At 63.5% G+C, this 46,795-nt stretch carries 39 protein-coding genes and 1 tRNA gene (1 of these 40 only partly in view); 21 read left to right on the top strand and 19 right to left on the bottom strand.

Annotated features, from left to right (window positions below):
• Nucleotides 1–945: hypothetical protein (locus tag ACOGXH_RS17175; RefSeq protein WP_419930306.1), on the top strand; the 945-nt coding region annotated here is incomplete at its 5' end.
• A gap of 7 nt (nucleotides 946–952) precedes the next feature.
• On the top strand, nucleotides 953–2,392 hold the full coding sequence (locus tag ACOGXH_RS17170) for a DUF4041 domain-containing protein (protein ID WP_419930305.1): 1,440 nt from the start codon (nucleotides 953–955) through the stop codon (nucleotides 2,390–2,392).
• Between the two features lie 243 nt (nucleotides 2,393–2,635).
• Here the strand turns inward: ACOGXH_RS17170 and ACOGXH_RS17165 are convergent, their stop codons facing one another.
• The 3 genes from ACOGXH_RS17165 to ACOGXH_RS17155 all read right to left on the bottom strand — a co-directional run bounded on the left by ACOGXH_RS17165 (nucleotide 2,636) and on the right by ACOGXH_RS17155 (nucleotide 4,592).
• Nucleotides 2,636–2,935: a DUF4143 domain-containing protein gene (locus tag ACOGXH_RS17165; RefSeq protein WP_419930397.1), complete on the bottom strand. Its 300-nt coding sequence runs from the start codon at nucleotides 2,933–2,935 to the stop codon at nucleotides 2,636–2,638.
• 966 nt (nucleotides 2,936–3,901) lie between these two features.
• Nucleotides 3,902–4,138: a transposase gene (locus tag ACOGXH_RS17160; RefSeq protein WP_419930304.1), complete on the bottom strand. Its 237-nt coding sequence runs from the start codon at nucleotides 4,136–4,138 to the stop codon at nucleotides 3,902–3,904.
• Between the two features lie 109 nt (nucleotides 4,139–4,247).
• Complete coding sequence (locus tag ACOGXH_RS17155) at nucleotides 4,248–4,592, bottom strand: transposase (RefSeq protein WP_419930303.1); 345 nt, start codon at nucleotides 4,590–4,592, stop codon at nucleotides 4,248–4,250.
• 98 nt (nucleotides 4,593–4,690) lie between these two features.
• On the opposite strand from ACOGXH_RS17155, the gene ACOGXH_RS17150 reads away from it, so the two are divergent.
• Nucleotides 4,691–4,906 carry a hypothetical protein gene (locus ACOGXH_RS17150; protein WP_419930302.1) on the top strand — a complete coding sequence of 72 codons (216 nt, stop codon included), beginning with the start codon at nucleotides 4,691–4,693 and terminating at the stop codon, nucleotides 4,904–4,906.
• A 484-nt stretch (nucleotides 4,907–5,390) separates the two neighbouring features.
• Nucleotides 5,391–6,092, top strand: a complete 702-nt coding sequence (locus tag ACOGXH_RS17145) for a GIY-YIG nuclease family protein (RefSeq protein ID WP_419930301.1) — start codon at nucleotides 5,391–5,393, stop codon at nucleotides 6,090–6,092.
• A 1,459-nt stretch (nucleotides 6,093–7,551) separates the two neighbouring features.
• Here ACOGXH_RS17145 and ACOGXH_RS17140 read toward each other — a convergent pair.
• The 6 genes from ACOGXH_RS17140 to glnA (ACOGXH_RS17115) form a co-directional block, all read right to left on the bottom strand.
• On the bottom strand, nucleotides 7,552–8,724 hold the full coding sequence (locus ACOGXH_RS17140) for a tyrosine-type recombinase/integrase (RefSeq protein WP_419930300.1): 1,173 nt from the start codon (nucleotides 8,722–8,724) through the stop codon (nucleotides 7,552–7,554).
• A gap of 165 nt (nucleotides 8,725–8,889) precedes the next feature.
• The gene (locus tag ACOGXH_RS17135; RefSeq protein ID WP_419930299.1) at nucleotides 8,890–9,516 is read right to left on the bottom strand and encodes a TetR/AcrR family transcriptional regulator; all 627 of its coding nucleotides are present in this window, start codon (nucleotides 9,514–9,516) and stop codon (nucleotides 8,890–8,892) included.
• 98 nt (nucleotides 9,517–9,614) lie between these two features.
• Nucleotides 9,615–10,574 (bottom strand): sigma-70 family RNA polymerase sigma factor, encoded by a 960-nt coding sequence (locus tag ACOGXH_RS17130; RefSeq protein ID WP_419930298.1) that lies wholly within the window; start codon nucleotides 10,572–10,574, stop codon nucleotides 9,615–9,617.
• Between the two features lie 123 nt (nucleotides 10,575–10,697).
• Nucleotides 10,698–11,255 (bottom strand): hypothetical protein, encoded by a 558-nt coding sequence (locus tag ACOGXH_RS17125; RefSeq protein ID WP_419930297.1) that lies wholly within the window; start codon nucleotides 11,253–11,255, stop codon nucleotides 10,698–10,700.
• Nucleotides 11,256–11,257: 2 nt separating this feature from the next.
• On the bottom strand, nucleotides 11,258–12,913 hold the full coding sequence (locus ACOGXH_RS17120; RefSeq protein ID WP_419930296.1) for an NAD+ synthase: 1,656 nt from the start codon (nucleotides 12,911–12,913) through the stop codon (nucleotides 11,258–11,260).
• 57 nt (nucleotides 12,914–12,970) lie between these two features.
• A complete protein-coding gene (gene glnA / locus ACOGXH_RS17115) occupies nucleotides 12,971–14,395 on the bottom strand; it encodes a type I glutamate--ammonia ligase (RefSeq protein WP_419930295.1) in 1,425 nt (474 codons plus the stop codon).
• A gap of 211 nt (nucleotides 14,396–14,606) precedes the next feature.
• Between glnA (ACOGXH_RS17115) and glnA (ACOGXH_RS17110) the strand changes: the two genes are divergently transcribed.
• The 5 genes from glnA (ACOGXH_RS17110) (at nucleotide 14,607) to ACOGXH_RS17090 (ending at nucleotide 22,687) form a co-directional block, all read left to right on the top strand.
• Nucleotides 14,607–15,941: a type I glutamate--ammonia ligase gene (gene glnA / locus ACOGXH_RS17110; RefSeq protein WP_419930294.1), complete on the top strand. Its 1,335-nt coding sequence runs from the start codon at nucleotides 14,607–14,609 to the stop codon at nucleotides 15,939–15,941.
• 5 nt (nucleotides 15,942–15,946) lie between these two features.
• Nucleotides 15,947–16,612: a winged helix-turn-helix domain-containing protein gene (locus ACOGXH_RS17105; protein ID WP_419930293.1), complete on the top strand. Its 666-nt coding sequence runs from the start codon at nucleotides 15,947–15,949 to the stop codon at nucleotides 16,610–16,612.
• 21 nt (nucleotides 16,613–16,633) lie between these two features.
• Nucleotides 16,634–18,835, top strand: a complete 2,202-nt coding sequence (locus ACOGXH_RS17100; protein WP_419930292.1) for an RCC1 domain-containing protein — start codon at nucleotides 16,634–16,636, stop codon at nucleotides 18,833–18,835.
• 95 nt (nucleotides 18,836–18,930) lie between these two features.
• Entirely contained in the window at nucleotides 18,931–21,108 is a 2,178-nt protein-coding gene (locus ACOGXH_RS17095; protein WP_419930291.1) for an RCC1 domain-containing protein, read from the top strand.
• 163 nt (nucleotides 21,109–21,271) lie between these two features.
• Nucleotides 21,272–22,687, top strand: a complete 1,416-nt coding sequence (locus tag ACOGXH_RS17090; protein ID WP_419930290.1) for a hypothetical protein — start codon at nucleotides 21,272–21,274, stop codon at nucleotides 22,685–22,687.
• Between the two features lie 7 nt (nucleotides 22,688–22,694).
• Here the strand turns inward: ACOGXH_RS17090 and ACOGXH_RS17085 are convergent, their stop codons facing one another.
• Complete coding sequence (locus ACOGXH_RS17085) at nucleotides 22,695–23,042, bottom strand: RidA family protein (RefSeq protein WP_419930289.1); 348 nt, start codon at nucleotides 23,040–23,042, stop codon at nucleotides 22,695–22,697.
• Between the two features lie 13 nt (nucleotides 23,043–23,055).
• Between ACOGXH_RS17085 and ACOGXH_RS17080 the strand changes: the two genes are divergently transcribed.
• The gene (locus tag ACOGXH_RS17080; RefSeq protein ID WP_419930288.1) at nucleotides 23,056–25,761 is read left to right on the top strand and encodes a bifunctional [glutamine synthetase] adenylyltransferase/[glutamine synthetase]-adenylyl-L-tyrosine phosphorylase; all 2,706 of its coding nucleotides are present in this window, start codon (nucleotides 23,056–23,058) and stop codon (nucleotides 25,759–25,761) included.
• Here the strand turns inward: ACOGXH_RS17080 and ACOGXH_RS17075 are convergent.
• Both ACOGXH_RS17075 and ACOGXH_RS17070 read right to left on the bottom strand, forming a co-directional pair.
• Nucleotides 25,758–27,299, bottom strand: a complete 1,542-nt coding sequence (locus ACOGXH_RS17075; RefSeq protein ID WP_419930396.1) for a 2Fe-2S iron-sulfur cluster-binding protein — start codon at nucleotides 27,297–27,299, stop codon at nucleotides 25,758–25,760. The genes ACOGXH_RS17080 and ACOGXH_RS17075 overlap by 4 nt on opposite strands.
• Before the next feature lie 19 nt (nucleotides 27,300–27,318).
• A complete protein-coding gene (locus tag ACOGXH_RS17070) occupies nucleotides 27,319–27,645 on the bottom strand; it encodes a HesB/IscA family protein (protein WP_419930287.1) in 327 nt (108 codons plus the stop codon).
• A 132-nt stretch (nucleotides 27,646–27,777) separates the two neighbouring features.
• Here ACOGXH_RS17070 and ACOGXH_RS17065 point away from each other — a divergent pair, with 132 nt between their 5' ends.
• The 4 genes from ACOGXH_RS17065 to selB all read left to right on the top strand — a co-directional run bounded on the left by ACOGXH_RS17065 (nucleotide 27,778) and on the right by selB (nucleotide 32,510).
• Nucleotides 27,778–28,968: an Mrp/NBP35 family ATP-binding protein gene (locus tag ACOGXH_RS17065; RefSeq protein ID WP_419930286.1), complete on the top strand. Its 1,191-nt coding sequence runs from the start codon at nucleotides 27,778–27,780 to the stop codon at nucleotides 28,966–28,968.
• Between the two features lie 9 nt (nucleotides 28,969–28,977).
• Nucleotides 28,978–29,406, top strand: a complete 429-nt coding sequence (locus ACOGXH_RS17060; protein WP_419930285.1) for an FxsA family protein — start codon at nucleotides 28,978–28,980, stop codon at nucleotides 29,404–29,406.
• Between the two features lie 117 nt (nucleotides 29,407–29,523).
• On the top strand, nucleotides 29,524–30,795 hold the full coding sequence (selA, locus tag ACOGXH_RS17055; protein WP_419930284.1) for an L-seryl-tRNA(Sec) selenium transferase: 1,272 nt from the start codon (nucleotides 29,524–29,526) through the stop codon (nucleotides 30,793–30,795).
• Entirely contained in the window at nucleotides 30,792–32,510 is a 1,719-nt protein-coding gene (selB, locus tag ACOGXH_RS17050) for a selenocysteine-specific translation elongation factor (RefSeq protein WP_419930283.1), read from the top strand. The genes selA and selB overlap by 4 nt, the downstream gene beginning before the upstream one ends.
• Nucleotides 32,511–32,518: 8 nt before the next feature.
• On the opposite strand, the gene ACOGXH_RS17045 is transcribed toward selB, so the two are convergent.
• The 3 genes from ACOGXH_RS17045 to ACOGXH_RS17035 form a co-directional block, all read right to left on the bottom strand.
• On the bottom strand, nucleotides 32,519–32,782 hold the full coding sequence (locus ACOGXH_RS17045) for a WhiB family transcriptional regulator (RefSeq protein WP_419930282.1): 264 nt from the start codon (nucleotides 32,780–32,782) through the stop codon (nucleotides 32,519–32,521).
• A 116-nt stretch (nucleotides 32,783–32,898) separates the two neighbouring features.
• Nucleotides 32,899–34,281: an NfeD family protein gene (locus ACOGXH_RS17040; RefSeq protein ID WP_419930281.1), complete on the bottom strand. Its 1,383-nt coding sequence runs from the start codon at nucleotides 34,279–34,281 to the stop codon at nucleotides 32,899–32,901.
• Between the two features lie 22 nt (nucleotides 34,282–34,303).
• Nucleotides 34,304–34,660, bottom strand: coding sequence for an anti-sigma factor antagonist (locus ACOGXH_RS17035; RefSeq protein ID WP_419930280.1), 357 nt, complete (start codon nucleotides 34,658–34,660; stop codon nucleotides 34,304–34,306).
• Between the two features lie 276 nt (nucleotides 34,661–34,936).
• Here ACOGXH_RS17035 and ACOGXH_RS17030 point away from each other — a divergent pair, with 276 nt between their 5' ends.
• From ACOGXH_RS17030 to ACOGXH_RS17000, 7 genes are all read left to right on the top strand, one after another.
• The gene (locus ACOGXH_RS17030; protein ID WP_419930279.1) at nucleotides 34,937–35,302 is read left to right on the top strand and encodes a response regulator; all 366 of its coding nucleotides are present in this window, start codon (nucleotides 34,937–34,939) and stop codon (nucleotides 35,300–35,302) included.
• A 212-nt stretch (nucleotides 35,303–35,514) separates the two neighbouring features.
• A tRNA-Pro gene (locus tag ACOGXH_RS17025) sits at nucleotides 35,515–35,591 on the top strand.
• 32 nt (nucleotides 35,592–35,623) lie between these two features.
• The gene (locus ACOGXH_RS17020; RefSeq protein WP_419930278.1) at nucleotides 35,624–36,832 is read left to right on the top strand and encodes a DegT/DnrJ/EryC1/StrS family aminotransferase; all 1,209 of its coding nucleotides are present in this window, start codon (nucleotides 35,624–35,626) and stop codon (nucleotides 36,830–36,832) included.
• Nucleotides 36,829–38,409, top strand: coding sequence for a trimethylamine methyltransferase family protein (locus tag ACOGXH_RS17015; protein ID WP_419930277.1), 1,581 nt, complete (start codon nucleotides 36,829–36,831; stop codon nucleotides 38,407–38,409). The genes ACOGXH_RS17020 and ACOGXH_RS17015 overlap by 4 nt, the downstream gene beginning before the upstream one ends.
• Nucleotides 38,406–40,826, top strand: coding sequence for an FAD-dependent oxidoreductase (locus tag ACOGXH_RS17010; RefSeq protein WP_419930276.1), 2,421 nt, complete (start codon nucleotides 38,406–38,408; stop codon nucleotides 40,824–40,826). The genes ACOGXH_RS17015 and ACOGXH_RS17010 overlap by 4 nt, the downstream gene beginning before the upstream one ends.
• Nucleotides 40,827–40,837: 11 nt before the next feature.
• On the top strand, nucleotides 40,838–42,055 hold the full coding sequence (locus ACOGXH_RS17005) for a threonine synthase (RefSeq protein ID WP_419930275.1): 1,218 nt from the start codon (nucleotides 40,838–40,840) through the stop codon (nucleotides 42,053–42,055).
• A 91-nt stretch (nucleotides 42,056–42,146) separates the two neighbouring features.
• Entirely contained in the window at nucleotides 42,147–43,433 is a 1,287-nt protein-coding gene (locus ACOGXH_RS17000) for an amidohydrolase family protein (protein WP_419930274.1), read from the top strand.
• On the opposite strand, the gene ACOGXH_RS16995 is transcribed toward ACOGXH_RS17000, so the two are convergent.
• The 4 genes in view from ACOGXH_RS16995 to ACOGXH_RS16980 are tightly spaced (at most 43 nt apart) and all read right to left on the bottom strand, a layout consistent with a single transcriptional unit that may run on beyond the window.
• Nucleotides 43,396–44,322: an SDR family NAD(P)-dependent oxidoreductase gene (locus tag ACOGXH_RS16995; protein ID WP_419930273.1), complete on the bottom strand. Its 927-nt coding sequence runs from the start codon at nucleotides 44,320–44,322 to the stop codon at nucleotides 43,396–43,398. The genes ACOGXH_RS17000 and ACOGXH_RS16995 overlap by 38 nt on opposite strands.
• Entirely contained in the window at nucleotides 44,322–45,560 is a 1,239-nt protein-coding gene (locus tag ACOGXH_RS16990; protein ID WP_419930272.1) for a CaiB/BaiF CoA transferase family protein, read from the bottom strand. Before ACOGXH_RS16990 ends, ACOGXH_RS16995 begins: the two co-directional genes overlap by 1 nt.
• Nucleotides 45,557–46,660 carry an amidohydrolase family protein gene (locus ACOGXH_RS16985; protein WP_419930395.1) on the bottom strand — a complete coding sequence of 368 codons (1,104 nt, stop codon included), beginning with the start codon at nucleotides 46,658–46,660 and terminating at the stop codon, nucleotides 45,557–45,559. The genes ACOGXH_RS16990 and ACOGXH_RS16985 overlap by 4 nt, the downstream gene beginning before the upstream one ends.
• A gap of 43 nt (nucleotides 46,661–46,703) precedes the next feature.
• Nucleotides 46,704–46,795 carry the 3' end of a DUF4389 domain-containing protein gene (locus ACOGXH_RS16980; RefSeq protein ID WP_419930271.1) on the bottom strand. Its footprint extends 493 nt past the window's final position, so only the last 92 of its 585 coding nucleotides appear in the window; its start codon lies off the right edge, out of view; its stop codon occupies nucleotides 46,704–46,706.

The raw sequence follows: 46,795 nt of genomic DNA, 5'->3' as shown, positions 1-46,795 counted from the left end.
GACCTCGAGACTCTGCGGCGTGTTGTAGAGCATCCGCCGTTCGAACCTGGGGACCTTGCCACTGTCCTTCTTCGACCTGATCCAATCGACCCTCCTCCTAGGCCCGAATTCATTGCGCCGGCTGGCGAGCCGAAGAAACTATCCCTTGCTCTTGGCGCCAAGAAGAGATACGCGGAGTTGCTGGACCAAGTACAGGCAGACCACGACGAGGCCGTCCGGGCCTGGCAGGAGGAGGTTGCCAGCCTCCCAGCACGCCAAGAGGAACAAGATCGCGCTTATGAAGCGGCGGAGGAACTTCGCATTCAACAGCTCGAGGCCGCCAAGACAACGTATGAGGCGGAATGCGAGCAGCGAGAAACTGAGATAGCTGAAGCAAATGGAGCGCTTGATGAACTCATTACGAACCTCGGCTACGGAGTTGAGGACGCCGTCCAGGAGTATGTTTCGATCGTTCTGGGGAACTCTGTTTACCCGGATTCGTTTCCTGTCGAGCACGAGTTCAGGTTCGACTCGAATCATGGAGAGCTGACCTTGGAAGTTGCCGTCCCCGAGCCCGCGTCGATGCCGAGCACCCGGCAGTACAAGTACGTAAAGGCTCGCGACGAGATAGCCGAAACGCCACTCACGCAGAAAGACCAAAAGGAGCGTTACGCGAACGCGGTGGCCCAAGTCGCTGTCAGGACGATGCATGAGATATTCGAGGCCGACCGGGCAGGGCGCATCCAGACGATCTCCTTGACGGTGTCTACACAGGCGATGCACCCGGGGACTGGTCGCATGACCGACATCCCGCTGGTCGCGGTCGCATCGGATAGACCCACCTTCGAAGATCTTGATCTGTCAAACGTCGTGCCCCTGGCGACTCTCGAACATCTGAAGGCCTCTGTTTCCAAGAACCCGTTCGGCCTGGTTGCCATTGACCTTTCGAAGGGAGTCCGGGGGTAGCTTGGCGATGAGCGAGCGGGTGTTCAACCCTCCCCCGGGGTGGCCGAAGCCGCCCGAGGGGTGGACCCCACCGAGTGGTTGGAAGCCTGACCCGTCGTGGCCCCCACCACCGCCCGGCTGGGACCTGTGGATCTCGTCAGACGCCGAAAGCGACGCCACTTCTCAACATCCACCAACCGCGACCGCCCGCGAATCTCCCGCTGCGGCTCCGCCCTCGGCTGATGCCACCGACACGACGGACACGGCAGCGCCTCACGACCAATTGCCGGTGACTCCCATAGCGCCGCACACGAATCTCGAAGAGAAAAGCGCCAACGCATACGCAGACGAAGTGCGGCGCCTCCGAGCCGAAGTCGAGTGGCTTCGGGAGCGGGCCTCCGAAGGTGTTGACGACATCGTCGATCTTGACGACGAACGCGTTCTCCAAGAGGTCGGCATCTACAACTACCACCACCCGCTCGAAAACGCCGAGCAATACCGCTCCAGGCTTGGCGCCATCAACCAGCAGATCAAGGAAATGGTGAAGTCGGGTAACGCAATCGTTGCCTCTGACATGTTCACGTACAACAACTCACTGGCCATGGGCCGCAAGATGACTGCCGACCTGTCCAAATTGATGCTGAGGGCCTACAACGCTGAGGCCGACAATTGTGTTCGCGCGTTACGGGCCGGCAACGTCGTCACTGCCAAGAGACGCCTGGATAGAGCTGTCCAAGCCATCGCGAAACTCGGAGCCATGATGGAGATGCGTGTCAATCCCCGCTACCACGAACTCCGATTCGAGGAACTGGAGCTCACCTCTGACTACCTCGTGAAGAAACAAGAAGAAAAGGAAGCCGCGCGAGAAGAGCGGGAACGGCTCAGAGAGGAGAGGCGGGCGGAGCAAGAACTTGCAGCTGAGCGTGACCGCCTGGACAAGGAACGAGCCCACTACTTGGCTGCCCTCGAAACGCTTCGCGCCAACGACGACGAGAAGGCAGCAACCGAGATGGAGCAGCGGCTGCGAGACGTCGACGCTGCGATCGCAGAGAACGACTACCGCGTCGCAAACATCAGGGCGGGATACGTCTACGTGATCAGCAACCCCGGATCCTTCGGAAAGCAGATGGTCAAAATCGGGATGACAAGGCGGCTCGAACCTATGGATCGCGTTCGCGAACTCGGTGACGCATCGGTGCCATTCCCCTTCGACGTACACGCACTGTTTTTCGCTGACGACGCCGTCGCACTGGAGCAAGAACTACACAACGCATTCGCAGAGACACGGGTCAACCGCGTCAACCTACGCCGGGAATTCTTCTTCGCCACCCCCATAGAGGTCAGACAGGTGCTAGCAGACAAAGTCGGAGCACTCCTCGAATTCACCGAAAATCCCGAAGCGACACAGTATCTCCAGAGCCGCAAGTATTGGCCCCCTGAATTGCCGGCCGACAGCACGCCCCGCTGACAGATCCAACTTCCCCGCCCCTCTCAATTTCAGGTCACGAGACATCCGTCCAAGCAGCGCCCAGCCGCCTGCTACAGCGACCCAGCCCCCGGCGGCGCCACACCAGCCGCCTGCATATCCAGCACCCAGGTCTCTCGGCGCACGTACTTGGGCGAACTCGTTGCCGCTTTTGTGACCCTAGCGAAGTGAGCGGGACGACGCAGACGCCGTCGGACCGCTCGTAGGCGTAGCCCGTCGCAGTGATCATCGCGAGCCGTGCGGGGGGCCGGTACGGCCTCCTTCCAGCTTGGCCCGCAGTCGCAGGAGCGACTCGGCGCCCTTGTGGATCGCGTCGGTCCCTCCGAGTTTGGCTTTAGCTACGACCCATCGTCCGTCGGCTTGTTCGATGACGGCGTCGACTTCGAGGTGGTGGCTGTCGCGATAGTGCGACAGCCACCATCGATTGGCATCTACGTAGATCTGAAGGTCGCGCGACGCCATCGACTCGAACAGCGGACCGGCGAAGCTGAGATCGCGCATCAGCGTATCGACAGTCAGCCGCAGGGCCGCCGTACGTCGTAAGGCTGAGGAAGTTCCTGATTTAGTGGCGACGGTAGCGGTCGCAGCCGCCTTGGGCGACAGTGCCTAGATGGCGCGCAAGGCCCATACCTGGCTCGACAGCGCGAATTGGATGCGGTCCAAGGCAGCGAAATCAGCCCTTTCCGGTGGCTACAGTGTGGGCATCGCAGCCGAGGTCGTCCGCGCTGCGCCTTCCACCTCGCTGCGGATCGGCTCAGAGGAGTTGGCAGGTGAGCCGCCGCCCCTTTAGGTGGGTTCTCGGCCCGGGAGTGGTGCCGACGTCGAGTTCAATGAACCGGGGCCCCAGGCGGCTCAGGTGCCTCCGCAGCGGCTCTAGCTGACCCGGACGGCTCTGGTGGCCCGGCCCGAGTAAAGGTAGATTGTGGGGTCATGGGGCCAGACAACCGCCCAGCACGCCCCCCGGAGGATGTCGCTTCGGGACCGGCGCGGGAGTGGTTGGCCCGGGAGCAGCGACGCGCTAGCGCCTGGGCCTCCCCAGAGCGCAGAAAACCGCGCCGTAAAGCCAGCGTGCCGTGGTTCTGGGTTTTCGCCGCAATCTTCATCCCGCTCCGCATTTATGTCCTGCCAGGGCTCATCGGCTACTGGCCCTCGTGGATAATCACGGCACTCGTGATCTACCAAGGCTCTCGGCTGTGGGAGAAGTGGTGGCAAAAACGCAAAGCGGCCCGCGACCGCCAAGCCTAACGGCCCCCAGCTCGATCCCAGAGCCCCACAGCTGCTGTAGCGCCGCCAGGGCGAAGCTCAGACAACGGCTTCCCGGCTTCCGGAGTAACGGCTGGTCGGGGCCGCCGCGGAATAGGACAATTCTCGTTCCAGAACAGCGTCTTGACCAGAAAATATGCAAAGAGTTCGAATCCTGCCGTGGGCGCTATGTGCGACTGACGTAGGCCGCTGACGTCAGGGCCGTGCGGCCTTCTATTTCAGTCTTTCTTAGGGGGTCTTGCCGCCTGTGGGTCCCAGCCAAAGGCCGAAAGCATCGCGCGCGTCGGCCAGGTTCACGCCGATGGCCACATAGACGGGCCGGTCAGTGGCCTGCGCGTCGCGGACCTTGACGGTGATGGCGTCGATCAAAAGCACCGGATAGACCGCGTCGAGGAGCCGGTTCTGCCACACGGCCATGTCGGAGACGATCTCGTCGGTGATTTTCGAGATCGTCTCGCGGCTCACCGAGGTGTCTTAGACCTCGGCCAGGTGCGCCCCGGTCTCCCCGGTGGTGAGCCCCTTGGCGTAGAGCGAGATCACGTTGCCCGACAGCCCGTCGAGGCGGCGCTGGTGCTCAGGCGCCGGTCACCGGCTCGAACGTGCCCGCCCGGTCGCGAGGCACCCGAAGATCGATCTCGCCGATCTCGGTGGTGACCCGCTTGGACGACGAGCCGTTGCGGGAATTGCCCGACCCGCGGCCGGAGGGATCACAGCGCTCATAGCCCAGGTGGTCGGCCATCTCGACCTCCAGCCCGGTCTGCAGCACCTGGCGCACCAGCCCCGTTAACAGCCCGCCGTCGCCGGTCAGCTCCACACCCTCGGCCCGGGCACGCTCGACCAACAGCTCAGCCCAGTCCTGCATAGCCGCCTCGCCAGCGGCCTCTTCCGCCGGCGCAGCCGGCACATTATGATCAGTCACAGACACGGTCCTTCCCGGCCCGCAGCACCCGGCCGCGGACCCTCAGATCACGCCCGATACACAAAATTCCTGACAGACCCTCCCAAGGATCGGAGCCTGTGCATTACCCGGAAAGGTTCACATTTCCCAAGTTCGAGTCGCCCGTCGGCCTCAACGTTGGCCAAATTGCCGACTTCTGGCAGAAGGAGTACCGCATATCCGCCGAACTGGGCCGTCTCTCAGACGCTCAAGCCTCGCATCGGCTCGCCCGAGAAGTCGGGAGCACCGCCAACAACATAGAACAGGCGATCTTGGCCGAGTTCCACCCGATCTAGGCCGGGACCGACCTGCTCGACGCTCTCTGCCGTACGGGATGGACCGTGTTACTGGCCACCAACCATCCAAAGGATGGATGTTTCGCTTGGCGGAGACTTACGACTGGTGGGAGATGATCGACTATGAGATCTGCTCTTCCGCGTACAGGTGCCGAAAGCCCGAGCCATGATTCTTTGAGCTCGTCACCTTGGCTTGCAACAACGCATCCGGCTTCTGGTTTGTCGACGATGACGAGAACAATGTCAACGCTGTTTCTGCCCGCGGCCTGCACGGCATCATCGTTACTCCGCGCGACCTGCGAACCCTCAGCAACCGTCTGTTGTACCCCAGAGAGACTCGTTATGCCCAGCTACGTTGTCGAAGGCTAGTCCTGCCAGCGGCCGAAGAAATGGTAAGGCGCGTCGCCAGTTACGATGAGCCGCAACCAGGTCAATATGATGGTCGCTTCCATGCAAGCGGAGACTGCCTGAAGGAGTCTTGACCATGAGCGAAGATCGCTCTGCTGCCAGCGACGACCCACCGACCTTTGCAGGCTATGTGTACGTTGCGGTCAACCCGGCATTTCCGGAGTACGTCAAGATAGGCAAGACCACTAAGGGCGACCCGCAGACCCGTATCAGCAACCTCTTCACTACCTCCGTTCCCGTTCCGTTCGAGTTGCTTTATGCCGCTGCGCTCAAGGACCCCGGTGACCTTGCGAAAGTGGAGACTGCATTGCATAGGGCCTTTGCGCCTTCACGCGTTCACCCCCGGCGCGAGTTTTTCGAGATTGAGCCAAAACAGGCAATAGCCGTGCTCAGACTGATAGACGCCGATGTCACCGACCGGGCAAAGCAGGAGGTCGAAAGCGACGTACTAGAGGACGACAGGGTCGCCGTCGCGCGTGTTCAGCGCAGACCGACCCTCAATTTCAGCGAGTTGGGGCTTATGCCCGATTCGGTTCTCATATTCGATAGGGATGAGACAGTCAAGATTCAAGTTCTGGACGAACGTTTCGTCGAGCTCATCGATCTTCCCCCAGATGCATACCCCAACATCGCCTTGGACCACGGGCCGACACACCTTTCGCCGCTCACAAGAGAGCTGCTTGGCCTCGAGCGCAATGTTGCGCCCAGCAGGTACTGGAATGTTCTAGATGGTCGGTCGCTACTCGACCTGTATGAAGAAGTCCACGGCCCCAGATAAAAGGTCGATCTTGAATTCCGCTCCATATGCGGGGGGACCCATATGCAGAACTAGACCACACTGGCCTTGGACTCCTGAATGTCCCCCAAAGATTGGCTCCTCCGCCTCAGCCTCACAGCTTGGCTTAGGCCAACCCTTCATCCTAGAGAATCAACCTCTGTCGTTCATCCAGTTGCGAGCTGACAGGCTCTCATTCCTACCCGACATCGTCGCAGCGCTCTCCTGGGAACCAGACCCGGACAACCCTGGGAACTGGCTCACAACCACCGGCGACCTCGCAGTCGAATCCATCTAGTGGATGGACGGGCCCTTAGGACGTTCCAGATCATTCACCCATGACACAGCAGCCGAAGGCCACGCAGTCCTCCTCACCCATGCGGGCCTCGCCGACATACAGGCGGCGTTCGGAGACATAGTCCGCACCTTCGCCCTGAAAAGAAACCGCAGGAATGACGAGACCCAAGCCAGAACCGCTGAAACAGGCCAAGTTCTCTCAGCCGCAAGTTGAACGGAGCTATCTGAGAAAAATTTTCCTGGCCGTCATAGTCGCTGCATGAGCGGGGCGAGCTAGGGGTGCGGGGATTGATTCACCTCCGGGCCCGCCAGCATTGCATAGCTGATTATGGCGAGAATAAAAGCTCTAGCAGAAGCCTATTGAGTTTGTACCGGTCTTGTAGTTCTTGGGCGTGTGGTTCCCTCAATTGGGACGTGGCCTGAGACGTTTTGCTGGTCAAGGCGGAGGCTAGAAGGTGAACCACCAGTAGGCGGGCGCTGGTGAGCTGTGGGGATGCTGATCGGAGCGCGGGTCGGGTAGGAACCGCATGTACACGAGCAAAGTGTCAACGGGTGAGCTTTTTGGCAGGTCGGGACCGGCAGCAGCAAGCGCCTGACGACTCTAGGAACAGAATGGCCGATCGCCGGGACCCGCCTAGCAAGGGATCGAGCTGCGGGGCATGCAGGTGATCTTGTTCGAGGGCGAGTCAGACCACACTGCCACAGTGACAGGGATGCTTGAAGCCGGAGCTAAAGAGTGCGTTTTTCCGCTAGCAATCCCGGGACAAGCATGATGCCTGTCGCTGCCGACGCGCTCGCTTCCAGGTGAGCGAGTGTGCTCGGCGTGCACGACAATCACGGCGCCTGCCACAAAGCGTGGGCGGAGACTAATGACTGTGCCAGCGCGTCGGCCCCCTCCACGTCGTAAGATGGGTGCCGGGCAGCGGCCAATATGGGGGCCCCTAATCGGATGGGGCATGCCGATACGTATCGGCGAGTCGTCAATCAGGTCTTGGCATGATGATTGCATGGCCATTGCGGTTTTGGAGCCAGGAATGAAAATTCAATGAACACCGCACAGCTTTGTCACAGACATCTGCCCGTGTCAGACGTGCAATAGACCCTACCTACAGAGCGGAAAGACCTTCTGGAACGCCTCTCAGCTCCCTCCTCATTACGGAAGCTGTCAGGAACTCACTGAGATGAATGCTCCCCATTGCTCCATCACCGGGCGGCGGGCTTCGAGCGCGTCGGTGCGCTTGTATGCGCCTTCGATTCCTTTGACGGTGTGGCCGAGTGCCAATTCCGCCAGTTCGCGGCTCACTCCATTTTCGGCGCACCAATCCCTGAAGCTGCTTCGGAAGCCATGCGTGACCGCGGGGATACCGTTTTCCTTCAGCAGCTTGGAAGTGGCGACGTTTGAGAGCGGCCTGCGGGTTGGGGATGGGAAGAGCAAGCCACTGGTGTCGGCGTAGAAGCGGGCCGTTTGGAGCACTGCCATCGCCGCTTCGCTTAGTGGTATCCGTAGTTCTTTCCCGGTTTTGGTGCGATCACTTGGAATCGTCCAGGTGCGGTCGTCGAGGTCGATCTCCTCCCAGATGGCGTTGCGGGCCTCGCCGGACCGGCACGCAGTGAGCGCTATCCAGCGCATTAGCAGTTTCGTCGTCGGGTACGCCCCCGTCCCGTCGATGACCGCGAGGGCTGCGGGCACCTCGGAGGGCGGGAGCGCCTTGTGGTGCGTGGTACCTGTGTTGTTTGGAAGGGCGCTGGCTACGACAGTTCCCCTGGCGGGGTTGTCCTCTCTGAAGTTGGCGGCGATGGACCAGGCTAGGATCGCGCCGAGGCGCTGCTTCACGCGGCGCATCGTCTCGGGCCGTTCGTGCCAATGCGGGGAGAGCACGGACAAGATGTCGTGGCTGGTGATCTCTGACACGGCCTTTTCCCCGATCTTGGGGTATGCGTATGCCTCCAGCGAAGCCCGCCACTGATCCTCGGACCGGCCGCCATCGCGCCATGATGGCTTGCGGAGAGCGATCACCTTCTCGGCTGCCTCCCGCAGTGTCGGAGAATCTCCGCCCCTTGGGTCGCGGCCCGCCGCGGCCGTTTGGCGGTTCTCCAGCGCCTTCTGTCTTGCCTCCGCAAGTGAAACGAGCCAGGTCGGGCCGAGACCGATCGTGGTGGACCTGCCGTTGATCGTCAGCCGTTGCGCCCAGGTCTTGCGTACTCCCCTGTTTGCAGAACTCTTCACGATAAGGCGCAGACCGTGGCTGCCGTGCCCGCCGTCGCCGTATACCCCAGGCCGCGTCACGGTTCGGACGAATAACGCCGTCAGCCTCTTTCGCTCGTCTTTCTCGGCCATTTTGTTACCACTTTTGTTACCACTTTAGTGGTGAACTGTGGCGATTTTGGGCGATTCCAAATGATACAAATATCTGCCTTAACTCCCTGGTCAATGGCTATTCTACGAGTCCTAGCGATTCCGAATGATTTCGTGAGCCAGCGGGCGTCCACCTCCGCTCTGTGATCAGGGCGTGTCGGGCGGTCCGACTGCGCCGAGCAGCAGGGCGAGCAGGTTGACCCAGTCCTCCGCGGTGGGAACGTGGCGTTCTGCCCGGTCCGCAGATAACAGCAGGTGAGTGCCGATTCCGGCGGCTTGGATCAACAGAACCATTGCAGGAGTGCTCATTTCTCTGTCGCAGAGCCCCTCGTCTTTGGCTCTCTCGACGAGATCGCAAAGCTGGTCGGCTTGAAGGTTGAGAAACTCTTGAAGTCTCTGCTGGACCGCGGCATTGTTGCGGGCGCTGCCGAATATTTGGACCAGAACATCCTGGGTGCCATCTGATTCCAGTAGGTTGGCGCCCCAAGCGGCCAGGATCTCTGCTGCCGAAGTTCCGCTGACGCCAAGGTCCTTCAATCTCTGTTCAGGGGTTATCCGATCCAAGAGGTGGTTGAGAGCGGCAACCATCATCTCGTTCTTGTCCGGCCATCGGGCGTAAATCGCCCCGGTGGTCGCCCCAGCCCGGCGGGCGATGTCGCTCACTACTCCCTTGTCGTAACCCTGCTCAACGAACACTTCAGCGGCTGCGTCCAACAACCGCTCGGTCAACCCATCGGGATCACGTACGCGGCGTTGCATCGCGCCGTCAGACATGGCAACGCCCCCCACACATGAACATCAGAGAAACAATAGCTAACGCTCACATTCGATGTCGTCAAGGCCAGAAGACTCGGCCTGAGGGGGGGTTCAATCTAGACAGCTAAGAGGTCGCGGGCGCCGGTGTCGCTGCTGGGGTGGCGGAGTTTGGACATGGCGCGGGCTTCGATTTGGCGGATGCGCTCGCGGGTGAGATTGAAGTGCTCGCCGACCTCTTCGAGGGTGCGGGGCTCGCCGCGGTCCAGGCCGAATCGGAGTTTGAGGATCTCGCGCTCGCGCTCGTCGAGAGGGCCGAGCAGGCGGGTGATCTCCTCGGGCAAAAGCGCGGTGGCGGCCACTTCGAAAGGCGACTCGGCGGAGCGGTCTTCCACCACGTCGCCCAGTTCGGCGTCGCCGTCCTCGCGCAGCGGCTCGCTCAGCGACAAGGGCTCGGCCGCGAAGCGCAGGGCCTCAGTCACCTTCTCCTCGGAAAGGTCCACCTCGACGGCCAACTCGGCCAAAGTGGCCGGGCGGCCCAGCTTTTTCTCCAAGTTGGCCCGGGCCTTCTGGAGGCGGGCCAGCGTGTCGCCAGCGTGAACCGGCAGGCGGATGGTGCGACCGGTGTTGGCGATGCCCCGAGTGATGGCCTGGCGGATCCACCAGGTGGCATAGGTGGAAAACTTGAATCCCTTGCGCCAGTCGAACTTCTCAACGGCGTGCATCAGGCCCAGGTTGCCCTCCTGAATTAGATCCAGCAGGGGAAGGCCGGACGCCTGGTACTTCTTGGCGATGGATACCACCAGGCGGAGGTTGGATTGGACGAAGCGGCGCTCGGCTTGCTCGCCGGCTCTTACCTGGCGGCGCAACAATCGCCGACGGGCAGGCGTGAGCCGCTCCGAACTGCCGGGTTCGCTCTCTTTGTCCTGGTCGAGGAGGGCCTGGGCTTCGTTGCCTTCCTCGATTTTCTGGGCTAGCTCAACCTCATCGTCTTTGGTGAGCAGCGGGTACTGGCCGATGTCGGTCAGATAGAGCCGGACGAGATCCTCGTCGTCTCGCTCAACACGCTCTTTCGGCACAGCCACCCCTTCCCGATAGTCCTTGGGCCCGATAATCCGTGGAGTCACCGGTGCCGCTGTCGAAACGGTCGACGCTGACCGAGCAGAGACACGGACAATGCTTAGCCGATAAGGATACCCGCTTCATCGCGGAAGCGTCACCAGCGGAGGCCATCTTTTTTCGCGATAGTCGTCGGCAAAGCCACTCGCCAGCTCCTCCAGGCCATCATCAGAGGGGACACTGGGGGTATTCCACACTTCCCGCGAGTCATATTGCTCTTCGGCCAAATCGGCCGCCACCATGCGCGCGATACGGATCACCGCTCCGTCGCTCACTGGCAACAGTTCCTGGCCCAAGTGCTCGATTACAAAGGCCAACTGGGGCAGTGCCACCTCATAGATTGCGGCAAGAGCCTCGGTGGGCGCCGCCCCCTCCAAATGGGCCAGCAGGCGCACCCAAGCGTCGGTGGGGGGGCGAACCCGCTCGGCTCCGGCCAAGGCCGGTGAATCGGGCAGTGCGGCCCGCCACCACTGGGCGTGTTGTCCATGGCGGCGGCTGGATCGGGCCAAGAGGAGACGCGCTCGGTCGTCAAGCGGTTTTCCATCATCCAGATCGGTCGCCAAACGCCCTTCGACTTCAAAGAGCCGCTGGGAGATCCAGGCCAGGCCGCCACAAGCATCCGCCGACTGCTCGATGTCCATGCTCAGTCGCCGCCTCGATAGCGGTTGGTTATGGGCAGGCGGCGATCCCGACCGAAGGCCTTGGCGGTGATGCGCACGCCGGGTGGGTTCTGGCGCCGCTTGTACTCGGCACGGTCCACCAGGCCGGTGATTCGGCTGACCAACTCGGGATCGTAACCCTGCCCGCACAGGTCGGCGGGGGTGAGGTCGCCCTCCACATAGGCTTCCAGCAGGGGATCGAGCTCGTCGTAGGGGGGCAGGCTTTGGTCGTCCCGCTGGTCGGGGCGAAGCTCGGCCGAAGGGGGTTTGACCAGCACATTTTCGGGGATCAGGTCGCGGCCAGCCCTCTGGTTGCGGTGGGAGGCGAAGGCGTACACCTGGAGTTTCCAAAGATCTTTGATCACCGCGTAGGCCCCCGCGGTATCTCCGTACAAGGTGGAGTAGCCCACTGCACTCTCACTCTTGTTGCCGGTGGTCAGAATCAGCCATCCGAACTTGTTAGACAAGGCCATCAGCAGCGTTCCCCGGATGCGGGACTGCACATTCTCCTCGGCCAAATCTGGGCTCATCCCGTCGAATGACGGGGCCAGCATGTCGAGAAATGCCTGATGGCCGGGCTCCACCGGGATAACCCGGTGGTCGATACCCAGGTTCTGACAGAGGGCCTCGGCATCGGCCAGCGAATGATCACTGGAAAACCGAGAAGGCATCAATACGCCGTGGACATGATCGGCGCCCAAAGCGTCGGCGGCGACAACCGCCACCAGCGAGGAATCGATCCCCCCAGATAGCCCGACGCCCACATCGGTGAAGCCGTTCTTGTGCACATAGTCCCGGGTGGCCAACACAAGGGCTTCGTATTGCTCATCCACCTCGCTCATCCCAGGATCGACTCGGTTGATCTCTTGAGGGATGGGCGGCGGGTTCGGAAATTCGGGTCGTTCGGCCACCTCAATCTCGGCAATGAGCAGGTGCTCTTGGAACGCAGGGGCTTGGGCAATGACGCGGCCGTCGGGATCAAGCACCAGCGAAGCGCCGTCAAACACCAATTCGTCTTGACCTCCCACCAGATTTGCATAGACGATGGCGCACCTGGTTTCGGAGACCCGCTCGCGGAGCACATCCAACCGCTGGTCCAACTTGCCGACGTGATAGGGCGAGGCGTTCAGGTTGAAGATGACCTCGGCTCCAGCCGCGGCCATCTGGTTCATCGGGCCACCAGACATCCAGGCGTCCTCGCATACGGAGACTCCAAGGGCCACTCCGGCTACGTCGTACAGAACTATTTCGCCCGTACCGGGCTGGAAGTAGCGGCGCTCGTCGAACACCCCATAGTTGGGCAGTTCTCGCTTGTGGTAGACGCCCGCCAGCTGGCCATGGGCCGCGATTCCTGCGGCGTTCCAGCAACCCCCGGCGCCGTCCACAAACCCCACCACCGCGGTGCACGATCCCGACCGGGCGGCGATCTCCTCCATCGCCTGGCGGCTGTCCTGCACAAACCGCCGCTTGAGCACTAAGTCCTCCGGGGGATACCCGGTGACGGCCAGCTCAGGAAAAACTGCGGCATGGCACCCGGCCTCTTCCGCGGCAGCCAGCGCCGCGAGAATCCGCTTGGTGTTGGCGTCGATGTCGCCCACCACCGAGTTGATCTGGCACAGAGCCACCCGCAGCTTAGCCACGAAAACAGGTTAGAAGGCTTGTGTACCCCCGACACTGCCGGGGGTTTTAGAGCCGTCCTAGACGGAGTAGTACATCTCGTATTCAAGAGGATGGGGACGCAGGTTGACGGCGTCCACCTCCTCTTGCTTGACCTCGAGGTAAGACTCGATCAGCGAGGTGTTGAACACGTCGCCGGCCAGCAGGAAGTCGTGATCAGCCTCGAGAGCGCTCAGTGCCTCGGCCAGCGAGCCGGGTACAGTCTCGATGCCGGCGGCCTCTTCGGGCGGCAGGTCGTAGATGTTCTTGTCCAGCGGCTCACCCGGATCCATCTGGTTCTGGATTCCGTCGATGCCGGCCATCAGCATGGCGGCGAACGCCAGGTAGGGGTTGGCGCTGGGGTCCGGGCAGCGGAACTCCAGGCGCTTGGCCTTGGGGTTGTCGGAGATCAGTGGGATGCGGATGGCTGCCGAGCGGTTCCGCTGGGAGTAGGCCAGGTTCACCGGAGCCTCGTAGCCGGGCACCAGTCGCTTGTAGGAGTTGGTGGTGGGGGCGGCAAAGGCCAGGATCGCCGGAGCGTGGGCCAGCAGGCCGCCGATGTACCAACGGGAGATGTCGGACAGGCCGGCATAGCCCCGCTCGTCGTACATCAGTGTGTCGCCGTCCTTCCAAAGCGACTGGTGGGTGTGCATCCCCGAGCCGTTGTCGCCGTAGATCGGCTTGGGCATGAACGTGACAGAGCGACCGTGCTCGCGGGCCACGTTCTTCACCACGTACTTGTAGAGCTGGACTTTGTCGGCCATGGCCAGCATTTCATCGAACACCATGTCGATCTCAGCCTGGCCTGCGGTTCCCACCTCGTGGTGCTGGACCTCGATGGGGATCCCCACCGACTCCAGTGCCACCACCATCTCCGAGCGCAAGTCTTGGAAGGTGTCCAGAGGCGACAGCGGGAAGTATCCCCCCTTGTAGGGGATGCGGTGGCCGGGGCTGGGGGCGCCGTTGACCGAGGGACGGCCGCTCTCGAAAATGCCTTCAGCCGAGCGGACCTGATAGCCGGCCACATCGGGCTGATTCTGGTAGGCCACGCTGTCGAAAATGAAGAACTCGGCTTCCGGGCCGAAGTACGCGGAATCGGCGATGCCGGTGCTGGCCAGATAGGACAGGGAGCGGCGCACCACGCCACGGGGGTCTTTGCCGTACATCTCTCCGGTGACGGGATCCTTCACATCGCACAGCAGAACCAGGGTCTTGCGCTTCATGAATGGGTCGAAGATCGCGGTGTCGGGATCGGGGATGAGAAGCATGTCTGAGGCGTCGATGGTCTGAAATCCGCTCACCGACGAGCCGTCGAACCCGAGGCCCTCCTCGAATACCGCTTCGGTCAGCTCGCGGATGGGCATCGAGAAGTGATGCTGCACACCGGGGACGTCGGTGAATCGCACATCCACGAACTCGGCACCCTCGGATGCCGCCAGCGCAATGACTTCTTGGGGAGTTGACACAGTGGGTTCCTCCTTTTTTCGGCCCTTACTCTCCCACAAGCGACAAGGGCACGGCTCATCGTGCCTCTATGGATTTGCCGCCTGCTTGCGAAAGGCAGGCTCATCGTTGCATAGGTGAGTTTCCAGAGATTTTCCCGTTTGTGAAGCCTCTGTAAACGCTGCCAACGGGCTGGCGCAGGCCACTCCTGGCAGGGCACTCTGGTGGTCTTCTATGGAACCGCAAAAGGACTACGTGCTTCGTACGGTGGAGGAGCGAGGGGTGCGCCTCATCCGGCTCTGGTTCACCGACGTGCTGGGCCAGCTTAAGTCGGTGGCCATTTCCCCTGCGGAGCTGGCCGACGCCTTCGAAGAGGGACTGCAATTCGACGGCTCGGCCATCGACGGGTTCTCCCGGGTGCAGGAGAGCGACGTGCTGGCCGTGCCCGACGCATCCACATTTGAGCTGCTGCCATGGGCCGATCCTGAGGAGCCCTCCGGGCGTATCTTCTGCGACATCCGCAACCCTGACGGTACCCCCTTCGAAGGGGATCCCCGCTGGGTGATGCGCCGCAGCCTGGCCAAGGCAGCCGAGATGGGCTACACGTTCTACACCGCCCCTGAGGTGGAGTTCTTCTACTTCCGCCACGGCGACCCCGAGCAGCCGCTCGTCCCGCTGGACAATGCCTCCTATTTCGACTTGACGACTGCCGATGTGGCCAGCCCGCTGCGCAAGCGCACCATAACCATGCTGGAGGCCATGGGCATCCCGGTGGAGTACTCGTTCCACGAGGACAGCCCCAGCCAGCACGAGATAGACCTGCGCTACACCGAGGCACTGAGCATGGCCGACAACGTGATGACGCTGAGGCTGGTGGTGCGCAAGCTGGCCTTGGACCGTGACCTGCACGCCACGTTCATGCCCAAGCCGCTCAATGGGGTGCAGGGATCAGGCATGCACACCCACATGTCGCTGTTCGAGAACGACATCAACGCCTTCCACGACGCTGGCGACGACTACGGGCTGTCAAAAACCGCCAAGGCCTTCATTGCCGGACTACTACACCATGCTCGGGAGATCACCGCCATAACCAACCAGCTGGTGAACAGCTACAAACGGCTGGTGGCTGGCGATGAGGCCCCCACCTTCGTGTCGTGGGCCCGAAACAACCGTTCGGCGCTGGTGCGAGTGCCGGTGGTGAAACCGGGCAAGGAGTCGTCCACTCGGATCGAATACCGAGCCCTGGACTCGGCGGCCAACCCTTACCTGGCGTTTTCCGCCGTGCTGGCCGCGGGGCTGAAGGGGGTGCATGAGGGCTACGAGCTGCCCGCCGAGGCCGCCGCCGACCTCTACACCATGAGCAGAGGACAGGCCCGAGCCAAGGGATTCGAAGAGCTGCCCATGTCGCTGACGGAGGCCTTGGACGTATTGGAGGAGTCCCCGCTCATGGCCGAAGTGTTGGGCGAGCACATCCACGAGTGGTTCCTCCGCAACAAGCGGGCCGAGTTCGCCGAATACCGCCGAGAGGTCACGCCCTTCGAGCTCCGCCGATACCTGAACGCCTGGTAGCCGCGGTGAGTGAACCACTCCTGGTCTTTCCCGATCCGCCGCCGCCGGAGCTTGTGCGCACGCTTGATTTGGGCGGCTACAACTGGAAGGCGGTGAGCAGCGCCCAGGAACCGGAAGGGCGATGGCTGGGCGCGGTGGTGGCGGTGGGGGAGAGCCCCGAGGAAGCATTTGGATTCTGCCGGGCAATGAACCGGCGGGGGTTGGACATTCCGGTGCTGCTGCTCGTCTCCGGTGCCCATCTCGACGAACTGGAGATGCGCGACGACCTCTACACCGACTTCTGCCTGACCCCCTTCCACCAGCGGGAATTGGAGGCCCGATTGGCCCATCTGGTCTGGCGTTCGGGCACTGCACTGCGCCCGGAGCTGATTGAGTACGGGCCGCTGATACTGAACGTGGAGACCTACCAGGCCACCATCGCCGGACGACCCCTCGATCTCACCTACATGGAGTACGAGCTGTTGAAGTTCCTAGCCAGCTCGCCGGGCAAGGTTTTCACCCGAGAGACGCTGCTTAGCCGGGTGTGGGGTTACGACTATTTCGGTGGCGCCCGAACCGTGGACGTTCACGTGCGCCGCCTCCGGGCCAAGCTCGGCGAAGAGCATGCCGGCCTCATCACCACCGTGAGATCCGTCGGCTACCGCTTCGGGCTCTCTCGCTGGGAGCGGTGATGGTGAGTAGGGTCACAGGTTGTGAAGCAAAGTGTGGCTTTCTTTCTGGTTTTTGTCGTCTTGGCCACAACGATCTCGATATCAGGGTCGGCGACAGCTCAACAAGCCATTAGCCAACAGAAAATCCAGGAACGCGACCAGCTGATTGCCAACCAGGAGAACTTGCTGAATACCTACAGGTGCCTGTTCGGAGTGGATGTGCATGCGGTTCCCGGCGGGTGCGAGCACCGCGACATCGTGGTGGTCGGTGCCGCTCCTCAGAATCCCACTCAAGGCGACCTCGATGTGAGGGATGGACTGATCCAAAACCAGGAGGCCCTGCTCAACGTTTACCGCTGCCAATTCGATGTCGACACCCAACTTGTGCCCGGCGGGTGCTCCGAGGGTGCCCCGGTCGCCACCCCCGACGCTGGGCCGGTCGCCACCCCAGTGGCCGACCCGCTTACGATTCCCGAGGGGACTCGCGGCGACGACACGCTGATCTCGGTGGGCCGGGGCCGCACGTGCGCGGTTCTAATTGACGGCGGGGCGACATGCTGGGGGCGGAATGGATCGCTGGATCACGTCGTGCTCGCTGGCATTAAGGATGTCGCGGCGATCACCACTTCTAACCACCAGGGCTCCAATTTGCACGCCTGCATCTTGCACGAGGATAGGACCATCTCGTGCTGGGGTAGCGGCGACTATGGAAAGCTGGGCCAAGGCGACAAGAGCGACCATCACCTGCCAGTGAAGGTCCCGCGCATCAGTGATGCAGTGGCAGTGAGCACCGGCAGTGAGTACACCTGTGCCCTCCATGGCGACGGTGGCGTCTCTTGTTGGGGCCGCAACGACTGGGGACAAATGGTCGACGGCACCAAGGAGAACAGGCTTTCGCCCCGGCGAATTCCCGGCCTGTCAGACGTGGTGGCAATTGGAGCCGGTCCGCAAACAAGCTGTGCGGTTCACAGAGACGGCGACATCTCGTGTTGGGGACGGGGGTACGACATCTCAGACTCCGGGCCCGAGAGGTTCAAGCCCCGTGCCCCGTTCGCCTCGGTGTCGGTGGGGAATGCGATAGGTGCGGCCTTTTCCTGCGCTACTTCTATCGGCGGAGACGTCTACTGTTGGAACCCCGGACGGCGCCCCTCGGCCGCGACCCGCGTTCCCGGCCTGACCGATGTGGTGGAAGTCTCAGTCGGCTACGCCAGCGCGTGTGCACTACACCGCGACGGTGGCGTCTCCTGTTGGGGAACCAATCAGGCGGGTGAGGTCGGTGACGGCACGACGAACCCTCGGCCTCGTCCGAAACGGGTTGCGGGCATCTCGGACGCCGTGGCCGTGAACGTCAGCTTTGGATCATTCTTGGGAGGTTCATACTTAAGCGTGACACCTCACGCGTGCGCATTGCGCGCCGATGGGTCGGCATTGTGTTGGGGAGGCAATGAAGTCAGGCAGCTGGGTGACGGCACCAACCAGAACCGGCTGATACCAACCCTGGTGAGGCCGATCGTCCCAATTCCGGCCGATCAGGTGCCCATTACCCCCACCGAGCGGCTGCGAGCATGGGCGGAGTTGGTCGTTAGGGAGCACGAGGCAAACCACCCGTGGATGCGGGTCGCCTGGGACCACATCAGCGAACGGACATTGGCCACGAGATCCGGGGACGGCGGTTATGTAGTAACTACTTGCTACGCGTCGGCCAATGGGGTCGGTTGTCGTGCCGACGATATGAGAATCGAACGATTTACGCTCACCGTGCTCGTTCACGAGCTCCTCCACGTCTATGACCTGCACACCGGTTTGGCTCCTTCCAAGGCGTGGGGTGCGGTGCAGCTCTACTTCGCCACTACCTATCCTGACTGCCACGACCGCGGCGGCAAGGGCGGGGTAGAGATCTTGGCCGACACGGTTACCCACCTCATCGTCCCTGGTGCATTATTGACCTACTATCTGAGAGGCGGGTGCCCCTCGCTGCTTGGCCGCAGCAGCCCAACCGCTGAGGCCGAGCAAGTCGTCCTCCAGGGCCTCGCTGGCCAAGTGCCGGATTGGTATCGCGAGAACATCACCAACGGCGCCGAATTGTGGGCAGCCTGGCTCCGCGGTCCGTCAATAGTGGCGCTAGCCAACCTGGCCGACGAGTTCGGCGGACTGTGCAACACCGATTGGATCCGCTTTCCCTTCGACCCCGAGATCTTCCCTCCAGCTGGCAGCAACCCGTTCAAAGACGGCGGCTGCCCCTAAGGCGGGGCGCCCGTCAGCGCACAAGCCGCCATCGCTGCCGCCTACCGTTTTGGCCCCTCCCACTGGGAGCGCTGAGGTAGATAGTGTCTCAATCCGTGAGGCGGAAAGCTGCTTTCTTTCTGGCCGCAGCCGCTTTGGCAACGGCAGTCATGGCTTCGGGGTCCGCGGCAGCCCAACAGGCCGTTAGCCAACACAACGTCCAGGTACGCGACCAGCTGATTGCCAACCAGGAGAACTTGCTGAATACCTACAGGTGCCTGTTCGGAGTGGATGTGCATGCGGTTCCCGGCGGGTGCGAGGACCCCGACTCCGTCGTGGTCGGTGCCGCTCCTCAGAATCCCACTCAAGGCGACCTCGATGTGAGGGATATGCTGATTCAAAACCAAGAGGCCCTGCTCAACCTCTACCGCTGCCAATTCGACGTCGACACCCAACTCGTGCCTGGCGGGTGCTCCGAGAGAGCCCCGGTTGTCACCCCCGAGGCTGGACCGGTAACGACCCCCGAGGCCGTCTCGTTCACTATCCCCCAGGAACCCCGTGGCGACGACACGCTCATCTCGACAGGCCGGGACCGCACATGCGCGGTTCGGGTTGACGGCGGAGTGGCGTGTTGGGGGCAGCACGGATTTCTAGATCGGTTCGCCCTCGCGGGGCTTCAGGACGTCGCGGCGATCACCACGGCTGACAACCCAACATCCCCCTTGCACGCTTGTGTGCTGCACCGCGATGGCAGCGTCTCCTGCTGGGGTAACGGAAGGCAAGGAAGGCTCGGGCAGGGCGACGTGAGCCGCCACTACCTGCCAGTGAAGGTCCCAGGTATTGCTGATGCGGTGGCAGTGAGCGCTGGAAGTGAGCACACTTGCACCCTTCACCGCGATGGCGGCGTCTCCTGCTGGGGAGGAAATTCACTCGGGCAGATGGGCCTCGGCACCAAGGAGTATCCCGTGTATTTGCCTCGGCGAGTTCCTGGTCTGTCAGATGTGGTGATGATCGCGGCCGGTTCGCACAACAACTGTGCGGTTCACCGCGACGGCGACGTTTCATGCTGGGGGTGGCCCTACGAGTTGTCAGACTCCGGTCCCAAGAGGTTCACCCCCCCTGTCAGATTCGCCTCGGTGTCGGCCGGCTGGAGTCATTCCTGTGCCAGGTCCGTCGCCGGGGATGTCTACTGCTGGAGCAACGGGCAGTCTCCAGCGATCGCGACCCGCGTCCAAGGCCTGACCGGCGTGGTGGAGGTGTCGGTAGGCAACGGAAGTACGTGCACACTGCACCGCGACGGCGGCGTCTTCTGCTGGGGACGCAACACGGCAGGCGAGGTCGGTGACGGCACCACGACTCCACGGCAGCGACCGAAACGGGTTGCGGACATCTCGAACGCCGTGGCCGTGAGCGTCAGCTGGGGATCGAAGGACAGCACCGCCCACGCGTGTGTCTTGCGCTCCGATGGGTCTGCGTTGTGTTGGGGAGGCAATGAAACCGGGCAGCTGGGCGACGGCACAAACACAAACCGGCTGAATCCCACCCCGGTGAAGCCGATCGTTGTGATTCCGGCCGATCAGGCGTCGCTCACCCCCACCCTTCTGCTACGGACATGGACTGAGGCGGTCGTGCAAGAGCACGAGGAGAACTACCCGTGGATGCGGATCGCCTGGGATGAGATACGCGATCGGGCAATGGCCGAACACTCGGGTTACGGCGGTCAGGTGCGGCGTACCTGCTACGCGTCAGCCGACGCGCTCGGCTGCAAGTCTTTGGAATTGAGCATGACCGCATTTGAGGTCGGCGGAATTGTTCACGAGCTGTTGCACGTTTACGACCTGCACACCGGTCTGGCACCGCCGAAGACGTGGGGTGCGGTGCAGCTCTACTTCGCCACTACCTATCCCGGCTGCTACAACTTCTCTGGCGACATCAGCGGAGCAGAGATCCTGGCCGATACGGTGAACCATCTCATCGTCCCTGGCGCATGGTTGACCTACTACGAATCCACAGGGTGTCCCAACATAACCCCGGGTAGCAGCCCGACTACTGAGGCCGAGCAAGTCGTTCTCCAGGGCTTGTCCGGCCAGGTGCCGGATTGGTACCGCGAGAACATCACCAACGGCGCCGAGTTGTGGGCGGCCTGGCTCCGAGGTCCGTCGCTGCCAGCGCTTGCCAACCTGGCCGACGAGTTCGGCGGGCTGTGCAGCACAGATTGGATCACCTATCCCCTCGATCCGGAGCTCTTCCCTCCGGTTGGCAGCAACCCATTCAGAGACGGCGGGTGCCCCTAAGGCGGGGGCCCCGACAGCGCTGGAGCCGTCATCGCAGTCGACTTCCGCTTTGACCTCTCCCACAGGGGCACCGTCTGTCCCCTGCTTGACAGCCACCATTTGTCACCGCTCTGTGTCTCTCCTACCCTCGCTTCTTGTGCCAGCAATTGTGCGATACACCAAGATGGCTGCGGTAGTGGCAGTTGTTTTTCTGATGCTTCCCTTCGGAGTGGCGAGCACCGTTGCGCAGGAGGCACAGGTTTCTCAGGAGGAAGTCAGGACACGCGACGATTTGATCTTCGCCCAAGAATCCCTGCTCAACGTCTACCGTTGTCGATTCGACGTCGACACCCAGATCGTCCCCGGCGGCTGCACCGAGGGAGAACCGGCAGAAGAACAGCCACCGCCAGTCCCCTTTGAGGGCGCTGCCACCTCACATGATCTCGACGCGCGCGATCAACTCATCGAATCCCAAGAATCACTGCTGAATGACTACCGCTGCCTGTTCAAGATCGATGTCCAGATCGTCCCCGGCGGCTGCAGCCGGATCGCTATTGCGCACTCAGGGGCTATCTGGACGATGCGCGGAGATAGCAAGGATCAGCAGAGGATTGCCTCGATTGAGAACACTCTCGGAACAGACTTCTTCCTTGTGGCGGAAAGTCTCGCGTGGTCGCCCAGTAGTCAACGCATCGCCTACGCCAAGAACTATTACGAGAAACCTTCTGATGGATATTCAAACAAGAGCGAAATTTGGATAACCAATATTGATGGGACCAATCATGAACTATTGGTAGAAACTGGCTTCGGCGAATACCAACAAATTGACGCAATATCTTGGTCGCCCGACGGCAGAAAAATCGCCTACCAGAACTATTGCTGCGAGATACACGGAGAAAACGCAGCAATTGAACTGTGGTTGATGAATGCCGACGGAACTAATCGCAACCACTTAGCCAACATAGTGGGAGAACGCGGATATTCGTGGTCTCCCAATGGTTCACAAATCGCTTACTACAAGGTCACTAGGAATCCATTATTTCCACAAGTAATGGATCAAGCTACGGAAATCTGGGTGGCAAATGCCGATGGTTCAAATGCTAGAAAGCTAAGCGACATAGATTCTGTATATGGACCCATTTGGTCACCTGATGGCACTCGCCTCGCTGTGGAGCTTATTTCACGTGGGACGAATCACAAGGAGATATGGGTTCTCGATGTTGACGGCACAAACGAACGAAAAATCACAGGCTCGCAGTCTGTGTACGATCTGAGTAAGGGGCACAGAGCATTCGGGTTTGCGTGGGCACCTGACAGCATGAGCATCGCGTTCATCGACTTTCAAGAAGAATCGGATGTTCTCGTAGTGGTTGACGTGGACGGATCTAACCGGCGTCAGCTAGTCGAGTTGGGTGCGACACGGTCTGCGCCAGTGTGGTCGCCTGATGGAACAAGGATTGCCTACTCTGCCGGTCGTTTCGACCCCGTGCTCAATTCATACACCTCAGGGGGTCTTTGGATCGTCAGAATTGATGACAGTACCCGCCTGCAGCTTGCCGTTGGACCAGTGTCAGCTCAAGATGCCTCTTGGTCTCCTTAGCGCTGGATCAATCCACATAGGCCCAGAGTTCGATTTCCACTAGGGCGCCCAGGGGCAGGGCGGCCACCCCGACGGCGGAGCGGGCGGGGCGGTTGTCGCCGAAGCACTCGATGTAGGCCTGGTTCATGGCGCCGAAGTCGTCCATGTGCAACAGGAAGACGGTGGCTTTCACCACGTCGTCCAGCGTGGCCCCTTCGGTGGCCAGCACCGACTCAGCGTTGGCCACTGCTTGGCGGAACTGGGCGATGAGCCCGCCGGGCACCAGCGAGCCGTCGGCAATCCCAATTTGGCCCGAGCAGATGAGGAGGTTTCCCGCCCGGACGATGGGAGAATAGGGTCCAACCGGAGTGCTCATACCTGAGGATCATATGGAAACCAGCAGCCAGGGTCACCAAAACCAGGACATCGAACATCTGATCGCCTCCTGTCCATGGCCCGAGGATGCCCGCTCCCTTATCGACGACTTGGCCATCAACGACGAGCGCCGAGCCCGGGCGGCGGCCATGCTGGCGGGGGCTTCCCGCAGCATGAGCAAGGCGGTGCGCCGCGACCCCAGCCTGCTTGGTGTGCTCGATCCACCGTCTGAGTTCGCCACTGAGAAGATGTCCCTGGTCGCTCCCGATGATGACGACGCCCTCGACGGTCTGCGGCGGTGGAAGCGGCGTCAGCTCCTTCGTATTGCGCTGCGCGACCTGCTGGGCGAAGCCGACTTGGCCACCGTGGGCCGCGAGCTGTCGTTGCTGGCCGATGCCTGCTTCGTCCGGGCCCTGGAGATCGCCGACGAAGGCCCGCCCCTGGCCGTTATCGGCATGGGCAAGCTGGGAGGCAACGAGCTGAACTACGCCAGCGACGTGGACATCGTGTTCGTCCACGAAGGGGACTCCGCCGCGGCTGCCCGTCGAGCCCGGAAGGTTCTGGAGATTCTCACCGCGTTCACCCCCGAAGGGCAGGTGTACCGGGTGGACATCGAGCTGCGCCCCGAGGGAGGCGCCGGAGCGCTCAGCCGTACCCCTGAGGCATTCGGAACATACTTCGACCGCTGGGCAGTGCCATGGGAGCGCCAGGCCTACATCAAGACCCGGTTGTCAGCCGGCGATCCCGAATTGGGCAATGCCTTCTTCGATGCCATCAAACCCGGGGTTTGGGGTGAGAACTTGGAAGCTGACACCGTGCCCCACCTTCGCGCCCTGAAGCTGCGAGTGGAGGAGTCGGCCAAGCTGAAGGGCGACCGGGAGCTCAAGAAGGGTCCCGGTGGGCTCCGGGACATCGAGTTCACCGTGCAGCTTCTTCAGCTGGTCCACGGGCGCACCGACCCCACCATCCGCTCTCCCAACACCCTCACCGCTCTCCGCCAGCTCAGCTGGGGGGAGTACATCGACCAGGCCGATGCGGTTCATTTCACCACCGCCTACATTCACCTGCGCACCGTGGAGCACCGGGTGCAGCTCCGCGACGAACGCCAGACCCACGAGCTGCCCTCCGGCGAGGCCGATCAGGTGTGGGCGGCCCGGGCATCCGGCTTTGAGAGCTTGGAGGCGTTCCAGGCCTCCCACCTCCGCCACCAGACCTCGGTTCGGGAGATCCACCAGCGGATCTTCTATCGCCAAACCCTCGACCGGATGCACGAGACCGGATTGGTAAGCGAGCTGCTCCCCGATCACCTCGGCCAACTGGGCTTCGAAGACCCTGATCGGGCGGCCGGAACGATCGAGCGCCTGACCGAGAACCTGGGCCGCCGGGCCAATGTGATGCAGCAGGTCCTCGTCATCATGGTGGAGGCGCTGGCCACCACGCCCGACCCCGACCTGGGACTCATTCGATTGGCCTGGCTGCTGGACGGCTCCTTTCGGGTCGGCACCATCCTCCCGGTGCTGCGCGACTCTCCCATCGCCATCAGCGACATCGCCCGACTCCTGGGATCAAGCCGGGTGGCTGCGGGTTGGATGCGAAATCACCCGGAGTTCGCCCGTCTGCTGATGAACCCCGAAGTACTGGCCATCGCCCGAACCGCAGGAGAATTGACCTCCGATGCCACCGAGGCCATGCAGTCGGCCGCCGGAGACCACGACCTCCAGATGGCCGAGCTGCGGCGTTTCGTGCGGCGCGAGCAGCTCCGGGTCGCCGCCCGAGACATACTGGGGCTGGCCTCGATCATCGAGATCCCCGAGGAACTGACCCTCATCGCCGACGCCGCGGTAGCGGCGGCCGTCGATGGCCTGGCTCCCGAGGTGCCCTTCGCCGTGATCGGCCTGGGACGCTATGGCGGTCTCGACCTGTCGTATGCCTCTGACTTGGATGTGATCTTCGTATACGAGGGCGCAACGTCCGATGAGGCCCGAGCGGCCAATCGCACTGCCCGGGGCCTGCTCCGAGAGATCGGCGCCCAAACCGCCGAGGGCCGAGCCTGGGAGATTGACGCCCGGCTGCGCCCAGAGGGCGAGAACGGGCAGCTTGCTCGATCGCTCGAGGGGTATGAGCGCTATTACGCCGAGCGGGGTCAACTCTGGGAGCGCCAGGCCCTGCTCAAGCGGCGATTCGTGGCGGGAGACCCCGAGGTGGGCAATCGGTTCCTCCAGCTGGCTGACCAGTGGTGCTACCAGCCCGAATTCAGCGAGGCCGAGGTTGAGGAGATCCGAACTATGAAGCGCCGCATTGAGGCCGAGCGGCTGGGGGCCGGCAGCAAAGCCCGGGACGTGAAGCTCGGCGCTGGCGGGCTGAGCGATATCGAGTTCACCGTGCAGCTCATGCAGCTTCAGCACGGATTTGGACGGACCACAATTAGGGACAACCGCACCCTTCCAGCAATTGTCGGGCTATCGGAGCACAACCTGCTCGGCATCGGGGATCGGGCCACCCTGGATGTCGGTTACCGCTTCTGCCAACGGTTCCGCAACGCCCGCTACCACCTCTCCGGGCTCTCGTCGGACGTGTTCCCCGACGACGACCACGAGGAGCTGCTGCTGGCTCGGCGACTCGGCTACCCCAGCAATAAGGACTTGGAGGCCGACTACCAGGAAATCACCGAAGCTGTTCGCGAGGTGACCGACCGGCTGCTTTACGGCGAGTCTGCCTAGGTGCCAATTAGGCCAGTAGGCCAGTCGGGAGAATGGCCGGCGGCCCGCCAAACAGCCGAGGCCACGGCGGCGAGCACCGCATCGGAACAGTTGACCGGTGGATCATCAGACGGTTCGATCTCCACTTCCACCGGTGGCATCCTGGAGGCGGGCACAACCCCGAATGAGCGGATGGTGAGATCGTGTACTTCGCCGTTGGGGTCCGCCGTCAATGCTTCGGAGGTCACCCAGCTGTAGGCCATGTGGGCTGCGCCGATGCAGTAGGAGCGCAGTACGATCTCATCTAGCGGGTCGCCGCCCCGCACCTGAATCTCCAGCGTGCCTTGGCGCCATTGGGCCCGAGCCAATCCGCCGCCGGGCGACGCCATCGGCTGCGAGCCATCGCCCAGCGCGCTCAGCGCCACGGCGGCCTCAACCCAGCCCGCGCCTCGGATGTCGACCGAAGTCGGCGGTCCGGGAATGTCCACCTCCTCCACCAGGAGTGCGGGAGCGACCGAGCCGATGGCCTCGGCAACCCCTGGGGTACGCGCCACCCGGACCACCCCTCGGCCCTCTGGGTCGATCCCAATGGCGACTGGGGGGCGCTTGGGACCGTGTTGAACGGTGTCCTCACGCGACCACAGCACCCGGACCGTGCGGCCATGCTCATCGGCCAGCTGACGGGCGATTTCCGGAAGCGGCGACGCCAACTTGGCCCCGAATGCGCCGCCGTTGGCCAGGGGACTGGCTGGCTCACCGCCGGGCGCGCACCACGAGGCGTCGGTCTCCAGATAGGCGGGCTCCACCCAGGAGGTGCGGAGCCGCACCGCCCAGTCGCCGTCGGGGATTTCCAGGGGCATGGGCCGATCATCGGGGGTGCGACGGCCCTGCACCTTGCCGGCCACCGCTCGGGCTTCGGCCACTGTCTCCCCCAGCGCCCAACCACCCCGGCCGTCGGACAGCGCCACCAGCGCCCCTTCGGGCACGGTGTCGTCGGCAAAGCCCCCCTCTCCCAGAGCCACCTCCGACCCCACCGCCTGAGAAGCGCCGCCCTCGATCTCGGCCCGTCGCATGGCAGCGGCCCAGTTCCGATCGGGGGCGGCCGTGCCAAAGGCATCCCAGGCTTCCAAGATGGTCTGCCAACCGGTGCAGCGGCACAGATGGGCGGCCAGTGCCGTGGCCGCGGCTGAGCGAGACCGATCTTCGCTAGAGCGGGCTTCGAGGCCCGCGAGACGCATGATGATGCCTGGGGTGCAAAAGCCGCACTGGCTGGCTCCGGCGGCGCAGAAGGCTTTGCCCCAGCTGGCCCGGGTCTCTTCCGGCAGCCCGGCCAAGGTAGTGATCGCCCGCCCCACCACTCGGCGAGCGGGCGTCACGCACGACACCCGGGGCTTTCCATCCACCCACACGGTGCAGCACCCGCATTGGCCTTGCGGACTGCACCCGTCTTTCACCGTGTGGATGCCCAGTCGGTCGCGGAGCACTTCCATCAGCGAGGCGCCGTCATCGGCAACCTCAATCTGGTGACCGTCTACGGTGAATTTCAGCACGGCCGCCACGAGCGGCAAAGAAGTGCGACTAACTGAAGCTTTGTCCGCAGCCGCAGGTGCGCTGGGCGTTGGGGTTGGTGATGGAGAACCCCGCCTCGGTCAAGCCGTCCTTGTAGTCGAGCACCGCGCCTTCCAGCAGGGCGGCGCTGGAGGAGTCGACCACTACCTTGACGTCGCCGAACAGAACTTCGTTGTCTTCGGCGCCGATATCGGCGTCGAAGTACATCTCGTAGTTGAATCCGGAGCAACCGCCAGGGCGAACCGCCACCCGCAGGGCCAGCTCTTCGTCGTCGGCTTGCTCCTGGCGGACCAAGTCTCCGACTTTGCTGGTTGCTGCGTCTGTGAGTGTGATCACACGCTTCTCCCTATCCGGTTCTGCGAACAGTGCCATTTTATCCACCAATTCCGCTTGCCAACACACCAAAAGCCCGACGGGGCGGAGTCCACCCATAGTGGCTTGCTCCCCAAACCGTTAGCATCAATGAACGTGAGCGATGGAACCGCCGCAGACTTGCCGACAGTTGACGATGTGATGGCCGTGCTTCGCGGGGTGATCGACCCCGAGCTGGGCACCGACATCGTTGATTTGGGCATGGCCCGGGGCGCGGTGGTCAACCCCGACGGCTTGGTCGAGGTGACGGTGGCTCTCACCACCTCGGGATGCCCGCTGAGAGCCCAGATCCAGCGAGACGTCCGCAGCCGGGTAGGCGGGCTGCCCGGTGTGGAGAAGGTAAAGATCCATTGGAGCGAGTTGACCCAGGATGAGAAGGCGGCGGCCATGGCCAAGGCCCGGTTCAACGTCTCCCAGAACGCTCCTGACACCGAGGTGCCTCCTACTGCCAAGGTCGTGATGGTGGCGTCGGGGAAAGGCGGGGTGGGGAAGTCGACTATCACGGTGAATCTGGCCGCCGAATTGGCCCGCCGAGGGATGCGTGTCGGCGTGATGGACGCCGACATCTGGGGCTATTCGGTTCCTCGGATGCTGGGGGTTGAAGGCCGCCTGTCCGGCGCCGAAGACGAGAAGAAGATCGTCCCCAACGAGAAGCAGGTGGGCGAGGGCGTGCTCGAAGTGGTGTCGATGGGGTTTCTGGTCGACCGGGAGGAGACCGCCCTGATGTGGCGGGGGCTCATCTTGAACCGGGCCGTTCAGCACTTTCTTGAAGACGTGCGCTGGGGACCAGTGGACTATCTGCTGATCGACATGCCGCCGGGCACCGGCGACGTCCAGATGGGCATCGCCAAGATGCTCCCCCAGGCGGAGATGGTGGTGGTGACCACTCCGGCTCGCAGCGCCCAGAAAGTGGCCACCCGAGTGGCTTCGATGGGACGGTCCAACTATCTCCGGATCGTCGGGGTGATCGAGAACATGAGCGCGTTCGTGGCCCCCGACGGGGAGCGCTACGAGATCTTCGGCCAGGGAGGCGGACAAGAGCTCGCTGATGAACTGGGTGTGCCGCTGTTGGGCCAGGTGCCCATCGACGGCTCGGTGGCCTCCGGCGGCGACGACGGCGCCCCGGTTGTGCTGGATGAAAATCTCGGTGCCGCCGGTAATGCATTGCGAGCTGTGGCCGACCGACTGCTGGAAGAGGTCCCTCCGGTGGACATGGCCAGCTGCACGGCGCGGATTTTCGAGGCCGCCGAACAGGCCTTAGCCAACCTCGACATCGTCTCGTCATAGGAATTCACTGTGCTGGTATGGCTGGTCCTCCTATTCATTGCGGTGCCGCTGGTCGAGCTGTACGTGATCGTGGAAACGGCCAGAAGCATCGGGACGCTGGAGACCATCGGCCTGTTGGTCGTGGTCAGCGTTGTCGGCGCGTGGATGGTGAAGGCTCAGGGATTGGCGGTGCTGTGGCGGGTGCGGAGCAAGCTGGCCGAAGGCTTGATGCCTGGCCGGGAGTTGGTGGACGGAGCCTTGGTGCTGCTGGCCGGAGCGCTCATGCTCACGCCCGGTTTCGTGACCGACGCAGTGGGCCTGTTGCTGTTGTTTCCGCCCACACGGATGGCAATCCGCCCCATCATCATCCGCCGCTTCCGCCACCGCGTCACCTACTACGGTCCCGGAGACAGCGGTTCGGGAACCATTCACGACACCGACCTGGCCAACGGCGATTAATCGGCTACAGATGACGGCCGATTAGCAGAGCCATACGCTGAAGGCCGTGAAACCTCCCTCGGTAGCTGTGGTGGCCTTGTCCTCGCTCACGATCCAGAAGACCATACGCTGAAGGCCGTGAGACCTCCCTCGGTGGACGCCTTGGCCCGATCGCTGGCCGACACCGGGCTGCCCCACCCCCTGCTGGTTGACGCGGCCCGGGCGGCCATCGCGGACGGCGACCCTGGAGAGGTGGAGGAGCGAGCCCGGCGCCACGCCCACGCCGCGGCCCGGGCACTGCTACAGCCGGTGGTGAATGCCACTGGGGTTCTGCTGCACACCAACCTGGGAAGGGCTCCGCTGGCGGTGGCCACCGAAGCGGCCTACGCCAACCTCGAATTGGACCTGTCGTCGGGGCGGCGAGGCTCTCGCCACGCCCATGCCGCCGCCTTGTTGGCCCGGCTGTGCGAAGCAGAGGATGCCATCGTCGTGAACAACGGGGCGTCAGCCGTGCTGTTGGTGTTGGCCGCCTTGGCCACAGGCCGAGGGGCGGCGGTTTCCCGGGGTGAATTGGTGGAAATCGGCGGGGGTTTTCGGGTGCCGGAGGTCATGGAGCAGTCCGGAGCCCGGCTGGTGGAAGTAGGCACCACCAATCGCACCCGCCTGGCTGACTTTGCATCGGCAGTTGAAAACCCGGCCAACGACACCGCCTTGGCCCTCAAGGTGCATCAATCCAACTACCGCATCGTGGGGTTCACCGAACACGTGACTGTGGCTGAGATGTCCACTCTCGACGTCCCGGTGGTGGCCGATATTGGGTCGGGTCTGGTGGATGCCGCGTGCCCGTGGCTGGGTGACGGCCCGCCGGCGTGGCTGACCGGCGAGCCCGCGGCTCGACAAACACTGGACGACGGGGCCGCGCTGATCACGTTCTCGGGCGACAAGCTGTTCGGCGGTCCCCAAGCAGGGATCATCGCTGGGCGAGCCGACTTGGTGAGGCGATGCGCCCAGCACCCGCTGGCTCGGGCGCTGAGACCGGGCAGCCTCGTGTTGAGCGCCCTCCAACAGGTGGCCCTGGCCTACTTGCGGCGAGACGGGCAGGCCATCGATTTCTGGCGAATGGCGTCGCTAACCACCGCTGATCTGGAAGAGCGGGCCCAAGCGATGGTAAAGGAGTCAGGCGTTGGGGAGGCAGCACAGATGGCGTCGGTGCCCGGCGGCGGCACGTTGCCCGGCACAGAGATCAACTCGTGCGGCGTGGTGCTGGACGGCGATCACACGGCCTCTCTGCGGGCCGGGTCACCCCCGATCATCGCCCGAGTGAGCGACGGCCGAACATGGCTCGACTTGCGGACGGTGGCCCCGGATGATGACCGCCACGTGATCGCCGCCCTGAAGGCTCTTGGGTGAGCATCACCATTTCCACCGCCGGCCATGTGGATCACGGAAAGTCCACGCTGGTGGAGGCGCTCACCGGGGTTGACCCCGACCGGTTTGCCGAGGAGAAGGCCCGAGGCCTGACCATCGACTTGGGCTTCGGTTCGGCACCGTTGCCCTCGGGTCGGTCGGTTTCGATTATCGATGTACCGGGGCACGAGCGGTTCATCCGCAACATGCTGGCCGGGGTCGGCGCGGTGGACGCCTGCCTGTTCGTGGTGGCAGCCAACGAGGGGTGGATGCCTCAATCCGAGGAGCACCTCCGCATACTGGAACTGCTGGGGGTGTCCCACGGGTTGATCGCACTGACCAAGGTGGGATTGTGCGACGCCGATATCGCGGAGCTGGCCCGCCTGGAGGTAGAAGAGCGGGTTGAGGACACTTTTTTGGCCGGGGCGCCGGTGGTGGAGACCGATGTGGTGGACGGTTTGGGTATCGACGATTTGCGATCCGGGTTGGACGATTTGGTGGACCGGACTCCCGCAGCCGCCGACCTGCGTCGGCCAAGGATGTGGGTCGATCGGGCATTCGCCGCCCGCGGCGCGGGCACGGTGGTGACCGGGACGCTCACCGGAGGGCAAATCCGAGTGGACGATGAGCTGGAGCTCAGGCCTCGAGGTGCTGCGGTCCGGGTGAGGGCCTTGCAGAGTCACCACAGTCAGCGAACCAAGATCGGACCGGGAAACCGGGTGGCGGTCAACCTGTCAGGAGTCGGCCATCAAGAGGTGATGCGCGGCGATGTGCTGGTGAAAGCCGGTCAGTGGCATCTGACCAACCGATTCGACGCCTCTCTGGCGGTTTTGAGCACGCTGGACCACGAGGTTTCCCGACGGGGGGCGCATGCCATCTACCTGGGGGCGCGCGAGCTGCCCGTCCGCATGCGCATTCTCGGACTAGAGGCGCTTTCACCGGGCAAGACCGGGATGGTTCGCCTTCATCTACCCCGACGCCTGCCACTGCTTCCCGGCGACCGATTCGTCTTGCGAGAAAGTGGCCGGGCCGAGACCATCGGTGGCGGAACAATTCTCGACATCGATCCGGTTTTGCCCGCTTCAAGGGCCAATCCCGACCTGTCCATCGACCGAGTGGTGGCCGAACGGGGGTGGGTGGAATCCGAGCGGTTGGCCCTGTTGACCGGACAACGGCGCGAACCCGATGTTGGACGTTGGGTGGTGAGTTCAACCGTGCTCGACGCAGCCAAGACTCGGCTTCGCGCCGCGGTGGACGACGCCGGACCGCTGGGGCTGGACATCGCCGGCTTGGACGAGAAAGACCGGGCAGTGTTGAGTCTGATGGAGGATGTGGCTGCCGATGGCGGTCGAGTTCGCCCCATCGGCCAATCGGATCCGTTTGAGAACCACCGGTATACCGCTGCGTTGGAAGCAGCGCTCTTCACCCCGCCAGGTCCCGAAGCTGTGGGTGTGGACCGGAGTGAAGTGCGGGAACTGGTGAAGCGGGGAGTGATTGTGGAGCAAGATGGGGTGTTCTTCGCGGCCTCGACGCTGGTGGCTGCCCGATCAGCGGTGGCCGAGATGCTGGCCGATCGGCCCGACGGGGTAACAGTGGCCGAAGTGCGCGAGCGCTTGGAGACCACGCGCAAGTACGCCTTGCCGTTGCTGGCTTGGCTCGACGGGCAAGGAGCAACCCGTCGTAGAGGAGATGTGAGAATTGCCGGGCCTCGTCTTTGACGACGAGATCAGTTCCGGCGTCGACTGAGGATCTCCCGGCGCTCCAACTCGTTGAGCCCACCCCAGATGCCGTGCTGTTCTCGGATCTTCAGGGCATAGTCACGGCACTCGTCAATCACACTGCATTCCTGGCAAATGGCCTTGGCCCGGCCTTCCCGCTCGAGCTTCTCCTCTTTGCGCTCAAAGGACGGAGGCGGGAAGAACACAGCCGCGTGCGGCCCACGACAGGCTGCCTTTACTTGCCAGGCCCTTTCGCTGGTGACGGCGCTCACTCTTGACTACCCCCTTTTGGCGGACCTTATAGGCGAAGTTCGCCGCGCACAAGATGAGGACAGGGCAATTGAGAATCAGTCTTGACAAATTTCGGGGTTCCTTGCCGTCCGGTTCCCTATCGGCGGCGCTCTCGATAGTCGCGAGCCGCACCTTCGAGTGGTTCCACTTGCAACCACAATCCGTCAATCTCAACCACTCTGACGTGGTCGCCAGCGGTTACCGGAGTAGCCCGATTGCATCGGGCCCGCCACAGCGCGCCCCGAATTCGCACCACCCCGTCGGGGGAGACGTCTTCGACTACTTCTCCCAACTCGCCGACCATCCAGTCCCGGCCAATGGTGGGGGTGGAGAAGCGAGTGCGCACCATCGACGGCATCCCCGAGAACATGGCCACCGCCACCGCCCCGGTCATCACCACCATGGGAATCCACGACATGGATACGCCGTCGTAGAGCCACCACGTTCCCGCGGCGAACAGCATCATCCCTGCGCCGGTCCAAAAGCGGGGAACCGAGGTCTGGATGTCGATGCCGAACGCCACCATTGACGCGGCCAGAAGCGCCAGCGCCCAGGTGTTGTGAGGCAGCACCGACAGCCCGTAACCGGCCAAAATGAACAACACCGCGCCCAAGACGCCGGCCACCCCGATGCCCGCGGTGAAGAACTCAAACAGCATCAATCCCATGCCGATGGTCAACAGCAAATAGGCAACCGGGGGGCTGGCCACGGTGTGGAACAGCTGGTGGGCCAGCGACAAGCCTCGGAACTGAACCTGGGTGACCGGCTCCAGGCGAGGCTGTCCATCCACATTGATCAGGTTGGAGGCGAAGCCGAGGTGGTCGAGGTCGACCAAGAAATCGCCAATGAGCGGGGCCACGCACTGCTCCACTTCGGGGGGGATTCGCACGGTTTGGGAATCGAAGGGAATTCCTGCCTCGTTGTATAGGTCTCGAAGGTCGTCGATAGTGCGAGGCTCGCAGGCGATCACCCCCTCCGATATGAGCTTTCTCCAATCGAGCTTGTGGTCTCTGATCAGCTCCTGGTTGGCCCAGGCCACGGGATAGTCGGCCAGCATGGGCAGCGGAGCGCCGAGATCGCCAACGCTGGTTCCGGGGGCGATGCCCACTTCGTCGGCAACGGCAAAGAGCTGGGCCACCTTGCCTTCTAGCGAAGAACCGTTTGGACCAACCCAGACGGCGATAGGCACCGGCGAGTAGGCGATGGCTTCGGCTAGCTCTCCCACGCGCTCATCGGACACCACAGAGCGATTGCTGTCGACCCTAAAGACAAGGAGAGTGGCGCCTGCGCCGGCCGCATCATCCACAGAGTCCTCGATGAGCTCGGCCATCACCGGATCCAACAAGCCGGTGACCTCCACCACCACGGCCAATCCGGCATCGGCTGCTCCGTCAGACTGCGCGGCCGCCGATCCCACACCGGCCAAGCCGACAGCAGCCAGGATGCCGCCTCCCACGAGGCAGGCAGCAGCCAACTTCAATCGCGGTGATCGCACTGTTGTCTTACAACGCCTCAGGGGAGTCGGTGCCCAAAAGCGATTCCAGCGCTTCCTCTGGGGTCTCGGCTACCGGAACGATTCGGTCGAAGCCGGTGGTGTGCAGCAATCGGGCCAGGGCACCCTCTCCACAGGCCACCACGACCTCGCCGTCAGAATCGCGTATCCGCCGGATGCCTCCGATCAGCGCCCCCAAGCCTGCCGAGTCCATGAACGGCACCGACCCCAAGTCGATGAGCAGTCGGGGCTCAAGGGCCAGGTCGCCAATCCGCTCCCGGAATTGGGCCACGGTGTAAGCGTCGATCTCGCCTTGGGGACGAAGCACCGTGTGGGTATCCAGATTTTCGACTTCGATCTCGAGCACAGTGCCTCCCCTTGACCGTCCCTGATGCTAACGCGAGACAGCCCCAAAGCCATCGGCCAGCCACATTTCCAAGGTGGTCCGTCTGCGAATTGATCAGGGCGTCCTGCTAGGCAATCGACGCCCCTCGCGGCGTTGCTCCTCCTTGCCGTACGCTGCGAGTATGGCTGCGTCGGTGCGCCTTGCGAGGAGCGCCGCTGCCGTCGCAATCCGCGCCTACCAATTCACAGACGGACCACCAGCACGCTGTGCTGACATCGATTTGGATACCATCGGAGCGTGACGCATGTGCTCTTGGCTACCGACAGCGACTCCGTTTTCAACACGGTAGATGCTGCTTTGGGCAGCGATGCATCTGGAATCAGCAGAGTTCGGGCTGGTGTGGAGGTGCTGGACGCGGTGCGGGAACAAGAACCTGATGTGGTGATATGCGATCTTCAGATAGGCAACATGGGGGGGATGGCCACTTGTCTGGATCTGCGCATGGAGGCGGAGATGGGGCGGGCGCCGGAGACTCGGGTTTTGATGCTGCTGGATCGGGAGGCTGATGTGTTTTTGGCGAAGCAGGCTCGGTCGGATGGGTGGATCGTGAAGCCTTTGGATGCAGTTAGCGTTCAGCGGGCTGTTGCTGCGGTTTTGGGTTGAGCATCCTCCGGCGGTTTGGCGGGTCCTGTCCGGGCTCAGCCCGCCGTCCTCCATGGAGTCCGGGCGGCGGGCGCCCAGAGCCCGGCCACCCCCCAAACCGCCTATGTTGTTTTCCCACCTCTTTCTTTGTTGAGGAGAGGAGGTCCGTCTCCGGCGCCACCCACAACCGCGCCTACGTTATTTGCCCACCCCATTGGTAGTGTTGGTGGTTACGGGCAGTGGCGCAGCTTGGTAGCGCGCTTCGTTCGGGACGAAGAGGTCGTGGGTTCAAATCCCGCCTGCCCGACCATCCAAAACTGATGTAGGACGTAAGGGGAATGGATGACGGGGCTCCCCACGATCGAACTTGACTTCACGTCTCCGCCGCCGATCCCGGCCGCGGGGGTGCAGCGGGCCAACGAGCTTCTGAAGTCGGGGCGGCTTTTCCGCTACGGCGAGACCGGCGTCGGCGAACTCGATGTGGCCGAACTGGAGATGGCCTTCGCCCAGTTGGTCGGCCGCCGGTACTGCATTGCTTTCAATAGCTGTGGAGCGTCGCTCGCGGCCAGCCTCATGGCAGTCGGCGTGGGTCCGGGCGAGCCGGTGCTCATGAACGCCTTCACCCTGGCACCGGTGCCCGGCGCGATCGTCCACGCCGGCGGCGATCCCGTGTTCGTCGGAATCACCCCCGATTACGAGATCGACCTCGAGCACCTTCGCACCGCGGCTCAAAGCTCGGGGGCCCGGGTGCTGATGCTGTCGCACATGCGCGGCCATATCACCGACATGGACCGGCTCATGGAGGTGGCGACCGACCTCAGCCTGACCGTGATCGAGGACTGTGCCCACACCATGGGCGCGGGCTGGAGCGGCCGCCCATCGGGCACGTTCGGCGCGGTTGGCTGCTTTTCCACCCAGACGTTCAAGCATGTGAACTCTGGCGAGGGCGGACTGCTGGTCACCGACGATGACAATGTGGCGGCGCAGGCCATCCTCCTCAGCGGCTCGTACATGCTCCACGCGCAACACGGCACCCCCCCGCCGCCAGAAGCCATCGAGCGGCATCGGTATACGACGCCCAACCTGTCGATGCGGATGTCGGCGTTGGCCGCCGCCATCGTTCGCCCCCAACTCGACCTCCTCGAGCAGCGGGCGGCCCTCTGGAACGAGCGGTTCGACCGGTTGGCTGAGCTTCTTGACGCCGATCCGATGATCCGCGTGCCGCCGCGTCGCGCCCAGGAGCAATACGTCGCCTCGTCGATTCAGTTCTCGGTCGACGGCCTCGAGTCCTCGGAGATGACGGCGTGGCTCGCGCTCACCGAGGCTCATGGGGTTCATGTGAAGTGGTTCGGCCAGCCCGAGCCGATCGGCTTCACCAGCCGCTACGACCACTGGCGTTACGCCAGCGAGCAGACGCTGCACGCCACCGCCACAGTGCTCCAGGGTCTCTGTGACATGCGCATTCCGCTGACCATGTCGCTTGATGACTGTGCGGTAGTGGCCGAGATCATCCGCGGAGCTCTGGCCGTCGTAGGCAGGAGAAGCGAATGACCCCGTCCGACCGTCCCAGTCGCCGCGGTCGGGCACGCGAGACCAAGCGAATCGAACGCGCCAACCGACCGGACCGCGCCGACATGCCGGTGCGACCCGGTTTTTCTGGAGGCGCCTACCGGCCGCTGACCGACGATGAAGTGACGCGGGTCTGCGATGCCGCGTTCGACGTGCTCGCCAACCTTGGCGTGGCCGACCCCGTCCCGCGCCTCGTCGACGCGGCCCTCAACGCTGGCGCCGAACTGAACGACGCCGGTCGCCTCTGCCTCCCCCGTCCTGTCATGGAGGCACTGATTGATGGCGCCGCCAAGAATTTCACGCTCTACGGCCGCAACCCGCGCCATGACCTTGACATCACCGGCAACCGAGTGCATTTCGGCACGGGTGGGGCCGCGATCTCGGTGTTCGACCACCGCAGCGACACGTACCGGCCATCAACTCTGATCGATCTCTACGACTTCACCCGCTTAGCCGACCAACTCGCCAACGTGCACTGGTTCACCCGATGCGTCATCGCCACCGACCTCCCCGACCCCTACGACCTCGACATCAACACCGCCTACTGTCTATTGGCCGCCACCGAGAAGCACACGGGCACGGCCATCACCGTTCCCGAAAACGTGAGGCCCGTTGTCGAGATGTTCGACATCGCGGCCGGCGGACAAGGCGAGTTCGCCCGCCGCCCGTTCTGCAAGCTGCACAGCAGCCCGATCGTCCCGCCCCTTCGCTACGGTGCCGACGCGTGCGAGACTCTCATCTCTGCGGTCGAGCACGGCATGCCGATCAACGCCATCACTGCGGGCCAAGCCGGTGCCACCTCGCCGGCACCGCTGGCCGGAACGCTCGTGATCACCGTGGCCGAGACGCTGGCGTCGCTGGCGCTGGTCAACCTGACCCGACCCGGTCATCCGATGATTTTCTCCAATTGGCCGTTCGTGTCTGATCTCCGCACTGGATCGATGGTGGGCGGATCGGCCGAAACCGCCGTGCTCAATGCGGCGGCCGCCCAAGTCGCCAAACGATTCGGCATCCCATGCGGGGTGGCCGCGGGAATGGCCGACTCCAAGCTCCCGGATGCTCAGGCCGGCTATGAGAAGGGCATCACCACTGTGCTGGCCGGCACCGCTGGTGCCAATCTTGTCTACGAGTCGTCCGGCATGCTGGCCAGCCTGCTGGGTGCCTCCTTCGAGCAGTTTGTGATCGACGACGAACTCCTCGGCTACGCCCTCCGGGCCGTCCGGGGACTTGAGGTAACCGATGAGACCCTGGCGCTCGACGTAATCGAGTCGGTCGTTTACGGCGAGGGGCACTTCCTCGGCACAGCGCAGACGCTCTCGATGATGGAGACCGAATACCTCTACCCGAGCATCGGCGACCGCTCTACCCCCGGAGAGTGGGAGCAGAAGGGTGCTCCCGATATTCGCGCCATGGCCCAACGCCGGCTGCACGAGCTGATGCAAAATCACCCGATGTACCTCACCGCCGAACAGGACTCCGAGATCCGGGCCCGCTTCCCGATCGTGCTCCAACCGAGCGATATGACCCCCGACAGCCCAAGGTGGGCCGAGATCGCATGAGCAGCCTTCCGGATCGGGCCCAAGTGGTGGTTATAGGGGGCGGCGTGGGCGGAGCCAGCACGTTCTACCACCTCACCGAGCACGGCTGGACCGACGTTGTGCTCGTGGAGCGCGATGAGCTGGCGTCGGGGTCCACCTGGCACGCCGCCGGCCAAGTCACCCAGTTTGGCGCGGTTCAGACCATGGTCGGCCTGAAGAAGTACTCGGTCGAGCTCTACACCCGATTGGCGGCCGACCCCGAGGCGCCGATCACGTACCGTCGCGACGACGGCGGGATCCGACTGGGCTACGACCAGTCGGATCTCGACGGCTACCGGCATTTCGTCGGCATGGCCAAGGGGATGGGCGTCGACTTCGAAGTGCTCGGCCCATCGGAGATGGCCGAAGCGCATCCGCTGCTCGACATCACCGGTCTGACCTGTGGTCTGTGGGATCCCGTCGACGGTGACATCGACCCGACCGGCCTGGTCAACGGCCTCTGCAAGGCCGGTCGCCGCAACGGCGGCCAAGTGTTCCGCCACACCGAGGTGATCGGCCTCGAATCCACCGCCGAAGGCTGGCTCGTGCGCACCAACAAGGGCGACATCGAATGCGAGAGCTTCGTGAACGCCGGCGGCTACCGAGTGCATCAGATCGGCAAGTTCTACGGGTTGGAGTCGGCGGTGTCGTCGATGGAGCACCAGTACTTCCTCACCGAGGAATTGCCCGAACTCGAGGCTCTCGACAGGCGGGTGCCGCTCATCCGCGACCCCGGCGACGACTTCTACAGCCGCCAAGAGCACAACGGCCTGTTGGTGGGCATCTACGAGCAAGGCTGCAAGACCTGGGGCCGTAACCACATCCCAAACGACTTTGCCGGAAAGCTCGAGCCGCCCGACCTCGACCGCATCGCCGACAACATGGAGCGGGTCATGAAGCGCCTCCCCGTACTTGAGACCGCGGGGATCTCCTCGGTGATCAATGGTCCGATCGCCTATTCCGGCGACGGCGTCCCAATCGTGGGCAAATTGCCCGGCGTTCGCAACGGCTACGCCATGCTGGGCATACGGGCCGGCATCGGCGAGGGCGGCGGTCTCGGCAAGGTCTTGGCCGAGATCATCGTCGACGGCGAGTCTGAGTGGGATTCCTGGTGTTTGGATCCCCGACGCTTCACCCAGTACGCCGATGAGTCCTACGCCTCGGCGAAGGCAGTGGAGGAGTACCAGCGCGAGTTCGTCTTCCATCGTCCCGACGAGCACCGGCCCGCGGGCCGCAAGGCAAAGTGCACACCGCTGTACGACGTGCTGGCCGCCAAGGGCGCTGAATTCGGCGCGCTCAACGGCTGGGAGCGGGTGCTGTACTTCCACCCAGTCGAGAACGACTTCCAGCATGTGCCCGAGTTCCGCTTCTCGACCTTCCACCACCAGGTGGGCGCCGAGGCCCGGGCCGTGCGCGACAACGTCGGCATCGTGGAGATCTCGGGCTTTACCCGGTTCGAGGTCGAGGGATCGGGGGCTGATGAGTGGTTCGACCACCTGATGGCCGGTCGGCTGCCGGCCATCGGCCGCAGCGCCTTGGCCTATGTGAGCGATGAGCAGGGCCGGTTCCGTTCGGAGTTCACGATGCTGCGGCTCGCGGAGGACCGTTTCTGGCTGTTTAGCGCAGCGCTGGCCGAGTGGCACGACCTCGACCTCCTGAACGAGGCCGACCCTCCGGCCTCCGTCACCATCACCAACCTCAGCGACACCCACAACGCCCTGATGGTGGCCGGTCCCCGGTCTCGCGACGTGCTCGGCTCGGTCACCGATCACCCGCTCGACAACAAGTCGTTCCCGTGGCTGTCGACCCGCGAGATCAACATAGGCGGCCTAATGGTGCGGGCCCTTCGATTGAGCTTCACCGGCGAGCTCGGCTGGGAGCTCCATTTCCCAATCCAGCACTCGGTTGCCGTCTACGAGGCGCTGTGGGCCGCCGGTGAGCCGCTCGGCATGGTGAACTTCGGCCTGCTGGCCACCGAGTCGATGCGAATGGAGAAGAACTACCGGGTGTGGAAGCACGACATCCACACCGAATTCACGGTGCTCGAGGCCGGGCTCGACCGCTTCGTCGACCTGAACAAGGACTTCCGGGGTCGCGACGCCATCATCGCCCAGCGCGAGGCCGGCGACCGGCGCCGGTTCGTCGCCATCGAGGTCGCCAACGACGAGGCGGCCGCCCACACCGGCGATCCCATCTGGGCCGGCGACCACCTCATTGGCGTGGTCACCAGCGGCGGCTATGGGCACACCATGAACACCAACATCGCTATGGGCTATGTCGTCCCCGAATACGCCGAACCCGGCACGGAGCTGGCCATCGATGTGATCGGCGTGCGCTCCCCCGCGGTGGTGCGAGCCGAGCCCATGTTCGACCCTGCCCACGAACGCCCTCGAGCGTGAGGAGGAAGCCGGTGAGCTTTGTAACCCACCTCGAGGCGGCCATCGATGGCACCCGCCTGCCCCACAACCAACTTCAGACCCTCCACGAGGGTCGACCGCTATGGGTGCGCTACGACCTCGAAGCCGTGGGCGCGGCCATGGCCAAAGAGACGGTCGCCGGTCGAGAACCGACCATGTGGCGCTACCGGGAGCTTTTGCCCGTGGAGGACGATTCCAAGATCGCGTCGCTCGGCGAGGGCATGACACCGCTGCTCAAGTGCGACCGACTCGGTGCTGCACTTGGCCTGAACGATCTGTGGGTGAAGGACGAATCCCAGCTCCCCACTGGCTCGTTCAAGAGCCGGGGCCTCGCCATGGCGATCAGCCGGGCCAACGAGCTCGGCGTCAAGCGGGTGGCCATCCCGACGGCCGGAAACGCCGGCGGCGCACTGGCCGCCTATGCCGCCCGGGTCGGCATGGAGGCGTTTGTCTTCATGCCAGCCGATACCCCGATCGTCAACCAGCACGAGGCTTCCTACTACGGGGCCCGGGCCTGGCTGGTCGACGGCCTCATCACCGACTGCGGCGCCGTCGTGCGCGAGGGAACCGCGGAGATGGGCTGGTTCGACGTGTCCACCCTCAAAGAGCCATATCGGATCGAGGGCAAGAAGACCATGGGCCTTGAGCTCGCCGAACAGTTCGACTGGTCGCTCCCCGACGTGATCCTCTACCCAACCGGCGGCGGCACCGGCCTCATCGGCATGTGGAAAGCGTTCGCTGAACTGGCCGAGATCGGCTGGCTTGCCGACACACGCCGACCCCGGATGATCTCTTGCCAGTCGGACGGATGCGCGCCGATCAGCACCGCCTGGGCCGCAGGCCAGCGGTTCGCCGAGCCTTTCCCCAACGCGGCCACTGCGGCCAGCGGGCTGCGGGTGCCGGCCGCGGTGGGCGACTTCATGATCATCGACGCTGTCAACGAGTCGGGCGGCCAGGCCCGAGCATGTCCGGAGCAATCGCTGCTCTCATGGGCACAGCGGGGGGCCGCGCTAGAAGGCATCGCGTTCGCCCCCGAGGCCGGCGCCTGCCTCGGCGTACTCGAACTGCTCGTCGCCGAAGAGGCCATCCACCCCGATGAGCGGGTGGTGATATTCAACACCGGCGCGGCGCAGAAATACGTGGAAGTCATCGGGTCCGAACCCCTGCCCCTCTTGCCCCAGTCGGTGGACTGGGCCACGTTGTCGCCATAACCCAATCCAACCGTCCGAAAACCATGGGGCTTCATGGCGGCTAGGGGAGTTCTTGGATTTTCTTGGCTATTGTCAGAGCAAGGGGGCGACTATGACTGAGCGCTATTTGGTTATTTCCTCGGACTGTCATGCGGGACTGCCCAACGTGGAGTACCGGGACTATTTGGAATCGAAGTACCACGGAGCTTTCGATGACTTCATGGCTCAGCGGGCCGCGATCCGCACCCAGGGCAACATCATGGGCAATGAAGAGTTCGAAGAGGAGTGGTTCGGCGAGAACGAGGAAGGGCTTCGAGGGGCTTGGAATGCGGCCCGGCGCGATGCCGAGCTAGACGGTGACGGCGTCGCCGGCGAGGTGATCTTCCCCGATGCCGACGCGGTGACCGGGGGTGCTTCGGCGCCGTTCGGCGCGGGGCTAGGCATGTCGTTTGCCGAAGACCCCGATCTGCTGTTGGCCGGGGCTCGGGCCCACAACCGTTGGCTGGCCGACCTGTGCAACGACAGTCCTGAGCGGCGGGCTGGAGTGGCGGTGGTGCCGATCATCGACGATGTGGATGCCGCGGTGGCCGAGATCGCCCGAGCCCGGGAGTCGGGGCTGCGGGGCGGCATCCTCATCGCCTCCATGTGGAACGAGGGCCCTGGCTACCACGAGCGCCGGTACGACCCGATTTGGGCCGCCTGCCAAGACCTGGAGATGCCGGTTCACACCCACTCGGGGGCCGCTCCTCGCAGCGACTACGGCACCGGTCCCGGTTTCATTGGCATGTACGTGGCCGAAGTGCGGTGGTGGACCACCCGTCCCCTGTGGTTCTTGCTGTATTCCGGCGTGTTCGAGCGGTACCCGGGGCTGCGCTATGCGATTACCGAGTGCGGCTGCTTCTGGGCCGCCGACCTGCTGTGGACCATGGACGCCACTTATTCCCGAGAGCACGGCGGTGCGCAAAAGCTGGCCGCCGACGCCTACAGCCATCTGAGCCTGCGGCCCAGCGAATATTTCGACCGCAACTGCGCCATCGGTGCGGCCAGCACCAAGCGGCGGGAACTGGCCCGGCGGTTCGAAATCGGCGTGGGCAACATTATGTGGGGCAACGACTTCCCCCACCCCGAGGGCACCTGGCCCCATACCCGCAAGGCCCTGGCCGAGGCGTTCTGGGACATCCCGGCTGACGACACGGCAGCCATCCTGGGTCTGAACGCCGCCGAGTTCTACGGCTTCGACACCGAGGCACTGGCTCCGCTGGTCGACCGAATCGGCCCGACCCCTGAGGAACTGGGGCAGACCGACACGGCAGAGGCCTCGCAGAAGTGGGAGGCGCTCGCTGCGGCGGGGCGGCCTTGGATTACTGGCGTTGAGGCGGTTCCTCTGTCGATGGACTAGGGGGCGCGAACGCCGGCATTACTGAGTCCCGCATGTGGTGGTTGGTTGATGTGGGGACGGTGTAGTTGGTGAGGTCCAAGATTTCGTCCCAGTGGTCGCGGTAAGACTCGGGGGTTGGGTCAAGATTGGTGTGGCCTCGGGTGGCGACCCACGCGAGGCGGGCCATTCGGGGGCCGTCGACGGTGAAGAACTCGCCATTGGCGGGGCAGTCCTCGTGGGCTAGCCAGATCACGGCGGGGGCGACGTTCTCGGGACGCATATGGGCTTCGATGATCTCGCCGAATTTGTCGCCGGAGCGATCGGGACTCGGAGCAGTCACGGCCCAGGGAAGCACGCAATTGACCTGGACACCGTGGTATCCACCTTCCCGGCCCAACGTGCGGGTCAGCCCCATGATGCCGGCCTTGCAGGCGGCATAGGCGGACTGGCCCCGGAGGCCCCACACCGCACCGGACGCAACATTCACCACCCGGCCATAACCCTGCTCCACCATGGTGGGCCACAGTGGCCACAGCACGTGGCATGGACCACGCAGATGGACAGCAACCATGTCTTCGAACAGGTCCGGCGTCATGTCAGCGAACTCGGCTGCTCGATTCACCCCGGCGTTGTTGATCACGATGTCTACCGAGCCGAACGCATTTCGGGCCTGTTCGGCCAACCCAACCCCCCCATCAGTGCTGGTCACGCTGTGATGGTCGGCAATAGCAGTGCCTCCGGCCGCGCTGATCTCGTCAACCACCTGATCAGCAGCCTCGGAGACAATGTCGTTCACCACTACCTGCGCTCCCCGTTCGCCCAGCAGCTTGGCGTACTCCCGGCCCAATCCTTGGCCCGCCCCGGTGACTATTGCGGTGCGCCCGTCAAAGCGAAGCGGGGGCTGAGCCATCAGCCGATGACGCCGTCGGCTCGCAGCTCAGCCAACGCTGCCTCGTCCAAGCCGAGTTCGCTGGCCAACACATCGTCGGTGTGCTCACCTAGCCATGGGGGGCGGGTATCCGGCCCTTCGCTGACCGCCGACATCTTGACCGGATTCCCCGGTGTGAGCACCGGGGTGTCGGCATCCGGGCGGGGAATCTCCACCATCATGTGGCGGGCCTCGACATGGGGGTCGTCGATCACGTCGGGAGCTTCGAACACCGGAGCGGCGGCCAGTCCGGCGGCAGCCAAGTCGTTGGCCGCCTCCACGGTGGTGCGGTCACCGGACCATGCACGAACGGCAGCCCGAATCTCATCCAGATTCTCCCGCCATCCGTCCCTAGTGGAGAACCGCTCGTCTTCCAACCATTCGGGCCGGCCGATGAGATGGCAGAGGCGCTCGAACTGATGCTCTCGGCCGATCTGCATCACCAACTCGCCGGAGTCGATCGGAAATCCGTCGTTGATGATTGGAGTGGGAACCCGGGGATCGGCCCCCAGCGACCAGTAGTTGGGCACCATGTCGCCAAAGGCCACCATGGCGTCGAACATGGCAATGTCCACATGCTGGCCATGGCCGTGGCGCTCCCGCTGGCGCAGGGCCATGAGAACTCCGATGACGGCATAGAGACCCGTGCCGGTGTCGCCCAGCGCACCTACTGGGGATACCTTCACGTTTTCGCCCTCGGCCCGGTTGATGGCATAAAGACCGCCCATGGCCTCGGCAATGGGGGCATAGGCCGGCCAATGCCCATAGGGAGACTCTCCCAGATTCCCGAAGCCCGACACCGACAGGTAGATGAGGCCGGGATGCACCTGAGACAAGTCCTTGTAGCCCAGGCCACTTTTGTCCAGTGTTCCCGGCTTGAGGTTCTCGGCTAGCACATCGAAGTTGGGGACCATCTGGCGGATGAGGTCGATGGCCTTGGGATTCTTCAAGTCCATACCCACCGAGCGCTTGTTGAGGTTGTTCCGCAGATACGTGCCACCCACCGGCCGACCCTCGGGATCGGCGATGGTCGGGGTCGAGCCCCGGCCCAGGTCGCCTCGCACCGGGTGCTCGATCTTGACCACCTCTGCGCCCATGCGGGCCATGAGCTGGGTGGCGTAGGGGAGCGACTGCATCTGTTCGATGGCCAGGATGCGAATGCCGTCGAGCGGCTTGCCGTTGGCCGCGTGATCGGGGGCGGTGATGTCGCCGACTCTCATGGGCTCACATTTTGTCCGTAGATGCGCAAGGCGTTGCCGGCCAGGATGGCGTGGCGTTCGTCGTCAGGCACCCCATCGAAGTGCTCGTTGATGGTGGTGAGCGAATCGGGCCAGTCGGACCCCCCGTGGGGGAAGTCGCTGGACCACATCATCTGGGTAACGCCGATGTGGTGGCGGTTGATGATGCCGTAGTGGTCGGTGATGAACGTGGAGGCGATATTGGTGTCGAAGTAATCGCCGGGCGATCGCTGGATGGGCGCTCGGGTGGCCGGGTTGGCCCGGCGGAAGCGGTCGTCCATCTGCTCCCGCAGATAGGGGAACCACGAACTGTCGGTTTCCACCGCCAAGAACTGGAGGCCGGGGTGCCGGTCGAACACACCGCCCTCGATGAGTTGGGTGATTCGCACCGGCATGTCGAAGAAGCGCATCGACCCGGTGAGCTTCATCTTGGCCACATCGCCTTGGGCGTGGGTGGCAAAACCCACATGAACTGAAAGGGGCAGCCCGGCTTCGGCGGCCGCCGCGAACACGGGGTCGTCATCGGCGGCGAGCACCTCGTCGCCGCTCGGCCATCGTCCGAGCATCACCCCCCTGATGCCCGGAAAATCACCCACCCGATGCATCTCAGCAACGGCTGTTCCTGCTCCGACATTGGGAAGAATGGCCACCCCCCACAGGCGATTGGGGTCGAAGGCGCAGAATTCAGCTAGCCAGTCGTTGTAGGCCCGTATACAGGCAATATGGAATTCGACGTCGTCGCGGTGCCACACCAGCTGGTTGCCGATCCGGGGGGTTGGATACAGGATTTCCAGGTTTACACCATCCTGATCTTGCTCCTCGATCCGGGCAGCGGGGTCATAGCCGCCACGACGGACGTCCTCCCAGCGGACCCAACCCGACCGCTGTTCAGCGGGCAGTCCTGCCGAGCAGTTGCCACCGAAGTTGATGGGATCGTGGGCCCCTTCCAGTAACCAGGCATCGCCTTGATCGAAGCTCTCCATGCGGGGCGCTCGATCTCGGAAGCGAGCAGGCACCCGATCAACCCACAGGTCGGGCGGCTCATTCACATGGGAGTCGGCCGACACCAAGTGGTACTCCATCACGCCGACACCGTACCCGCCCCGTTAGAGGCGCTCTAAGGGATCAGCTGAGGCCAAGCGGGGGGAACTTGTCGGTGAGTAGTGATCCGTATGCGGCGGTGCGAACGTTGAAGCGGTGTACGCCGACAACAGCTT

It is taken from the genome of Candidatus Poriferisocius sp. (genome assembly GCF_965208355.1).
Classification (GTDB): Bacteria; Actinomycetota; Acidimicrobiia; order Acidimicrobiales; family Bin134; genus Poriferisocius.
Note: the sequence above shows the minus strand (reverse complement) of the source record. Positions and strands in the feature narration are given on the sequence as shown.

Excerpts from the sequence above, each read along its gene's own strand:
- ACOGXH_RS17085 (WP_419930289.1), bottom strand. The coding sequence starts at position 23,042 with ATGAGCACTCCGGTTGGACCCTATTCTCCCATCGTCCGGGCGGGAAAC.
- glnA (WP_419930294.1), top strand. The coding sequence starts at position 14,607 with ATGGAACCGCAAAAGGACTACGTGCTTCGTACGGTGGAGGAGCGAGGG.
- ACOGXH_RS17000 (WP_419930274.1), top strand. The coding sequence starts at position 42,147 with ATGACTGAGCGCTATTTGGTTATTTCCTCGGACTGTCATGCGGGACTG.
- ACOGXH_RS17140 (WP_419930300.1), bottom strand. The coding sequence starts at position 8,724 with ATGGCCGAGAAAGACGAGCGAAAGAGGCTGACGGCGTTATTCGTCCGA.
- ACOGXH_RS17010 (WP_419930276.1), top strand. The coding sequence starts at position 38,406 with ATGAGCAGCCTTCCGGATCGGGCCCAAGTGGTGGTTATAGGGGGCGGC.
- ACOGXH_RS16990 (WP_419930272.1), bottom strand. The coding sequence starts at position 45,560 with ATGAGAGTCGGCGACATCACCGCCCCCGATCACGCGGCCAACGGCAAG.
- ACOGXH_RS17090 (WP_419930290.1), top strand. The coding sequence starts at position 21,272 with ATGGCTGCGGTAGTGGCAGTTGTTTTTCTGATGCTTCCCTTCGGAGTG.
- ACOGXH_RS17135 (WP_419930299.1), bottom strand. The coding sequence starts at position 9,516 with ATGTCTGACGGCGCGATGCAACGCCGCGTACGTGATCCCGATGGGTTG.
- ACOGXH_RS17145 (WP_419930301.1), top strand. The coding sequence starts at position 5,391 with ATGAGCGAAGATCGCTCTGCTGCCAGCGACGACCCACCGACCTTTGCA.
- ACOGXH_RS16995 (WP_419930273.1), bottom strand. The coding sequence starts at position 44,322 with ATGGCTCAGCCCCCGCTTCGCTTTGACGGGCGCACCGCAATAGTCACC.
- ACOGXH_RS17080 (WP_419930288.1), top strand. The coding sequence starts at position 23,056 with ATGGAAACCAGCAGCCAGGGTCACCAAAACCAGGACATCGAACATCTG.
- ACOGXH_RS16985 (WP_419930395.1), bottom strand. The coding sequence starts at position 46,660 with ATGGAGTACCACTTGGTGTCGGCCGACTCCCATGTGAATGAGCCGCCC.
- ACOGXH_RS17125 (WP_419930297.1), bottom strand. The coding sequence starts at position 11,255 with ATGGACATCGAGCAGTCGGCGGATGCTTGTGGCGGCCTGGCCTGGATC.
- ACOGXH_RS17170 (WP_419930305.1), top strand. The coding sequence starts at position 953 with ATGAGCGAGCGGGTGTTCAACCCTCCCCCGGGGTGGCCGAAGCCGCCC.
- ACOGXH_RS17015 (WP_419930277.1), top strand. The coding sequence starts at position 36,829 with ATGACCCCGTCCGACCGTCCCAGTCGCCGCGGTCGGGCACGCGAGACC.
- ACOGXH_RS17020 (WP_419930278.1), top strand. The coding sequence starts at position 35,624 with ATGACGGGGCTCCCCACGATCGAACTTGACTTCACGTCTCCGCCGCCG.